The organism is Actinocorallia aurantiaca, from assembly GCF_039533685.1.
GTDB lineage: Bacteria > Actinomycetota > Actinomycetes > Streptosporangiales > Streptosporangiaceae > Actinocorallia > Actinocorallia aurantiaca.
The window spans coordinates 179,238-234,246 of sequence record NZ_BAAATZ010000037.1 but is presented as its reverse complement, the minus strand read 5'-3'; the positions used below and the strand labels follow the sequence as shown (position 1 = coordinate 234,246).

Here is a 55,009-nt window from a genome sequence, read left to right as displayed (position 1 = left end):
TTCTTCACGGGCCAGATAGTGGTCGAGAAAATGGGCGACAGGGATTTCAGCCAGCGAGGGGACTCCGGTTCGGTGATCTGGACCTGGGATTCCCATCTGAACCCCGTGGGGCTTCTGTTCGCAGGCGGAATCGGGGTCACTTTCGCCAACCCGATCTCCTGGGTGCTGCAAGCCCTCGACATTCGTCCGATCACCTGAGAGCGGCGTCCTGGCGGGGGAACCGAGCCTTCCCCCGCCAGGCTCGTGGCGTTCGCCTCCGGCACGAGGAGTCCCATGGAAAGAGATCCCCGCTTCTTCGAGCCCCCCCACGACACCGGGGAAGACGCGCAGGTCTCCTTCGAGCCGCCGTCCCGGCCCGGCGGTTCCCCGTTGGACGAGGTCATCGAGCGGCACCGAAGTGAGATCCTGGCCCTCGACGGCGTCGAGGGAATCGACCGGAGCCGAGAGCAGGACGGAACCGAGGTGATCCGCGTCCACCTCAGCGACGCGTCCCAGGAGTCGCGGATCCCCCGGGAACTGGACGGCCATCCGGTGATCACTTTGCTCACCGGCCCTTTCGAAGCACTCTGAAACACCGGAACGAGTCGGCACGCCTCGGCAGAGCACGCTCCAGGCCGACCCGCATCACCCGCATGCCCTCCGCAGCCGGCGCACCGGCTGCCCGGTGGTCTCTTCTCAACCGTTCTGGGACACCGCCACACGACGAACCACGACACGGTGATCCAGGCGCTGGCGTTCAGTTCCGACGGCACGCGGGTCCACAGCGTGGGCCAGGACGACGCGGCACTCGTCACCCGTATCGTCGACCCGGGTTTCCGGAGGTCTATCCGTCAGCGGATGATCGTCAGCTCTTGCTGACGCCGTGGAGTTTCGCAGATTCCCATCGAACTCACGATTTCGACGGGCCGGACACGGCCGACGCTCGTGGCCGACGACCCACTGGTCTCGGAACTTCCCTCGTAGCGATTCCTCCGGCGGGGTGACGGCCCTGAGAACCCCTGAATCGTGAGGCCGGCGCAGTGGTTGTGCCGCGGTGAGGAAGAGCAGGCCAGGCTGCGTGTTCTCCCCTCGGCCGCCTCGTTCCGCTGCCCGCCGCCAACGGTTCTCGCGGGACGGGTCTTGTGATGGGCGACACCTTGTGCTCTTATTGGACTCGCTATGCAAGATACGCAGATGCAGATCTTGTTTCAGTGCATCATCGGTCTCGGCTGAGGAGCAGGTATGAACAATCCCAGCAGGCGCAACGTGTTGCTGGCGGGTGGCGCGTTGGGCGCGTTGGGCGCATTGAGCGCGGCGACGCCGGCGTGGTCGTGGTCACCGAAGGGATCGGTCGTCGGCGAGGGCGACGGCCTGGACCCGAAGACCGTGTGGGACCCGGAGGCGGACCAGGTGGTCGCCGCCGTGATCGAGCGGGGCGAGACGTCCAAGGTCAACGCGCTTCTGGAGAAGTGGACCAAGAACGGCCAGGCGCTGCCGGCCGGGCTGCCCGCGGACCTGAAGGCCTTCATGGAGAAGGCCCGTCAGCTGCCGTCGTGGACGGACCAGGGCAAGCTGGCCGCGGCGGTGAACTTCAACGAGAAGCGCGGCCTGTACCTGGGCGTCACCTACGGCTTCGTCAGCGGGATGCTGAGCACCGTCATCCCCAGGGAGGCGCGGGCCGTCTACTACTCCAAGGGCGGCGCGGACATGCGCGACCGCATCACCAAGACCGCGAAGCTCGGCTACGACGTCGGCACGAAGAACGCCTTCGCCCCCGAAGGCGAGATGATCGTCACCTGCGTCAAGACGCGTCTGGCGCACGCGGGCGTGCGGTACCTGCTGCCCAAGTCCCCGCACTGGGACGCGGTCGCCGACGAGTCGATCCCGATCAGCCAGGCGGACATCATGGTCACCTGGCACAGCCTGCCCACGACGGTGATGCAGCAGCTGAAGCAGTGGAAGGTCCCCATCGCGGCGGCGGAGTCCGAGGGGTTCCTGCACTCCTGGCAGGTCACCGCGCACATGCTCGGCGTCAAGGACGAGTACATCCCCGCCACGTGGGACGAGGCGAACTCCCAGGCCGCGCAGGTCCTCACCCCGATCCTGGGCCCCACCCCCGAGGGCGTGAAGCTGGCCGACACCCTGCTGAACCTGGCCGACTTCATCGACGGCGGCATCGTGAGCGCGCCGGTGCTGGCGGCGCTGACGCGCTACACCCTGGGCGACGAGATCGCCGGCTGGCTGAAGATCCGCGAGACGCCGTTCTGGTCCGGCATCCTGGACACCGCGTGGGAGCCGTTCATCGCCGTGCGCGAAGGCCTCCTCTCCCTGGAGAAGGCGCCGGGCCCGGTGCAGAAGTTCTACTGGCTCTTCGACGAGATCCTCCGCCTGGGCGTCCTCCTCGTCCTGTCCGGAGCGAAGTTCCCGATCAGCATCGGGATCCCCGAGATGAACAACCCGAACTACCCGAGCTGAACGGTCGAGGCGCTCTCAGGCCCCTGTCGACACGGACCCGGAATCCCCTGGACTTCCGGGTCCGATCCGTTCGGCGGAGGCCGTGGCGGCGCACAGGGCCGTTCTTGAGCAGCTGCCCCTTCTTCTGGAGCTCGCTCGGACGTTTTCGTCCTGGACGACCCCTGGGCCCGGGGTGAACCGGAAGACGGGAGGGAGAAGGAGCGGAGGGACGAAGGGTGCGCGGTGGAGCCGCCTTTCTGAGGGTGCGGGGTCTCGGCGGGCGGTTCGGTTCCCGTGCGGTCGGATCTACGGCCGTCGGTATGCGCGGGGATGAGCCGGACGGCTTTTCGTGTGTTCACCGAGCTTGCGGCGATCTTCACGGGTCGATCACGCGCCGCGCCTAGCCGGTCGGCATCCGCGGACCGCTCGGCAGCAGAAGATCTGAATTCAGGGTAATGGCACCAGTTCGTGTGGCTTTTTCCAGCCGTTTTCGGTGTGTACTTGAGTGAGGCGTGTGGGCGCTGTTAGCTTCGCCCTGTGGACCCTATGCGTGCACGGGCGGAGTCGATCGAGGACTTCGCGGAGGCTCTTCGGGAATTGCGCGACTCGGTCGGCAATCCATCTTTCCGGGAAATGTCCGGCAGGTCGGGGGCGATCTCCCACACGACGCTGCACGAGGCCACGAAGGGCAACCGGCTTCCGAGCTGGGAGACCACCGTCGAGTTCGTCAAGGCGTGCGGCGCCGACCCGGCCGAGTACCGCGAACGCTGGGAGTGGGCGAACCTGCCGGTCAGAGCGCTGAGGGCCTGGAGTCCCGAGAACCGTGCGGGTGCCCCGGCGGACGGTCCTTCCGGTGGACTCGCCTTCTCCTCCGCAGGCGACGGGGAACGTCATATCGTGCACCTCGGCGGCGAGTCGCAAACGCCCCGGTCCGCCGGCGAGACCCTGGCACTCGTGCCTTCACCGCCCTCACCGCCCGGCGAGGTCGTGAGCGATGCCCGGCCCGTCCTTCCCGTGCCGGGGAGCCGAGGACGGCGCCGCCGGACCCTCCCGGCCGCGGCCGTGCTCGCGACGGCGGCCGTGGGCATCGGGGTGGTGGTCACCGTCGATCGCCGGCCCGACTCCCCGCCCCCGATTCCCGCCGCGCTCTCCCAGACGCCGACCGAGCCCAGAATTCCCGGTGACATAAGCCAGTTCCTCGCCGACGTCACCATTCCCGACGGCACTGTGGTGAGGCCGGGCGAACGGTTCGTGAAGACCTGGGAAATCCTTAACGCGGGCACCGCCGCATGGCGTGGCCGCTTTCTCGCCCGCGGCGCGTTCCCGGCGGACAATGGATCCTGTGAAACACCGGCGAAAGTGCCCGTTCCCGATACGAAACCGGGCGGGAAAGTACAGGTGAGCGTGCCGGTGACGGCGCCGAGCACGCCCGGCTCGTGCTGGGTCGGCTGGAAGATGGTCGATGGCGAGGGCAACTCGTTCCTTCCCGGAGCCCGGCCGATCTTCTTCGTGGTGAACGTCCGGGACTGAGTCCGTCAGCGCGCGGGGGCACCGTCGGTGAACGCGGGTTCCCCGCCGTACGCGACGGCGGGGAACCTGAGACGGACGGGTTCAGGAGAGAACGATCCGCGTGTAGTAGGCCTTGAGGATGGTGGTGTGGCTCTGACCTTGGTCGGCCTTGTCGCGAGAGCCGTACTGCGACATCCAGTCCCCGCTGACCCACGCGCCGCACGCCGTCGTCGTCGAGCAGTAGTGGGCTTCCAGGATCTTTCCGTCACGGGTCATGCGGGTGTTCCAGGTGGCGTCCACCGCGGCGCTCGTCGCGGTCGTCGCGGTACCGGGCTTGTACACCTGGCTGTCCGTGTTGTCCTTGACGTCGTAGCACGCGCCCCACGACGTCTTGCGCGTCGAGGTCAGCGCCCAGTACCAGCCGAAGTTCTTGACGGCCATCGCGCCGGCCTTGAGGGACTCCGCCGGCCAGCTCGGCACCCACTCGTTGGGGAGGACGTTCTTGACGTAGGTCTTGAAGTCGACCCGGTCCACGCGGCCCAGGGACACCCGGTACACGAGGATCGTCGTGGGCAGCTTGCTGTGCGTACCGTCGGTCGTGCACCCGGTCGGCCCGGAAGCCAGGAACTCGTGTGAGGCGTTCTGGTTCTTGAGGGTGGTGTTGAGGTTGGTCTTGGCGCCGGGGGCGAAGTCCTGGTAGCTGCCGGCGTAGCCGCTGTTGTAGTAGACGCGGACGGTCTTGGTGCTGCGGTTCCAGGCGGAGGCGGCTTCGTTCTTGATGCACAGGCCCTTGCCGGCTCCGGCACCTTTGAAGTCGTAGCACGAGGGTTGCGTCGTGCCGTAGTCATCGAGGGATCCGGTGAAGTCGGAGAGCGATCCGGCGTGGTCGCTGTTGTAGTAGTAGCAGAATTCGCCGCTGTCGCAGATGCCGTCGCGGGCCGCCGCCGAAGCGGGCGTCGCGGTGGCGAGGACCGCCCCGCCGAGGACGATCGAGATGGTCGCGGAGGCGAGCCGTGAGAGCAGCCGTGTGATTCGTCGAGACACGGGAGGACTTCCTCTTCTCGTGTGGCCGCGGCGTCAGCGGACGTTGTAGCCCTGGGAGACCCAGAACGAGTTCGGGTTCGGGTTGTCCAGGACCGAGTCGCCGACGCTCTTGGCCGCGCGCGTCTGCCGTCCGATGCGCATCTCGACGTGGGTGTGCGCGGCCGAACTGGACGACACCCCGCGCCACGCCTCGTCGGCGATGACCTGGCCGCGGCTGATCTGCTGGCCCACGGCCAGGGAGGACCGCGGAGCGGAGTGCAGGTAGATGATCGTCTTGTTCAGCGAGGAGTTGTAGACGGAGAGCGTGGAGAGCCCCCCGCCGCCGTTGTAGCCCGGCGCGATGTAGACGACCTCACCGCTCACCAGGGCACGGACGTCCGCGCCCACGCTCTTGGCGATGTCGATGCCCTCGTGCCGGCCGGGGGTGGTGGTGTAGGCGTCGAAGTGGCAGGTGACGGTGCCGCCGCCGCCCGAGTAGAGCGCGTCCGACAGGTCGCCTCCCGACGAGCGGAACTCGTGTGAGGCGTTCTGGTTCTTGAGGGTGGTGTTGAGGTTGGTCTTGGCGCCGGGGGCGAAGTCCTGGTAGCTGCCGGCGTAGCCGCTGTTGTAGTAGACGCGGACGGTCTTGGTGCTGCGGTTCCAGGCGGAGGCGGCTTCGTTCTTGATGCACAGGCCCTTGCCGGCTCCGGCGCCCTTGAAGTCGTAGCAGGAAGGCTGCTCCGTGCCGTAGTCGCCGAGGGATCCGGTGAAGTCGGAGAGCGATCCGGCGTGGTCGCTGTTGTAGTAGTAGCAGAATTCGCCGCTGTCGCAGATGCCGTCGCGGGCCGCCGCCGAAGCGGGCGTCGCGGTGGCGAGGACCGCCCCGCCGAGCGCCGTCACGGCGGTCGCGGCGGTGAGGATCGTGTTGAGCGTTCGCATGCTGTTCTCCTTGTGTCTGCAGAGCCTGGGGTTTCGGATGGTCGGCGTTGCCCGGGTCGCGGATGGGGGATCAGAGGCGCTGGTACTCCTCCCAGGTATGGATGGTCACCTGCGGTCCGTCGTCCGGGCCGCGGCCGGCGAGCCCGTTCAGGCCGAGGTAGTAGTCGCCGGCCTGGTGCTGGGCCTGGCTGGAGAGGTCGGTGTCGCTGAGGGCGACGGCGTGGATGTGCCAGGGCCAGTCGCCTTGCGAGGGGCTGCGCACCCATGCCGCGAAGCCGACACGGCGCAACGCCCGGGCGACGGTGGTGCGGGTGGCGGAGGTCATCCCCTGGACCGAGATGTCGACGACGCCGCCGCCGTCGTGGGTGCCCGCGGACGTGGGGTCGCCGCCGGGGTTGTACGAACCCTGTTCCAGCACGAGCTGACGGCCGAGAAGCCGCTCCGCCTCGGCCAGCATGCTCTGCGTGCGGGCGTTGACGACGAAGCCTTCATCGGTGGACACCCGGGCGCCTGGAGCGATGACCTGCGTGACCTTGAAGCGGTCCGTGCCGAGCTTGGTGAGCGACGTCTTACCGGGCAGGCCGTTGGCGTCGAGACCCGTGTAGCCGAGCGACTTCTGGTAATTCGCGTAGGCGGCGATCGTCGTGGTGCCGAAGTAGCCGTCCACCCACCGCGCATCGAGGAGGTTCCGGTCGCGCAGCGCCTGTTCGACGAGGAGCACGCCGGCCTTGGCACCAGGGGTCAGTGTGTCGTCGGCCCGCCTCGGGTCGATCTGGGCCGCCTTGACGGTGGCCTCCATGTTCACGCTCGGAAGGACCTCGACGGCCGCCCGGGCCGTCGATGCCGGGGACACTCCGATCACGGAACCGAGCAGGGCGGCCACCGCGAGGGCGGCGCATGAGGGCGGCTTCATCGTTTCTCCCGTCGCGAGCGCCGGGGCGTCGCCCACGGCAGCTTCACGGTCAGGGACCGCCCCGAGATCCACAAGAAGATCGGTGTTGTCAGCTCGCCTGACAGGCTTCGCTTACAGCCCGCGCCGGGGCGCCCGTCGTACTGAAGGCGGGGGCGAAAGTACCTAAGCGCGTCAGATTCCCCGTCGTTCTCCGCTCTCTAATTTGGTGGTCACAAGAGAGCACGACCGCTGAGGAGAGAGACATGAGCGACACGAACGAACTGGTCCAGCGCTACCTCGCCGCGTGGAACGAGACCGACGCCGGCGCGCGGCGGGCCGTCCTGGAGGAGGTCTTCGCCGAGGACGGGGTGTACACCGACCCGCTGGTCTCCGTGCGGGGCAGGGACGGGCTCGACGCGGCCATCGCGGCGGTCCAGGGGCAGTTCGGCGGACTGGTCTTCAGCTTCGGCGGCGCCGTGGACGCCCACCACGACATTGCGCGGTTCGTCTGGCACCTGGGGCCCGAGGGCGCCGAACCGGTCGTCGTCGGCTTCGATGCCGTCGTGATCGGTGAGGACGGACGGATCAGCCAGGTGCTGGGCTTCCTCGACAAGGTGCCGGCCGGAGCTTAGGAGGAGGGAACCATGACCGCTTATGCGATCGCGCATCTTCGCGACCCGGAGGAGTTCCACCCGGAGGTGCTGGAGTACATGGAGAGGATCCAGGCGACGATGGACCCGTTCTCCGGCCGTTTCCTCGTCCACGGGGGAGCGGTGGACGTCCGGGAGGGCCGGTGGCCCGGGAGCGTCGTCATGCTCGAGTTCCCGTCGGGGGAGAACGCGCGGGACTGGTACGAGTCGGCCGCCTACCAGGCGATCCTGCCGCTGCGCGCGGACCACCTGGAGGGCGATCTGATCATCGTCGAAGGGGTCGGGCCCGGCCATACCGCGGCCGCGAAGGCCGCCGCGATCAGGGCGGGGATCTGACGTCCGTCAGGCGGGGACGTCGTAGTTGAAGCCGAAGGCGCGCGCACCGGTCTCCGTACGGGGCCGGTGGCTCGTCCTCGGGCCGAAGGCGACGTAGGCGCCCGGGCCGTGGACGCGGTCGCCCTCGATGACCTCGCCGCTCACGACGTAGTACGCCTCGCCGTAGGCCTCGTGGACGTCGAGGTGCGGCCACACGGCTCCCGGGTCGAGGTCGATCACCCACGGCCGGATCCCCGGCATGCCGGGGAGCGTCCGCACGCGGACACCGGGGCCCAGTTCGACCGGCGGGACCTCGTCGACGGCCACGGGGAGCATCTGTCCGGGCAGCACCTGTTCCGGAGGGGTCATCGGAACAAGATCTCACAGCCCCAGCCGGTCGGCGAAATCCCTGAGCTCGCTCCGGGAGGCGACGCCGAGCTTGGGATAGGCCTTGTAGAGGTGGTAGCCGACGGTCCGGTGGCTGAGGAAGAGCTGCGCGGCGATGTCGCGGTTGGACAGGCCCTGCACGGCGAGCCGGGTGATCTGCAGTTCCTGCGGGGTGAGGTCGGCGGCCGCGCCTTCGGCGGGCCTGGGGCCCCGGTCCTGGGCGCCGGCCGCGGTGAGCTCGCCGCGGGCGCGTTCGGCCCACGGACGCATGCCGAGCCGGTCGAAGACCTCCAGGGCGTCGTTCAACGGCCCGCGCGCCTCGGCCTTCCGCCGGGCTCTGCGCAGCCACTCGCCGTAGAGCAGTGCGGTCCTGGCGTACTCCAGGGCGCGGCCGTCCCGGTCGTGCAGCTCGAGGGCCTGCGCGTAGAACGCCTCGGCCCGGTCGCCGACGGCGAGCAGCCCGCGGCAGCGCAGCACGAGCGCGTCGGCCCAGGGCCGCCGGACCGATCCGGCCCACTGCTCGAAGCGCGCCAGAGGCTCGGCGGCGCGTTCCGGCGCCCCCACCCGTACGGCCGACTCCACCAGGTCGGGCAGGGAACGGGTGGCGCAGATGTGATGGCGCATCGGCTCGCGGGTGAGGCGTTCGAAGCGGGCGAGCGCCGTCTCCGCGCGGCCGAGCCCGAGGTCCAGCAGGCCGAGCGACCAGTGCGCCCACGGCGCGCCCGGGGAGACGGCTCCGTCGGCGGCCGCGGCCAGCCCCTCTTCGGCGTTGCGCCGGCAGGCCGCCTCATCCCCTCTGGCCGCGTCGAGGTAGGCGAGCACGCTGCTGAACTGGCTGATCCACTGCCGCTGGCCGGTGTCACGGGCGAGCTGCAGGGCCTCGGTCGCTGTGGTGAGCGCGTCCCGGTGCCGCCCGGCGAACACCTCGCCTTCGGCCATGAAGAACAGTACGGTCGGCAACCGTCCGGCACCGCCGCGGGCGCGGTGTTCGGCGGCGAGCGCGGTCGCCAGCTCATAGGCGTCGGCATCCTGGCCCGACGCGAGCGCCGCTCCGCAGAGGATCATCAGCACCTGGTCGGGGACCCGGCCCCGCCGCCGCACCGCCGCGAGGACGTCGCCCAGCGGCGGCGGCCGCTCAGAACGGCCCCGGTCGAGCTGGACGAGGTAGGGCACCACCGGCGCGAGTGGATCCGCGTCCTCCAACGGCAGCGCGGCCAGCCGGTCCAGCGTCGCCGCGAGCTGCCGTTCCCCCAGATACCAGGAGGTGTGAACGGCTTGGACCAGCAGCATGGCGGCCCGACCCGGGTCGGTGTCGCGGACGAGTCCGGCGCCGTCGAGCAGCGACCGGTGGGCGGCGGCGTAGGAGCCCTGCCAGAAGTCCGCCAGCGCCCGCACTTGGGCGATCCGCACGTTCACCGTCGGGGCCTCGTCCAGCCGCCGGCCCGCGCGGTCTCCCAGGGCTCTGGCACGCTCCAGATCACCGGCCTCCAGCGCGGCCTCCGCCGCCAGGACCTCGCGATGAGCCCTGGTGGAGGGCTCGACGCTCAGGCGGGCGGCCCGTTCGTACGCCGCCGCGGCCGCCTCGTAGCCGCCGCGTTCGCAGGCGCGGTCGGCGGTGCGTTCCAGCGCGGCGGCGACCTCCTCGTCGACTTCGGTGGCGGCGGCCGCCAGGTGCCAGGCCCGGCGGTCGGCGTGCTCGGGCGAGCCCAGCGCGGCGGCGAGCGCACGGTGGACGGCGAGGCGCCGCCCGATCGGCGCCCGCTGGTAGACGGCGGCACGGATCAGCGGGTGACGGAAGCGGATCGCGGTGCCGTCGGCGTCGTGGAGCACCAGGCCGGCCCGCTCGGCGGGGGACAGGTCCTCGACGGCCGCGCCCAGGGCGGTTCCGGCACGCAGGATCACGGCGAGCTCGCCGGTCTCGTCGGCCGCCGCCACCAGGAGCAGGCTCTGGCAGGCCTCCGGCATCCGGCCGACCTGCCCGTGGAAGGCCAGCCGCAGACGGTCGGTGAGGGGGAGCGCCCCGGGTGAGAACGTGCTGCCGCCCTCCGCGGCCAAGGCGACCGGCAACTCCAGCAGGGCCAGCGGATTGCCGCCCGCCTCGGCGAGCAGGCGGTAGCGCACGGCGGGCGCGAGCGGATGCCGGTCGAGCAGGGCCGCGGCCGCCTCCGGCGCCAGCCCGGCGAGACGCAGCTCGGGAAGGCCGGGTGCGGGAAAAGCCCCTTCGCCGTCCCGGGCGGCGAAGACCATGACCACACCCTCTGCGTGCAGGCGCCGGGCGGCGAACAGGAGAGCGTCCCGTGACGCCCGGTCGAGCCACTGCGCGTCGTCGACGAGGCACAGCAGCCCCGTCCCGTCCGCGTGCTCCGCCAGCAGGGAGAGAACCGCCAGCCCCACCAGCATCGGCTCGGAGCCGCCCGCGGGCCCGAGCCCGAACGCCCCCTCCAGAGCCTCGCGCTGCGGCCCGGGCAGCGCGGCGAGGGATCCGAGCACCGGACGCAGCAACAACTGCAGCCCCGAGAACGGCAGCTCCGCCTCGAACTCGACCCCCGTACCGCGGATCACCCGCATGTCCCCGGCGACCGCGGCGGCATGGTCGAGCAACGCGGTCTTGCCGATGCCGGGCTCACCGCGCAACACCAGCGACGAGCTGGTGCCTTTTTGAGCCCCCGCCAACAGTGCGGCGATCGCCTCTTCTTCGGACCTTCTCCCGTGCAGTTCCCCCGAGCCCATGGGCCCATCCTGGCATTCGTCCGTGAACGTCCCGTACGAGTGGATCAAAAGCGATCGCGGGTGCCCCGGCGTGGAATCAGCAGGGACGGTCAGCCGAGGGACGACTGCGAGGTGACCATCCAGACGTGCCCGTCGGGATCGGCGAAGGTGCCGACGTAACCCCAAGGCCGGCGGCCGGACGGGGCGATGATCTCGGCTCCGGCCCGCAGCGCGCGCTCGACGAGTTCGTCGACGGCGGAGTCGGTTTCGGCGGGCAGGTTGAGCAGGCACTCGCTGCTCCCCTGCGGGACGGCGTCGCGGCCGCCGGTGACCCAGCCGAAGCCGCCCGTGGGGATGAGCATGAGGCGGACACCGTCGTTGAGCGCGAACTGCAGCGGCTCGGGCACGCCGTCGTCCGCGACCTCGCCGACGGGCTCGAAGCCCAGTCCGTCCCGGTAGAACGCGAACGACGTCCGGCGGTCGGCGATCGGCAGGCAGACGATGACGGGGGCTGCGGTCATGTGAGTCTCCTCAGACGGATCGGTGCCGGTCCTGCGGGAACAACTGAGCAGGAACTCACACTAGGCGGCAGCCCTGACAGAACAACGGTTCCGCCCGCTTTCGGGCAGGCAGCGGAGTGCCGCCTCACCGCCGTCAGTCACTCACGTGGCTCCGTGACTGGTAGGCCAGTTCGGCGTAACCGGGGTTGCGGCGCATCCAGGCGGCGATGAACGGGCAGGTCGCCAGCACCCGCAGACCCCGGTCCCGGGCGTCGTCCAACGCGGCGCGGGCCAGCGTCCCTCCGACGCCGCGCCCCTCATAGGCGCCGTCGACCTCGGTGTGGGGATAGACCACCAACTCCGGCCCGCGCATGTACTCGGCGAACCCCGCCAGAGCCCCATCGATGTGGGCCTCGAAACGATTCCGCTCAGGAGCGTCGGAAACGACGACGTCACTGGTGCTACCGGTCAACTGATCTCTCCCTCACAACGGCAACGACCATCCTGCCCCCTTCCGCAGGGAAAACGCACAGATCCCGGCCGCCGCATGGCGGAATGCGCTGTCCGGCCTGCGCAGGGCGGCCCCGGCCGAGATCTTCAGCGGTCTTTCAGGTGAGGTAGATGCCGAGGAGGGCCAGCCAGACGACGGCGAGCCATCCGTCTGTCGCGATCTGAAGCCCGCGGGGGGCGTGGCGGACTTCCATGAAGTAGCGGATGATCAGGCGGCATTTGATGAGACCGAGGGCGACGACGGCGACGACGAGTTCCTTGTCCAGGTTCGTCGCGGACGGGGATTCGCCGGGGGCGAGCAGCCAGGCGAGGACGGTCGCGGCCGACAGGGCGGCCCAGACGATCAGGACGGTCAGCTTGTCCCGCTGGAGGAGCGGCGCTGCGGGGAGCCGGGTCACGAGTCACCTCATCAGGTAGAGGAGGGCGAAGATGACGACCCACAGCAGGTCGATCATGTGCCAGAACAGGACGCTCTGCTCGACGATCGCGGGCCGCCGCCCGCGGGAGTCGTGCAGCTCGCGGACCGCGATGCCGAGGATGAGCAGACCGAGGGCCAGGTGGACGAGGTGGACGCCGGTGAAGACGTAGTAGAAGCCGAAGAACTCGTCGTGGATCGTGTGGCCCCGGCTGATCTCGGAGTGCCATTCGTAGACCTTGAGGAGGGTGAACAGCACGCCGCAAGCACCGGTGGCCAGGAGCAGCCGCCGGGCGTTCCGCAGCGCCCCCTCCCGGACGGCGATCACGGCGAGGGCCGCGAACAGGGAGCTGGTGAGCAGGACGACGGTGTTGGTGACGCCGATGCCGACGTTCAGATGCCGTTGGGAGGCGGAGAACTCCTCGACGGACAGGGCCCGGAAGACCATGTAGGTGACGAAGTAGCAGCCGAAGAAGAACAGGTCGCCGAGGACCATCACCCACATGTCGACGCCGCCGGGCAGGCTCCGTTCGCGGACGGGCGGGCTGCTCTGAGCGGTGGCGGGCAGGTCGCGGCCGGGGGCGGTCATCGGGTGCCCTCCAGCTCGTAGAGGGCGGGCGTCCGCGCGGTCTCGGCGGCGGCGGCCTTGCGGAAGAGGGCCAGGAAGCAGACGATCCACAGGCCGAAGACGACGAGGGCGATGTAGAGGGTGATCATGCCGTTCCAGGCGAAGGCTCCGGAGTGGTGGAGCCACATCTGGGAGGCCAGCACTTCGGTGACGACCTGCCAGATCGTGACGTAGGCGAACCATTTGGGGAAGATGCGGTTCTTGTCGTACAGGATCGCGATGGCCACGACGATGTAGGCGGCGGTGAAGCAGCCGAGGGAGCCGTTGTAGGACAGCATGCCGAGGTCGTAGAGCAGGTACATGACGTCGGGATCGCGGTCGGGGCGGAAGGTCGCGGTGAGCCAGCAGACCAGCAGCACCTGGAACCCGGGGATCGCGCCCACGCCCATGGCGGCGATGTAGGCGTAGGCCAGCATCTTGCCCGACGACATGCGCTTCATGAAGTAGCCGATGATGCCGTTGGAGATCGCCGCGCCTCCGGCGATCACCAGGAGGAACACGAAGCCGACCTGGATGCCCATCTGGTGCTTGTCGAACCAGGCCACGGCCTGGAGTTCGGTGACGTCCGGCCGGGGCGGGGGAGTGGCCCGTCCCAGCAGGCATACCCCGACCGACAGGGCGGTGTAGAAGACGCCGAACAGCCAGTAGAAGATCCAGATCTCCCGCTTGCCCTTGCGTTCCGGCTCCGCGGGCTCCTCGGAGCGGTCTTCGGCGAGAGCGGAGCCCGCGTCCGTCATGGCGTCACTCCCTCCTGCTCGGCCTGGCGGGCCAGGGCGGTGCGCAGGACGAAGAACATCACCACGACGAAGAGGGCGAAGGCGCCGTTGCGCAGCCAGAACGACACCAGCCCGTCCCACGCCAGAGGACCGTCGCGGAACACCGCCGCGCCCGCCGAGGGCGCCATGGCCAGCGCGGTCAGCACCGCGTAGTGCCCCACCCAGCGGGGGAAGACCGGCGCCCGATGGTCGTCGGCGTAGACGGCCATGGCCAGCAGTGCGAACTGGGCGACCAGCATGCCGATCGGCGCGATGAAGATGATCCAGGCCAGGTCGTTGAGCACCTGGATCAGCTCGTCGCCCCGGTCGGGCCGGAAGGCGGCCACGGCGAAGAAGATGTTCGACAGCGCGAACAGGGTCGCTCCGGCCACGACGGCGGTCAGGTAGGAGAAGGCGTAGATGTGGCTCTCGCTCCGCATCCGCTGCATCTGCGTCATGATCAGCACGAAGAACGGGACGATCAGGATGCCGAACAGGTTGAAGCCGACCATGCTGAACCGGATCAGCGGGGTGTTGTCCCGGTAGAACGCCCCGACCTCGGCCGCGCTCATGTCCGGCGACATGGGCGGGAAGAAGCCCGGGAAGGCGACGAACAGCACCAGCAGGACGAGCGCGAGCACGGGCGCGGACCACAGGACCGCCCGCTGGGCCCGCAGACCCGAGGCGGACGACTCCTCTTTCTCGGTGAGGACCTGCATGCCTTCCTCTTCTCTTCAGATGTAAAGCAAATTCTCCTCGTGCGTAATCGTGCTTACCGTGTCCGGAGCATGGCACGTTTTTCTGACGGTAGTCAATAATCTGGATGCACTAGGATCCATGGCCATGGCTTCGAGTTCCCCTGGATCGAAACCTGACCACGGTCAGGGAAGGGCTGTCCCGGTGCGTGCGCGTTCGCACGCCAGCCGGGACGCGATCGTCCAGGCGGCGCTGGCCCTGTGGCGCACCAAGGGCTTCGCCGGGACCACCGTCACCGACATCTGCAAGGCCGCCGGCGTCTCCAAAGCGCTGTTCTACGTGTACTTCGCCCGCAGGGAAGACGTGCTCATGGAGATCGAGGTGTTCACCATGCGCGACGCCCACCTCGCCGCCCGGGCCCTCGCGTCCCGCCCCTATGAACTCGTCGACCTGATCGAAGCCGTCATCGGGGTCCTCGAGCACGGCATGCGCCGCTACCCGCCCGAGTTGATCTTCGAAGCCGTCATCGAGACCTACCGCATCGAACGCCGCGCCCTGGCCGAAGGCGCCACCGAAGCCGACCTGGCCTTCCTCTTCCTCGAGCCCTTCGAACAGGCCCGACGCGACGGCAGGCTCCCGCCGGACATCGACATCGTGCGCGCCGCCCGCATCGCCCAGATCCTCGTGGCGGACGGCATCAGATCCTGGGCCGCCGCCGACCGCTGCGAGCGGCCCCTCGCCGAAACCCTCGCCAAGGAGATCAGCGCGCTGCTCGGTGCTTATCGGCATCCCTGACCAGGCCTGGCCGAGGCCATCGTCCCGGCCGGTGACGGCTCGGGAAAGCTGGAGGGCGGTTCGGGTGAGAAGAGGTGGAACCACCCCCCAGCGAAGGGATCCCGATGACGTTGGGCCTAGGGCCACCACGGCTCGCCACGCAGGTCGAGCCGTTCGAGGAGGTGTTCAGCGCCCACTTCGCGGAGATCCACGGCTATGTGGCCCGAAGGCTCGGCGCGGACGCCGCCGAGGACGTGGTGGCCGAGACCTTCCTGACCGCTTACCGCAAACGCGGCTCCTACGATCCCGTCAGGGGCAGCGTCCGCGCCTGGCTTTACGGGATCACGACGAACCTCGTCGGCCGGCACCGCAGAGCCGAGTTGCGGGCGCTGCGCGCGCTCGGACGCCGCGGTCTCGATCCCGACCAGGAGGGCCCTGAGGACCGGGTCGCCCGACGGGTCAGCGCAGAGGGGCTGCGTCCCGGCCTGGCCCGCGCGCTGGCCGCGCTCAACCGGGGTGAGCGCGACGTGCTCCTGCTGGTCGCGCTGGCCGGACTCACCCACGAGGAGATCGCCCAGGCGCTCGGCATCTCCTACGGCACCGTCGGCTCCCGCCTCAGCCGGGCCCGGGCCAAGGTCAAGGACTCACTGGGCGGCGCCAACCCGATGGAGGACCACCATGGATGACCTCGAGACCATCTCCGACTTCTACGGGCCGCCGCCCGCCGCGCCCCCCGCGCTCGAACGCAGGATCCGCACCGGATTCGCCGCCCGCCGCCGCCGTCCTCACCTCTGGCCGGGGCTGGGCGCCGGGCTGGTCGCGGCCTCCGCAGCCGCGGCCCTGCTGGTCTCCGCCGGGGACGACGGCTCGGAGCGGACCACTCCCCGGACCACCGCGACCAGCCGGCCGGTCGCGCTCGACGCCCAGGGGATCCTGCTGGCCGCGGCCTCGTCGAGCCGGAAGGAACCGCTCACGACCGGCACGTACTGGCGCACCCGGGTGATGCAGGGGGGGCATCGGGTCATCCCCGGCAAGGACTACCTGGTCGAGCACCGGCAGCAGACCGAGTTCTGGCGGAGCACGAAAGACGGGATGCGCGAGTACTTCGTGGCCACCGATCTCGGCTACCGGCCGCTCGACCAGGAGGCATGGCGCAGGGACGGGTCGCCGAAGGTCTGGAGGTTCAAGCTGCCGGACGAGGTCGGGGACGACTACGTGATCAAGCACTCGCCGCAGGTGCTCAGAATGGCCGGAGGCAAGGAAAGGGTGCAGTTCTATCCCGGACGTTCCGGGCTGGGCCAGATCGCCGGAGAGGAGATCACACCGAAGCTGCTGGCCGCCCTGCCGACCGACGGCGAACGGCTCTACAAGTGGATCACCAGCCGACTGAACAGGCTCAGCGCGGCGGCCGCACCGGAGAACCGGGCGCGCCCCGCAGAGAAGGCGCACCTGGAGACCAATGAGCTGTTCCAGCTCGGAGTCACCCTGATCTCGCAGGCGCCCAGTTCACCGGAGCTACGTGCGGCGGCCTACGAGATGCTGGCCTTGATCCCCACGGTGGAGGCCCGCGGAGAGGTCACCGATCCGCTGGGCCGCAAGGGCGTGGCGGTCGCCCTGCCCGGACAGGCCACCCAGTACAAGATCGAGAATGGCCGGATGGTGCCCGACGGCGACCGGTTCGACCGGTTGCTGATCGTCGATCCCGCGACCGGCAAGGTGCTGTCCACCACCTCGGTGATCACCGAATCCGAGCTGGGCCCCCCGGGCCGGCTCATGGACTACGACGCGTTCCAGGACTCCGGCTGGGAAGCCCGGGTCCCGGCGAAGTTCAAGCACGCCCGCCCGGTGGTCTGACGGCCGAGAACACCGCGGCCGCCTCCAAGGTCGTGCGACGCGTCACCGGAGCGGCTCGATGCCTTGCCCGTGCGGCCGGAAGGCGCGAGACGCTCACACCCATGGCGACGGCCGTATGGGACACGCTCTTACTGGGCTTTGACGGTTTTGGCCAGGCTGGAGAGCTTGCCGGCTCCCTGGACGTCGTGGGCCAGAGACGCCCGGCCGGGGGGAGGGGCGTGGTCGGTGTCGGCCAGGGGGGTGACGATGCCCGAGGGGCCCTGGATCGCGAGGCCGCCGAAGGGGTGGATCAGCCGGTAGTAGGCCTTCTCGTCGGGGTTGACGCGGACGTCCTTCTTCGCCGTGGGGGGAAGCGTGCCCTTCCAGAGCAGGAACCACAGGGCCTGGCCCTCGGGGAGGGAGGGGCGGAGGTCGGCCAGGAGGGCGGGAGTACCGGAGGGATCGGGGTTGTCGAATTCGACGGTGATCTCGTCGAGCCCCTGGGCCTTCGAGCCGTGGAGTATCTCGACGGGTTCGAGGGTGACGCCGACGAACCCGTGGGTGTCGTCGCCGGTTCCCAGGACGCGGGTCTCCCGGACGCCGGTGACGCGGGCGGTGAGGACGAGCGTCGACTCCCGGACGCCCTCGGCCAGGCCCTCCGGCTCGGGGAGCCAGCTGGCCATGAGGTGGAACCGCCGGAAGAAGGCCGCGTCGGAAGGGCGCGGAGCATCCAGGTCCCCGCCGGCTGAAGGGCCCGCCGCCGGCGCGACGGGAGGCGGCGCGCCCCTCTCGTCCCCGCAGGCCGCGACACCGCAGAGGAGGAGGGACGCCGTCGCCGCGGCGGCGATGACCCTGTTCGTGCTCGTGGGATTCACGTGTCGCCTCGTCATGGGTAGTGGGCGTTCAGTTCGCCGATCTCACCGGAGCGCAGGAGCCGGGCGTCGAGAGAGGTGTGCATGCACGAGACGGTCCCGTCCGCGCCGACGTAGTAGTTGTGCCGCAGGCCGAGCGTGTGCCCGAGTTCGTGCCAGGCGACATGGTGCCGCACCGTCCAGTCCTGCATCACGGTGTTGACCCAGTAGTAGGTCGCGCCCAGCCAGTTGGTGTTGCCCCAGTCGTAGTCCGCCACCCGGACGTCGGGGTAGGGGTCCGACTGGTCGAAGTACGCCTGGACATTGGTCTGGTCGGTGAAGCTGTACGCCGAACGGGAGGCCCAAGGTCGTGTCTACCGGTGCGCCTGAACGTCGGCGGGAACCAAACTTGCCAAGACGGGTAGGACGTCGCGCAGGTCGTCGCCATCCACGGCGATGGTTGCAGCCTTCCGGGCCTCCGCGGAGGCGTTGAACGCCACGCTCAGCCCGACGGACGCGAACAGGGGCAGGTCGGATCGGCTGTCGCCGATCGCTCCGCATGCGAGGGGTTCCACCCCGAGGGCGGCCGCCTGCATGAGCGCGAAGTCCCGTTTGTCGTACTCGTCGAAGTGGCGGGCGACTCGCCCGGTGAACTGGCCGTTCATCGTCTCCAACTGCGGCCCGCAGAAGGCATGGAAGCCGAAACGGCCGGCCAGATGGCTGCCGACTGGGGACCATGCCAGGGTCGTCAGCACGGGCGCCAACGCATGTCGGCGGCACCAGGCCACAGTCTCCGCGATGCCCATGACCAGAGGAAGCCCGTCAAGCCGGCTACGGATCTGTTCCTCAGAGGCCCCGGCCCATCCTGCGGCGTCCAGCTCCGAGACCTGACGGTTGTCCACGGCACCGGCGGCATATGCATCCTCGGCTTCGGCCAACTCCTCGTGATGTCCGAGGAAACTTGCCAGAAAGAGGGATGAACTGGTCTTGGGCACGAGGGTGCCATCGACATCGAAGAACACAACGCCTGCATGGCCGGATGGGAGCATCGGCCAAGGGCGTGTCACTTCCGTCATTTATGAAACAGTTCCTGGTGGGTTCCTGTCTTCACATGCTGGAGAAAGGCCTGCCACTCGGGGCGGGTGAAGGTGAGGACCGACCCGTCTGGGTGCTTTGAGTCGCGTGCGAGGTGGGTGTGGCCTTGGACAGCGGTTTCGACGCACTCACCCCCGTTGTTGCTGTGGCTGCTCTTGCGCCACTGCAGGTCGGAGGAGTCGAGGGTCCGGCTCATGTGATTTCCTGAATTCTCCGTTGGATCAGGGCGCGTGAGTTGTCGGGGTTGAGGGATTTGGCTCGCAAGTGGTCGAAGACCTGATTGTATCGAGCGACTTGCGGCTTTTTCTCTAGGTAGAGGGCACCGTTCTGGGACTCCAGATAGGCCACGTCCAGGTCGAGTGATCCGGGAAATCCGAGGACCATGAAGGTTCCGTCCACGGCGGGATGCATTCCGGCCGAGAAGGGCAGGACCTGGACGGTCAGGCGGGCAGTGCCATGCGGGGGCATCGGGATCATCCAGGCGGGGACCGCGTCGCCGTAGGTGTGCCACCAGCCTTTCCGGCGGGCGTCGCGGGCGAGCCGGAAGGCTGGTTCGGTGTCGAGGCTCCGTCGGGCAGGTGCGCTGCATCGGCGTCACCGACCTGGGCGGCGGCGAACGCCCCAAGCTCGGGAACGGGGAGCTCGACTTACCGAGCGAGGAGGTCGGAGACCGTGGATCGTCGAAGAGCCGGCCTTGGCCGTCGGGTCTACGGCAGTCCGGAGCTCAGCTTCCCGCCTGCTGTTCGATGCGCAGAAACCACTCGACGTCGCCTTGGACGGAGACCTGCGGGGTGTAAGCGGCATCGGCGTGGACGGGACCCTCGTAGCCGTTGGGAGCAGCCCTGTCGCGGTCACAGTCGAAATCGAGGCCCAAGTGGCCGTGGCTCAGATAGTTGGGGTCGTCTGCGTGGGCTACCAGGCTGAACGTGAACGTCCCTTCGCCCAGGCAGGTGGCTGTCAGGCCGAGTTTCCTTCTTGCCTTCACCTGGATCGGAGAAAGGGTCTTGCTTCCGCGTTGTACCGATTCCAGCAGCAGGGTCCGCATGCCCTCGTTCATGCCAGGCGTGCTGATCGGTGGATCCGGGTAGATCTCGAAAGCATCCGCTGCGACCTCGTTGTTGGCGGGGCCTTCGGCAGCGCACGCGGCGAGGCACAGTGTCAGTGCGGCCGTACTGAGAACCGCTCCCGCCAGATGCCGGCGCGCCGGTCCGCGCATGCCGACAGGGTTTTCACATCTTCCTGGCGGGCGCATTGACCGTGACGGTGTTCCCAGAGTTGCCGAGTTCTCTTCCACGCCGGTCAACATAGACCTCCGCCTCTTACGCCAGGTAAGGAAGGGCTTCGTATTTCCCGGTGAGGGCGCTGGGGCGGAGCTCTTTACCGGGGTTGGGGGCGCGGCCCCCGATGAGCACAGTCCCGAGCGGAGCGAGGGGCCTCTGTGCCGGACGGGCGACGGGCTGACAACGAGCCGACACGGGAGACGGCCCCACCCATGAACGACACCAGCGCGTCCATGATCGGAATCATGAACGCGCTGGCCTTACTACTGTGCGCCGCCAGGGACTCGAACCCCGGACCCGCTGATTAAGAGCCCGCTCGACGCGTGATCCATGGATGCTGGACGGTGACCGGCTGTGCTGTTCTGTCCCGTCCTGGCCGCTGTTCGCTGGGGCCGGGTGGCCGGGCGGTGCCGGGTTCTGACGGTTGCTGATCAGCCGTTGGAGCTGACGTGGAGCGAACGGGCGTCGGTGATGTGCACCGGATGGGGCATGCGTTCGCTCGTACGGCGACGCTCACGCCCATGGCGGCGGCGAGATCCTTCTGGGTGGGTCCGGCATGCTTGCGTGCCTCGGAGAGTCGATGTCCGCCGCCTCGGCGAGTAGCTGACGTGCTCCGGCTTCGACCTCGGTAGGGGAGACTCCAGTGTCGTGCAGCTCTCGCTCCAGGATTTCCCAATCCTGCGGACTGTGCTTGGGCATGGTCACTCCTTCCTTTCTGGGCGTGGCCGATGCAGAGCTGTTCGGCTTGCGGGGTGCTGCCGCTGGGGACGAGCTTTCCTCGGACCACCGGCGGGGAGTGCTCCCCGCTGTATCGGGTTGTGCTCAGGCGATTGCGGTGATGTCTCCGTTGTCGAAGTAGATGGCCTGGTGAAGGCGTCCGCCGAGGGCGGTGGCGTAGCGTGCGAGTACTTCCTGCCCGGAGATCTTGCCTTGTTCGATCTGGGAGACCCGTCCCTTGGTCACGCCCATCCGTTCGGCGACCTGCTCCTGGGTGAGGCCACGGGTCCGCCGGATCTCCGCGAGCCGATGCCCGAGGACCTCGGCGAGGAGCTCCTTTTTGCCCTCGGCCACAGCGGATTCACCGCCCGCCCGCTCGACGTGCTCGGCCCGGATGTCACTCCACCGCGAATAACCGCTCATCGCCCGTCTCCCTCCTCTTCCGCCCGGGACTGCAGATGGATCCCGTACCGCTTTTCGGCCGGCGGAATCGCCTCGTCGTACCATTCGTTCCACCGACCGGCCTTGTCGCCGGCCACCAGCAGAATGCTGGACCTCCCTGGATCGAACGCGAACAGGATCCGTACGGTGCCCGGCCGCAACTCCTTGAGATTCCTGATCGTCGAGTTGGTGATGGTGTCCACCAGAGACCGTCCCAGACCGGGGCCGCCCTCGGCCAGAGCATCGATCGCCTGGACCACTCGAGCGTGTGCGGCATCGTCCAGGCCCTCGATCCACTCGCGCACCTCATCGACGACGTAGATCTCCCGCTCGCTCTCCACCATGTACGAAGTTTAGTAATAGGTATACCTCAGTCGCTGGCGGTTCCGTCGACCAGGCCCAGGCGAGGTGGCTGCCAAGCGCGTGATGTTCCCTGCTTGTTCGTACCATGTGCGATCGTGTGGGAAAAAGGAGGTCGGAGGTCGGGTGCTCGCGACGCAGCGGCAGCAGGAGATCGTGGATCTGGTGCGGGGGCGGGGCTCTGTGCGGGTCGCGGATCTCGTTGAGCGGTTCGGGGTCTCGGACATGACGATCCGGCGTGATCTGGAGGTGCTCGCCGAGCAGGGCGTGCTGGTCAAGGTGCACGGCGGGGCGACGGCTGTGGGGCCGCGAGCCGCTGAGGAGCCTGGGTTCGCCGCCAAGTCGGTCGTGCAGCGCGTGGAGAAGGAGGCGATCGCGGCGCGTGCCGTCGAACTGGTGCCGCCAGGTGCCACGGTCGCGATCTCAGCGGGGACGAGCACCTGGACGCTCGCTCTGCGGCTGGTCGGCGTGCCCCGCTTGACCGTCGTCACCAACTCGCTGCCGGTCGCCGAGGTCTTCCATCGCGAAGGGCGCGACGATCAGACCGTGGTGTTGACCGGGGGCGTTCGCACGCCCTCGGACGCGCTCGTCGGGCCGGTCGCGGTGGCGGCCCTGCGCACCCTCAACGTCGACCTGCTGCTGCTCGGCGTGCACGGGATGAGCACTCACGCCGGTTTCACCACCCCCAACCTGCTGGAGGCCGAGACGGACAGGGCGCTGGTCGCGGCCGCCCGACGCCGGATCGTGCTGGCCGACCACACCAAGTGGGGTGTCGTCGGAATCAGCACCATCGCCGAGCTCGGTGACGCCGACGTTCTGGTCACCGACCGGGGTCTGGGCGCGACCGCCCGCGATCAGCTCGCCGAGCGCGTCGGCGAGCTGATCGTCGTCTGAGCTACAGCGCGCGGGCGCCCGGCCCGGCCGTCGCCTCCAGGAACGAGGGCGCGGTCCAGGAGCGGACGGCGAACGCCGTCTCGACGGCCGCGACGACGGCCTCCGCCGCTTCCTCGGGCACCAGCGCGAGAATCGAGCCGCCGAATCCGCCGCCGACCATCCGGGCGCCGAGGGCTCCTGCGGACAGAGCGGCGGCCACCGCGACGTCGGCCTCTGGCCAGGAGACCTCGAAGTCCTCGCGCAGTGAGGTGTGCGAGGCGGTGAGGAGCATGCCGACCTGACGGAGGTCGCCGTCTTCCAGCAGGCGGACGGTCCGTGCCACGCGGGCGTTCTCGGTGACGACGTGTCGTGTCCTGCGGCGCAACGTCGGGTCGTCGAGCCGGGCCGGCGCCGCGTCGAGGTCGGCGACGGCGAGGTCCCGGAGCGCGGATACGCCCAGGAGTTCGGCCGCCTTGTGGCAGGCGGTGCGCCGTTCGGCGTAGGCGGCGTCGGCCAGGGAGTGCTCGGCGCGGGTGTCGACGACGAGTACGAGATGGCCGTCGAGGTCCAGCGGCAGGGCCGAGGACTCACCGGTGCGGCAGTCCAGCAGCAGGGCGTGCCCGGTCCTGCACAGGAGCGACGCCGACTGGTCCATGATTCCGCATGGGACACCCGCGTACTCGTGCTCGGCACGCTGGGCGATCACCGCGAGTTCCGGCCGGGCGACGTCGATCCCGTACAGGCCGGTCAGCGCCACGGCCGTCGCGCACTCCAGCGCCGCGCTGGAGGACAGGCCCGCCCCGCGCGGCAGATCCGAGGAGAAGCGCAGGGTCGCGCCGCCGACCGGGTACCCGGCCTCGCGCAGGCAGGCCGCGACGCCCGCCGGGTAGGCCGCCCATCCGGTGACGTGTCCGGGCCGCAGCCCGGTCAGCACGACCGAGGCCGACTCCCCCTCCGAACGCAGCTCCAGGACGTCGTCGTCGCGCCGGTCCGCCTCGACTGTGACGCCTTGGGACAGCGCGAAGGGCAGCACGAACCCGTCGTTGTAGTCGGTGTGCTCGCCGATGAGGTTGACGCGCCCGGGCGCGTGCCAGCGGCCGCTCACCGCGGAAACTCCCGCCAGGCGTCCTCGACCATGGTGGTGAGGCCGAGCACGGGCTCCCAGCCGAGGTCCGCGCGAATCGCCTCGGACGAGGCGATGAGCACGTCGGGGTCGCCCGGCCGGCGCGGCGCGTCCATCGCTGCGATCGGGCGGCCGGTCACCTGCCGGCAGACCTCGATGACCTCCTGCACCGAGTAGCCCGCACCGTTGCCGAGGTTGTAGATCATGTGGGCGCCGGGCTCGCACACCGCCAAGGCCAGAAGATGGGCCCGTCCCAGATCTGTGACGTGGATGTAGTCGCGCACGCACGTGCCGTCGGCCGTCGAATAGTCGGAACCGAAGACGGACACCGGCTCGTCGGTGACGGCCGCGCGCAGCACGTTGGGGATCAGATGGGTCTCCACGGCGTGCCGTTCGGCGAGCGCGCCGTGTGCTCCGGCGACGTTGAAGTACCGCAGCGAAACCGCTCCGAACCCGTTCAGCCGGGCGAACTCCGTCAGCGCCACGTCGATCGCCAGCTTGGTGGCGCCGTAGGGGTTGCCGGGCCGTGCGGGGGCGTCCTCGGTGATCGGGACGGTCTCGGGCTCGCCGTAGACCGCTGCCGTCGAGGAGAAGACGATCTTCTTGACGCCGGTGGCGCGCATGGCGTCCAGCAGCGCGAGGGTCTCTCCGAGGTTGCCGTCCCAGTAGACGTCGGGCCGCTCGACCGACTCTCCCACCAGCGACTTGGCGGCGAAGTGCAGCACGGCGTCGAACCCGCCCGAGGCCAGGACCGGGCGGGCCTGCTCGCGTAGCGTCCCCTTGACGAACGCGGCACGCCCGTCGACGGCGTCGGCGTGACCCGTTGACAGGTCGTCCAGGACGACGACGTCGTGGTCCGCGTCGAGCAGTTGGGAGGCGACCACGCTGCCGATATATCCGGCGCCACCGGTGACCAGGACCTTCATCGCTCTCTCTTTCCGTAGGCCTCGCGCAGCCTGGCGGCGGCGTGCTCGGGCAGGACGTCGTTGAGGAACGCGCCCGCGCCCGACTCGCTGGAGGCCGGGTACTTCCACTTGTCGGCGGCCCGGCGGGTGGTGAAGACCTGCACGTACAGGTGGTTCAGGACGTCGCGGTGCCGGACCGGCGCCTGGTGCCAGCAGGCCATGTACGGAGTCGGGCCGCCGGGGAACAGCGCCTCGAAGCGGGCGAGGACGTCGCGGTACAGCAGCATCAGCTCGCGCCGCTCCTCGTCCGGCAGCGACGGCAGGTCGGGAACGCACGACAGCGGGGCGATATGGACTTCGAACGGCCAGCGTGCGGCCTCCGGCACGTAGGCGACGAAGTTCCCCGATGAGGCCACGACACGTGGTCCGGCCGCCTCGACCGCGGTTACCGAGCACAGCAGGCATTCGCCGTGCCGCTCCAAGTGCGCACGAGCCGAGGCGAGCACCGCCGTCTGGACGGGCGGCAGGTAGGGGTAGGCGTAGATCTGCCCGTGCGGATGGACGAGCGTCGCCCCCACCCGCTCCCCTCGGTTCTCGAACACGAAGACCTGCTCGACCCCCGGCAGCCCGGACAACGCCGCCGTCCTATCGGCCCAGGCCCGTCCGATCGTCTCCATCCGCACGTCGGGCAGCTCTGGTACCGACCGGTCGTGCTCGCTGGAGAACACCACCATCTCGCACCGCCCGCCGACCGGCCCGCCGAGCGCCGGGAATCGATTCTCGAACACCGCCACGTCGTACTCCGCGGCCGGTACCTCGCTCGGTGCCCCGGGCCGGCTCGGGCACAGCGGGCAGTCACCGCCCGCCGAGCTCAACGTCCGCCTCTGCCGACCGGCCGCGATCACCACGACCTGCCCCGTCAACGGGTCCCGCCGCGTCTCCCCTCCCGGCGCGAACTTCGGCAGCTTCCGGACGTCACGGCCGCCTCTCGTACGGCCGGGCACGTCGTCCCAGTAGGCGATCTCTCGTTCGTCCGCCAGCAACCCCGCGCTGTCGTGTCCCAAACCAACTCACTCCAACATCATCGAACATGGCCTTCTCAGGCTTCGACGTGCATAGAACCAGGATGTTAAGCAGAACAATCGGAGCTTACTCCGCCCTGCCATGTTTTAAAATGTTGATTAATGATGGATTTTCCAGTGTGAATGATCCAGGCGAGGGTCGGCGGTCCGGGCCGATGCCTCGCCCGGACCGCGTCGTGCCGGGGCCGGTCAGCCGACCGGTTCGAGGGTCCACTGGCTGGTCCACCAGCCGGGAGGGGCGTTGCCGTACTGGACTGAGCCGGTCCGGCTCTCGGTGTGGGCGTAGGTGCCCTTCCACCGGTTCTTCAGGCGGATGCGGTCGTCGACGGTTTCTCGGGTCCATTGGGCAGACCAGTAGGTGCCCGGGACCGTGCCGGTCTGGACGTTGCCGGTCTGGTTCTCCATGTGCAGGTAAGCGCCGGTCTCGCGGTTCTTGAAGCGGACGTGGCCGCCCTCGGCGTTCTCGACGGCCCACTGGGTCGACAGGTCGGTGGCGGGCAGGGCGCCGTACTTGGCGGTGCCGCTGCCGTCGTCGTCGACGTACTGGCCGGTCTCGCGGTTCTTGAGCCGGTAGTAGGACTCGGGGTAGCCGCCGTTCTTCTTCCAGACGCGGACGTAGTCGACGCTCCAGGTCTTGGGCCAGACGTCGTTGTGCTGGCCGGAGCCGGCGTCGGTGTAGATGCCCATGATCATTCCCATGGGCATGTTGGGCGCGTCGGGGATGGTCCGGTACAGCTGCCCGTCGTAGTAGAACTTCAGCTCGGTCGGCGTCCACTCCATGCCGTAGGTGTGGTACTCGGTGGTCGGGGAGCCGCTCGGGACAGCCGCGTCGGACAGGTACCAATTGGACAGGAAGTCGGGGTTGCCCCAGCCGTATGCGGCGATGCGCCAGTTGTTCGGCTTGTTGAAGAAGGTCTCCACCATGTCGATCTCGGGGTTGGCCGAGGCGCTGGTGGTGTCATCGGTGCCGACCAGCCACAGGGCCTGGTGGCCGCCGCCGCCGACGTTGGAGTTCTTGGCCCGGATCTCGAAGTAGCCGTACTTGGTGGTGTAGCCGTTGAAGTCCGGCTCGTGGTGGTCGTTGGGCATCGAGCCGTTGAACCGGTGCCACCAGTCCTTGTTGTAGGTCTGAATGGAGGAGATCTTGACCGTGGTGTCGTACCGAGAGTTCCACGCCGGGGTGTCGGCGTCGATGCGTTCGGTGAGGACGCCGTCGGCGATGGTGTAGCGGGCCTTGGCCTTCTCCCGCTCGGAGGTCCAGTGCGGCAGGTAGTACGGCAGCCACCGGTCGGTGTCCAGGGTGGTGCCGTCGAACTCCTCGCTGAAGTCGAGGGTGTAGCCGGGCTTGTCGAGGGGGCTGGGAGGAGTGTCGTCGGCGTGGGCGGGGGCGGCGGGGATCGTTGCGAGCGTGACGGCAAGGAGCGGTGCGGCGAGGGCTGAGAGGGCCCTTCGCAGGCTGTGCGCCATGGCATTCCTCGTGGGGATCGAGCGAAAGAAAATTTCGTTCGAAATATCCGTGATGCCCGACCTCGTGTCAAGAGGGTGATTCGTCCGAGGTGAACAGTTCGGCGCGGACGCGGTCACGTGCGGCCTCGATCGCCCCGATGGCCACGGCTTCGTCGCCGAGCGCGGAGATCGCCAGTTCGGGCACCTCGTAGAGGACGTCCGCGAGGTGGGAGCGCATCGGTTCGAGGACGGCGGCGCCCGCCCGGGCGATGCCGCCGCCGACCACGATGAGCTGCGGATCGACGGCCAGCGCCATCGCGCCGACGCCTTGGGCCAGCGCGCGGGCATAGGCTCCGACGGCCGTGATCGCGTCCCGGTCGCCTTTGCGGGCCTGGGAGAAGACCCATTCGATGGAGTTCGCGCCCGGCCCGACCCCGGCGTCGGACAGTAGCTTGTCCGGCGCGGTCGACCAGCCCAGGCCGGGGTGGCGCCCTATCTCGCCGGCCGCTCCGCTGCCGCCGGTGAAGGGCCTGCCGTCCACCAGGACGCCCACCCCCAGGCGGTGCCCGGCGTGGACGTAGAGCACATGGGCGACTCCCTGGGCGGAGCCGACCCGGTGCTCGGCCAGGACCGCCAGGTTGGCGTCCTTCATGGCCGTGACCGGGCAGCCGAGCCGTTCGCCCAGCTCCTCGGCCAGGCGGATGCCGGTCCAGCCGGGGATCGCGACGCTGAGCCGGACCACGCCGTCATCGATGATGCCGGGGCTGCCGGCGCCGGCAGCCCACAGCGCGGGCGAGCCCTGCGGCCGGATCCGGGCCAGCAGCTCCACGACGGCGTCGATGCGCTGGCGGGCGGTCAGGCCGGGGTCGATGGCCGTCCGGGCCGCCGCCATCTGCCGTCCGGCCAGATCGGTGACCCGCGCCGAGATCGCGTGCGCCCCGATGTCCAGGCCCGCCAGCTGGCCGGCCTCCCCGGCGAACCGGTACCGCTGGGCGGGCCTGCCGCCGGTCGGGACGGTGTCGTGTCCGTCCAGGGCGAGTAGCCGCGCATCGACCAGGGAAGTGAGGATTCCCTGCACGGTGGGGCGTGACAGGCCCGTCACGCGGGCCACGCCGCTGATGGTCAGGGACGGGCCCTCATACAGAAGCCGCAGCACGCGGCGGGTGTTCAGGTGCCGCAGAGAACTCTGGTCTCCGCCCGGCAGGGCGTCGCCTATCGTCATGCGTCACCTCTTGACGAACCGCTGATGTTGCGCTCACCATACCGAAAGCAAGTTTCTTTCGAAACCTGAGAACGGGAGCCCCCCATATGAAGATCGCGAAGCTGACGGCCGGGGCGGCTGTCGCGGCGCTGGCCCTGAGCGCCTGCGCGCCCGGCTCGTCGCAGGACAAGCCCGCGACCAAGCCCGGCGGCACTGTGCAGACCGGGGTCCCGGAGGGGAACGTCGAGCTCGACCTGATCGCCACCCCTGAGTCAGGTGCGGCGATGAAGGAGATCATCCCGGCGTTCGAGGCCAAGTACCCCAATGTCAAGGTCAAGTACGTCGACACCTCCTACGAGGACTACAACAAGTCGCTCAACCTGGCGCTGGCCTCCGACACCTCGCCGGACATCGCCCTGCTCAACGTCGTGGGCACCTCGGTCAAGGACGGCCTGGTCCTGAACCTCCAGCCCTACGCCGAGGCCTACGGCTGGGAATCGGCCTACCCGACGGGGCAGCTCAACCAGTGGCGGGTGGCCGCCGACGGCACCACGCTGGGCAGCGGCGACCTGTACGCCGCGCCGGCGTCGTTCTCCCAGGTCGGCCTCTACTACAACAAGGCCAAGCTGGCGAAGCTGGGAGTGGAGGCTCCCACCACGTTCGAGGAGCTGGAGGCGAGCCTCGCCAAGGCCAAGGAGGCCGGCGAGACCCCGCTGCAGCTGGGCAACAAGGAAGGGCATGCCGCCTTCCCCATCCAGTTGATCGGCCAGTCCACCGACGGCCCGGCCTCCTACGCCAAGTGGGCGTTCGGGGAGAAGGGATCCTCCTTCGACACCGCGGGCAACCAGAAGGGAGCCCAGGCCCTCCTGGACTGGGGCACGAAGGGCTACTACTCCAAGGACGCCAACGGCATCGACCTGCAGGGCGCGGTCGACAAGTTCGTCAACGGCGACGGCGTGTTCTTCGTCGACGGCTCCTGGGATTCCAAGAAAATCGGCGACGGGCTGAAGGCCGACGCCGGCTTCATGCCCTTCCCCGGCGCGAAGGCCACCGCGATCGGCACCTCCGTCGCCTACGCGATCTCCGCGCGCTCCGAGAACCAGCAGGCCGCCGCCGCGTTCCTGGACTTCCTGCGCACCCCGGAGGCGGCCAAGGCATCCTTCGCCCAGGGCTTCATGCCCTCCGACGCCTCCACCGTGACCGCCGAGCCCGGCACGCTGTCGGCCGACCTCGTCGCGGCCTGGAACAAGGTCAACGCAGACGACGGTCTCATCGGCTTCAACAACAACGCCACCGCGACCATGAACGACACCCTGGTCGCCGAGACGCAGAAGCTGATCGGCGGCAAGCAGGACCCGGCCGGCTTCATCAAGGCCGTCCAGGACGACTGGACCAAGACGCATGGCTGATACGGCCATCCGCCCCGCCCGCCCCGTCGCTCAGCCGACGGGGCGGGCCCGCAAGCCCCGGCGCCGGACCGCCCGCCTGGTGCCGCTGTTCTACACGCTGCCCGCCCTGCTGTTCTACGTCGCGTTCGTGATCGCTCCCTGGCTGCACAGCCTCTGGATCTCGTTCTGGAACTGGAACGGCATCGGCACGGCCACCTGGGCGGGCCTGGACAACTACCGGACGGTGTTCACCGACCCGGCGCTGCGCTCCTCGATCGGGCACGCCTTCGGGTTCATCGTCTTCTATTCCGTCATCCCGATCTGCTTCGGGCTGGTCCTGGCGGCGCTCGTCGCGGCGATCCCGTGGAAGGCGATGCCGTTCATCCGCACCGTGCTGTTCCTGCCGCAGATCCTGCCGCTGGTCGCGGTCGGCGGCGTGTGGAAGCTGTTCTTCAGCGACGACGGCCCCTTCAACGACATCCTGACGGCGGTCGGGCTCGGCGACTGGAGCCGGGCCTGGCTGGGCGACTTCACCTGGGCTTATCCGGCCGTCGGGATCGTCGGCACCTGGGTCAGCACCGGGCTCTGCTTCCTGCTGTTGCTGTCGGGCATCGGCAAGATCGACCCGGCGCTGTACGAGGCGGCCCGGGTGGAGGGCTGCGGACGGGTCCGCGAGTTCTGGTACGTCACCGTGCCCGGACTGCGACGGGAGATCGCCGTGGCCGCGACGGTGACCGTCATCGCGGCGCTGGCGAGCTTCGACGTCGTCTACGTGATGACCGCCGGCGGCCCCGGCGAATCGACCATGGTCCCCGGCGTCGCGATCTACCGGCTGACCTTCACCGCCGGCCAGGTGGGAACCGCGTGCGCGCTGGCGACCGTCCTGTCCGTGCTGACCTGCGCCGTCATGTACGGCCTCAACCGGCTCACCCGGGAGAAGCCATGACCCGCCACCTGACGCGCCTGTCGCTGCTCGTCGCGGCGGCCTCGGTCCTCGTCCCCTTCTACGCGATCGTGGCGGCCTCACTCCGGCCGCAGGACGAACTGTCACCCGGACTCGGCTGGCCGTCGGACCCCCAGTGGCACAACTACGCCGACGCCTGGACCACCGGCGGCTTCGCCGAGCTGATGCGCTCCAGCCTGATCATCGCCTGCGGGGTCGTGCCCATCGCCCTCATCCTGGCCACTCTGGCCGGATACGGGCTGTCGACCATGCGGCTGGCCGCCAAAGGCCCGATCTTCGCGCTGCTCATGCTCGGGCTCGCACTGCCGTACGAGGCCATCGTCATCCCGCTGTACTACGACCTGAAGACGGTCGGCCTGCTCAACACCTACTGGGCGGTGATCCTCCCGCTCATCGGAGCGTTCATGCCCTTCGGGGTGTTCTGGATGCGCAACCACTTCGAGTCGCTGCCCCCGGAGCTCACCGAAGCCGCCGCGATGGACGGAGCCTCCAGCGGCCAGATCCTCCGCAAAATCCTCCTGCCGACCGCGCGGCCCGCGCTGACCACCCTCGGGCTGCTCTACTTCATGTGGGCATGGAACCAGTTCCTGCTCGCGCTGATCCTCATCCAGGACCCCTCTATGCGCACCGCGCCGTCGGGCCTCGGCAAGTTCATCCAGGCCTACGGCCGCAACATTCCACTGCTCAGCGCCGGGACGGTCATCGTCATCGTCCCCGTGGTCATTCTTTATCTGTTCTTCCAGCGCCACTTCGTGAAGGGCATCCTTCAAGGTGCCGTCAAGTAGGAGACACCAACACATGTCCGTCACTCTGGCGATCGTGGGCACCGGAGCGCGAGGCGCCGCCTACGCGCGACTCGCGGCCGCCCACGGCCAGGCGACGATCGTCGCCGTGGCCGAACCCGACCCGGCCCGCCGCGCCGCCGTGGCCGCCGAATTCTCCCTCCCCGCCGACCAGTGCTTCACCGGATGGCACGAGCTCGCGGCCCGGCCGAAACTTGCCGACGCCGTCATCATCGCCACCCCCGACCAGATGCACGCCGACCCCGCCGTCGCCCTCGCCGCCCGCGGCTACGCCATCCTGCTGGAGAAGCCGATGGCCCCCACACCCGAGGAGGCCGACCGCATCGTCGCCGCCGCCGTCGCCAACGACGTCCTGCTGGCCGTCTGCCACGTGCTGCGCTACACCCCCTACTCTCGCGCCCTGAAGGCACTGCTGGACGAGGGCCGCATCGGCGACATCGTCAGCATCGAGCACTTGGAGCCCGTCGGCTGGTGGCACCACGCCCACAGCTACGTCCGCGGCAAATGGGCCGTGGAAGCCGAATCCTCCTCCATGCTCCTGGCCAAGTCGTGCCACGACATCGACTGGCTCGGCCACCTCATCGGCCGACCCGTCACCCGCGTGTCCTCCTTCGGCGGACTCCGGCACTTCCGGCCCGACAACCGGCCCGACGGCGCCGGAATACGCTGCGTGACCTGCCCGGTCGAACGGTCCTGCGTCTACTCGGCGGTCCGCATCTACGAGCGGTTCCTCGGCGACCCCGTCTACGAGGCCTGGCCGCTGAGCGTCCTCACCGAGGACATCACCGCCACCGGCCTGCGCAAAGCACTCGAAGACGGCCCCTACGGCGAATGCGTCTACTCCGGCCGCAACGACGTCGTCGACCACCAGGTCGTCAACCTCGAATACCAAGGCGGTGTCACCGTCTCGTTCACCATGACCGCCTTCACCGCCCTCGACTTCCGCAAAACCCGCATCTTCGGCACCCGCGGCAGCGTCGAAGGCGACGGCCGCACCCTGCGCATCCACGACTTCCTCACCGACACCACCCACACCCTCGACTTCGACCGCGGCGGCGACGCCTCGGCCGCCGACGGCCACGGCGGCGCCGACGCCGCAATGATCAGCGCCTTCCTCGACGCCGTCCGCACCGGGGACCACGCCCACGTCACCTCAGGCCCCGAAGAATCCATCTCCTCCCACCGCGTCGTCTGGGCAGCCGAACACGCCCGCCACACCAATACAGTCGTCACCCTCCCCACCGGTGGCACCTCCTGACCTCGGGTTTTCAAGGGGCACTTTCATCTGAAGAACACAGGCCGGAACGCCAAGAGCGTGGCGTCTGGGGACGGTTCGGAGATCGGGAGTCGTGGGAGGGGCGACCCGACAACCGGCAGAGCGGTGTAGCCGGTGGAGCACCAGGACGGAGCCCTCGCGCTCGCCAGGATCAAGAGCCGACCCGGGGGTCGGCGTTGGGCGTCTTGATCACCGGAGTACCCGGTTCGGGCCCGTCGCTCCAGGGCGTGTGTGATGCTGTGATCAATCTCCGGGTTCCGCCCGTGCCAGGGGTGGGGCCCGGTAGGAAGCCGGACATGACGCGCAGGAGAGCGCAGAGGGCCCCGACCTGAACCAGCGGCGGCGGGTGCGGCGACGGCGCAAGCTCCGCCTGAAACAGGCTCTGCTGGGACGCTCGCAAGGCGGGCTGACCAGCAAGGTTCATCTGGCCGCCGACCGCAGGTGCCGCCCGTTGGCGTTCATCCTGGCCGCCGGGCAGGCCGCCGACAGCCCGCAGTTCATCTCTGTGCCGGCCAAGGTGCGCACCCGCCTGCCCGTCGGCCGTCCCCGCACCCGGCGGCCCGAAGCGGTCGCCGGCCCGTCGGCCATGACCCCGGCCTCTACCGGGAGCGCAACACCATCGAGCGCCTGATCAACAAGCTGAAGGCCTGGCGGGGCATCTCCACCCGCTGGGGGTGATTCGGGGCTGGTCTCCCACCGGTCCCACCACGGCCCCACCAACAGAACCGGGCGCTCTCCTTTGAGGGAGAACGCCCGGTTCAGTGTGGGTGCGCCGCCAGGGACTCGAACCCCGGACCCGCTGATTAAGAGTCAGCTGCTCTAACCAACTGAGCTAGCGGCGCCGGTGTCTTTCGACGAGGAGAACATTACCGGGGCCCGGGGATTTGCGCGAATCGGAGGGTGGCGCGGCGGGTGCGGTGGATCTGCCAGAGGCCCAGGAGCCACAGGGGGTACTGGGCGAGCCAGGCGAGGCGGAAGGCGTCGAAGGTGAAGGCGGAGGTGGGGCTGGCGAGGTCGAGGATGACGCCCATGGCCAGGATGGCGATGAGGGCGGCGGTGAAGCCGCCGGCGTTGACGATGCCGGTGGCGGTGCCGAGGCGGTGGGCGGGGTTGTGCTCGCGGGCGTGGTCGAAGCCGATCATGGCGGCGGGGCCGCCGAAGGCGGTGGCGACGACCAGGGCGGTGAGCAGCCACAGGGGGGAGCGGACGGGCATGGCGAGGACGACGGTCCAGGTCAGGATGATCAGGACGGCGATTCCCACGGCCACGCGGACGTGGTGGGTGGGGTGGGTGCCGAGCCAGCGGCCGATGAGGGGGCCCGCGGCCATGGTGGCCACGACGAAGACCAGCAGCAGGGTGCCTGCGGTGGTGGGGGACAGGCCCTGCGCGGAGACGAGGTAGGGGTAGCCCCACATGAGGGAGAAGGTGTTGGCGCTGAACTGGGTGACGAAGTGCGTCCACAGGCCGAGCCGGGTGCCGGGGTGCCGCCAGGCGTCGACGAGGTTCGCCCGGATCTGGGGGAGGGTGGGAATGGCGGCGTCGCGCGGGGGGTCGCGCAGGACGGCGAAGGCCAGGACGGCGATGAGGAGGCCCAGCGAGGCGGCCGAGCCGTAGGCGGTGCTCCAGCCGGGGCCGTGCAGGAGCGCGACGAGAGGGATGGCGCTGAGGATCTGCCCGGCCTGGCCGAGGAGGCCGGTGAGCTGGGTGAGGAGCGACGCGTACCGGGGCGGGAACCAGCCGGTGGCGAGGCTGAGGACGCTGACGAACGTGGTGGCGTCGCCGGCGCCGACGAGCACGCGGGCGGCGATGGCCGTGCCGACGTCGGGGGCGAAGGCGAGCATGAGCTGGCCCGCTGACATCAGCAGGGCCCCGGTCGCGATCATCGTCCGGGGGCCGAACCGGTCGAGCAGCAGGCCCGCGGGGATCTGGCAGACGGTGTAGACGAGCACCTGCAGGACCGCGAAGGTCGACAGGACGCTCGCGGTGACCTGGAACCGTTCGGTGGCCTCGATGCCGGCGACGCCGAAGGACGTCCGGTGCAGCACCGCCGTGATGTAGGCGAGAATGCCCACCGCCCAGATGGTCCAGGCGAGCCGTGTGGCACGGGTGGCCGGAGACGGAAGGGCGGTGGGCGATTCTGGGGCGTTTGGCACGGTCCAACACTTTAATTGGAGTGTGCGGCACACCTTGACGTCGGGGCACGTGGCCCAAAACACATGAAACCGCGAATCACGTCCAATACATGGACGACTGCCTCCTTCAGCTAAAAGAGCATTCGATCCACGGGAGTCATTCCCCGCGCGGGGGTGGCACAACCGGCGACGAATCACTTACTCACAGTCGGCGTGAACTCGCCGTGAGGACGCCGAAAGGGGATCAACTGATGAGTCTTTCGCTCAGAACGCCCCGCCACAGGGAGATCGCCGTGGCGCGGTTGGGCACGCCCAGCTTGGAGTAGATCCGGTTCACGTGGTTCTTCACGGTCTTCTCGCTGAGGTACAGCTCGCGGGCGATCTCCCCGTTGGAGCGCCCGGCGGCGATGAGGTCCATCACCTCGGCCTCGCGGGCGGACAGCCCGAGCCCGGCCCGGGCCGCCGCCCGCACCGCCCGCACGAAGTCCAGGTGGTCGAAGTCCTCGGCGAGGTCCGTCCCCAGCACCAGGACCCGGCAGCGCTGGTTCAGGGCCGGCGCGAAGGCCGGGTCGTCCAGGACGACGACGTCGGGCCGCAACTGCAGGACGAGCGGCAGCGGATCTCCGGGAGTGTCGCCGATGACGAGGGTGTCCCCGCAGGTGCCGATCCGCGCGGCCATGGACGCGCGCACCACCGGATCCGCGTGCGTCACCAGGACTCTGAGCGGTTCACGTCCGTTCGAGGTCGTGCCCGTGGTCATGGCGGTTTCTCCCGATGTCTAAGGCTTTGCCCGTTCGGATAAGCCGGGATCCTAACCGTCGGTATAGCCCGCTGTCACTGGCGTGTGGCGCAATTCCTCACAACTGGGAAAGAACTTCCGAGGCCACCAGATCGAGATGGTCCAGATCTGAAGGATCGAGGACCTGCAAATACAGCCTTCCGGCGCCCGCCTCGGCGAACTGCCCGATTTTGTCTACCAATTCGGAAGGCGTCCCCGCCAGTCCGTCGGTCCTCAGCTGCTCGGGCGAGCGGCCGATCGCCTCGGCCCGCCGCGCGAGTTCGGCCTCGTCCCGCCCGCAGCACAGCACCTGGGCCGCGGAGTAGACGAGGTCTCGCGACGCCGCCGCGCGCACCCGCTCGAACGCCTCGCGGGTCTCGTCCACGGAGTGGAACGGCACGTTGTACTCGGCGGCGAAGCGGGCCGCGAGCGCGGGCGTCTTCTTGCGGCCGACCCCGCCGATGATGATCGGCGGACCCCCGTCCTGGACGGGCTTGGGCAGCGCGGGCGAGTCCGTCAGCTCGTAGTGCTCGCCGGAGAAGGAGTAGGGCCCCGGCGCCCGCCACAGCCCCGTGATGATCTCGAGCTGCTCCTCGAGCCTGGCGAAGCGCTCCGCGGTCGGCGGGAAGGGGATGCCGTAGGAGGCGTGCTCCCGCTCGTACCATCCGGCGCCCAGGCCCAGCTCGACCCGTCCGCCGCTCATCTGGTCCACCTGGGCGACGCTGATGGCCAGCGGGCCGGGCAGCCGGAAGGTGGCGCTCGTGACCATGGTGCCCAGGCGGATCGTGGAGGTCTCGCGGGCCAGCGCCGCGAGCGTCAGCCAGGCGTCGGTGGGGCCCGGCATGCCGTCGCCCCGGGCGATGACCTGGTAGTGGTCGGACCGGAAGAACGCGTCGAATCCGCACTCTTCCGTCCGGCGCGCCACCTGGAGCAGCCGGTCGTAGGTCGCGCCTTCCTGAGGCTCGGTGAAGATACGCAAAAGCATGATTCATCTCCTTAGGAGATTTGTAGCTGTATTGTCACTGAACGTTACATGTCGTGATGGTTGCCAATCTGTTTCCGAAGCCTCCTTATGTTCGGTGAAGTCGCACGCTATGATCACTATCTTTGTGAAATGAGTCACATTGGGGGATTAGTGCGATGGGTGGTGAGAAGCGGCGTCCGACCAGGTCCATCAGGCGATTGATCATCTCGCTGTTGACGGTACCCCTGGTCACGCTCGTCGCACTCTGGGGCTTCGCCGTCTCGGTGACGCTGAAGGACAGCTTCCGGCTGATCCGGGCGAGCTCGTTCCTGACCCTCGTCGTGGAGCCGGTCGAGCGGCTCACCGCCTCCCTGCAGCACGAACGCCGGATGTCCCTGGCGCTGCTCGCGGACAGCCCGACCATCGGACGGGTCGGCCTCCAGGCCCAGCGCGCCCGCACCGACGAGGCCCGCGACCTGTTCGTCGACGCCTACCGCGACCCCGGGTTCGACGAGATCTCCACCGACCTGATCGAACTCAGGACCAGCGGTCTCGTCCAGGACCTCGAACGGCTCGACACCTTCCGCACCGAGATCGACAAGGCGGGGACCGATCGGGCGACCGTCCTCGAGCGCTACACCGAACTGATCGTCGCCGGGAACATGATCTTCGACGCGGCCGACGTCGGCGACTCCACCATCAACCGCGACACCCGCGTCCAGGTCGCCCTCGCCCACGCCCACGAGCTCATCGCCTACGAGGACTCCCTGCTGACCGGCGCGCTCACCGCCGGAGCGCCCACCCGGGAGGAGCACGCGGAGTTCATCAAGACGGTGGGCGCCCAGCGGTCCCGGTACGCCGAGATCGTCAAGATGATGAACCCCGAGGACCGCGCCTACTTCGAGCGGCTCCAGAGCTCCGACCACTACCTGAGGTTCCAGGAGCTGGAGGACCGGCTGGTGGCCGACCGCGGCACCAGGGCGGCGCCCGCGGTCGACGCGGGGAAGTGGCACACCGCCGGCGAGCGCTGGCTGAACGACCTGGTGCGCTTCCACTCCGACACCCGCGAGGCGCTGTCCGTGCGGGCCACCGAGTACGCCGAGGGCATCCTGCTGAGGCTGGCGCTCGCCGGAGGGCTCGGCCTGATCGCGGTGATCTTCTCGGTCACGTTCGGCGTCCGGACGGGCCGCCGGATGGTCCGCGAGAACCGCCGGATGGTCCGGGCCCTGAACGGGTTCACCGACGACCGGCTGCCGAACATCTCCGAACGGGTGCACGCGGGCGAGGAGATCGACCCGGACGAGGGCATGCCTCCCGACGACTTCACCATCACCGAGGTCGCCCGGGTGCACGAGGCCTTCGCCAAGTCCCGGCGCGCCGTGGTCGCCGCGACCGTCAGCGAGGTCGCCGCGCGGCGCGGGCTCGGCGAGGTGTTCGTCAACCTGGCCCGGCGCAACCAGGTGCTGCTGCAGCGGCTGCTGCGCCTGCTGGACGCCATGGAGCGCAAGGCCGCGAGCCCCGAGGAGCTCAACGACCTGTTCGAGATCGACCACCTGGTCACCCGGATGCGCCGCCACGCCGAGGGCCTGGTCATCCTCGCCGGACGGCCCGCCGGACGCACCTGGCGGCACGCCGTCCCGCTCGTGGACGTGGTCCGCGCCGCGGTCGCGGAGGTCGAGGAGTACCAGCGGGTCAGGATCCCGCCGATGCCGGAGGACCTCGCGGTGTCCGGCACCGCCACCGCCGACGTCGTGCACCTGCTGGCCGAGCTGATCGAGAACGCCACCATGTTCTCCCCGCCGGAGATGCAGGTGCAGATCACCGCGCAGGCCGTCGCGCACGGCCTGGCGCTGGAGGTGGAGGACCGCGGTCTGGGCCTGGACGACGACACGCGGGAGGCGCTCAACCGGACCCTCGCCCAGGCGCCGGACTTCGACCTGTTCGACAGCGCCCGGCTGGGGTTGTTCGTGGTGGCGCGGCTGGCCAAGCGGCACGACGTCCAGGTGCGGCTCCGCTCGTCCCCGTACGGCGGGACCACGGCGATCGTGGTGCTGCCGTCGAGCGTGCTCGCCGACGCGGAGAAGGAGCCCGAGACCCCCCGGACGCCGTCCGGCGCGGCGCCCAGGCCTTCGCCGAAGAGGGAGCAGCCGGTCGCCGTGCCGCCCGTCCAGGAGGGCGAGCTGCCCAGGCGGGTCCGCCAGCGGAACCTGGCGCCCCAGCTACGTGACCAGGGAGGGGCGGGCGCGCCGGCGGAGGCCGGCGGATCCGTCCGCCCACCGGAACAGGCGCGCAGCCTCATGTCCGCGATGCAGCAGGGTTGGCAGCGCGGACGGGACGAGGTCGCGTCACAGGCGCGAGAAGAAGGACGGGATGACCATGACCAGTGACCTCTCCACCAAGGCCAAGGGGGAACTCAGCTGGCTGCTCGACGGGATGCTCGAGCGGGTGGTGGAGGCCCGGCACATCGTGGTGCTCTCCGGTGACGGGCTGCGGATCGCCTCCTCCAAGGGCCTGGAGCGGGAGGAGGCCGAGCACCTGTCGGCCGTCGCCTCCGGGTTCCAGAGCCTGGCGCGGGGCACCGCCGAGCACTTCCAGGCCGGGGCGGTTCGGCAGACCATCGTGGAGATGGAACGGGGCTTCCTCTTCGTCACGGCGGCCGGCCACGGCGCCTGCCTGGCGCTGCTGGCCGAGGAGGGAGCGGACGTGGGCGTGATCGCCTACGAGATGGCGCTGCTGGTCAGCCGGGTCGGGCAGCACCTGTCCGCCGAGGCCAGGGTGCCGGGCCAGGGCTGATGGACGAGCCCGCGTGGGCCGATGAGGACGCCGGCCCTATAGTGCGACCGTACGCCTTGACCGGCGGCCGCACCCGCGACGAACTCGGCGGGCGACTCGACCTGGTCGATCTCATCGAGACGACGGACGAGGAGCCGACCCGCAAGATGGACCTCGGTCCGGAACACCTGCGGATCCGGCGGATCACCGCCGAGCCGCTCTCGGTGGCCGAAGTGGCCGCAGACCTGGACCTTCCGCTGGACGTGGTCCGCGTCCTGCTCGGCGATCTGCTCAGGCACGGGCTGGTCCGCCGGCGGAAGCCCGCCTCTGTGTCGCGCCTCATGGACGCGCGACTGCTCAAGGAAGTGATCGATGGACTTTCAGCCCTCTAGCCTCGACCCCGTCGCGATCAAGATCATGATCGCGGGCGGATTCGGTGTGGGCAAGACGACCATGGTCGGCTCGGTCAGCGAGATCCGGCCGCTGCGCACCGAGGCGACGCTGACCGAGAAGAGCGAGGGGGTGGACGACACCGCCCAGGTGGGCGACAAGACCACCACCACCGTGGCGATGGACTTCGGCCGCATCACCATGCGGGACGGCCTGAGCATCTACCTGTTCGGCACGCCGGGCCAGGACAGGTTCTGGTTCATGTGGGACGAGCTGGCGTACGGCGCGCTGGGCGCGGTGGTGCTCGCCGACACCCGCAGGCTGGCCGAGTCGTTCGCCTCGATCGACTACTTCGAGGGCAGGGGGCTGCCGTTCATCATCGCGGTGAACTGCTTCGACGGCGCCCGCAGGCACAACCCCCAGGACATCAGGACCGCGCTGGACCTCGACGAGAGGGTCCCGGTCGTGCTCTGCGACGCCCGTTCCAGGGAGTCCGCGAAGGAGGCGCTCATCACGCTGGTCACCCATGTCCTCAACGGTGCGGGGACCGGGGCGTGAGAGCGCGTCTGGCGGCCGTGGCGACGCTGCTGCTGGCCCTCTCGGGATGCTCGGGAGACGACGGCCGCGTGAACGCGCAGGGGACCCCGGGCATCACCGCGGCCCCCTGCCCGAACGCCGTCAACCAGGAGAACGGCTGCGTCTACCTCGGCACGCTCACCGACCTGTCGGGCCCGTTCAGCACGATCTCGTCCGCGGCGACCCGGGCGCAGGAGGCCTTCTGGAAGCGGGTCAACCAGCAGGGCGGGATCGGCGGCTACGACATCGACGTCTCCGAGTACGTGCGGGACACCGAGTACGACGAGGCGACGCACGAACGGTTGTACAAGGAGACCAAGGACAAGGTCTTCGCCTACGCCCAGATGATCGGATCCCCGCACACCAACCGGGTCCTGCCCTCGATGCTGGAGGAGCAGATCATCACCACCCCGCTGAGCTGGACGTCTCAGTGGAACTTCGTCCCGAACGTGCTGGAGGCCGGGGGCAGCTACTGCGTGGAGGCCATGAACGCCGTCGACTACGCCGTGGACGTCTTCGCCAGGGAGAAGAAGCCCTACAAGGTCAAGAGCGTCATGTCGATCGGCTATCCGGGCGAGTACGGCGCGGACTCGGCGGGCGGGACGAAGATCGCGGCCCGCCGGCACGGCCTGGACCACCACCCCGTCATCATGAGCCAGGGATCGGGTGCGAAGTCCGTCTCGCAGATCCTGAAGCACAAGCCCGGCCTGGTCGTCATCGCCGCCACGCCCGGCGACACGACCGCGATCGTGAAGGCGGCGGTCGAGCAGGGGTACAAGGGCAGGTTCATCGGCAACAACCCGACCTGGATCCACACGATGATCGACGTCCCGGGGTTCCGGGGGCAGTTCTGGCAGGCCGGGCCCTGGCGGCCCTACGCCACCGACTCTCCCGGCCACGCGGCCATGCGCGCCGCGCTCGGCGACGTCCTCCCGTCCGACGCCTACGTCAGCGGCTGGACGTACTCCTACGGGATCAAGGCCGCCCTGGAGGGGGCGGCGGAGACCGGGCGCCTGACCCGGGCCTCCCTGCTGGCGGCCGCGGGAAATCTCACGAAGATCGACTACGAGGGCATCCTTCCGGCGGAGGCGGGGAACATGAGCCAGCCCTTCCGGAAGACGGTCTTCAGCGTGCCCGACAGGCGGCAGTACACCGGGATCAGGGTCGTGGCCGACTTCTACGAGGGGCCGACCGCCCACGCGTACGAACTCACCGGTCCCTGCTCGGAGAAATGAAACGCGCGTTTCTGTATATACGTTCCACGCCGGAACTTTTACCGGGGTGTACTTTCCGCATCCATCCCTCGGGTAAGGACATCACAGACAGTCACCTTCCGGGGGAGTAGGCCATGAACTTCGGCGATACGTTGCGGGACGTGTTCGATACCGTCATCCGGACGGTGCCACAGATCGTGGTGTTCATCCTGGTGCTGGTCATCGGATGGATCATCGCGAAGGTGCTCAGGAACGTGGTCGGCAGACTGCTGGAGAAGGCGCGCTTCAACCGGCTCACCGAGCGCGGCTGGCTGAGCCGGGCGATGGACCGCAGCGAGTACACCGCCAGCGGCCTGGTCGCGGCCCTGGTCTACTACGCGGTCCTGCTGATCACGCTGCAACTGGCGTTCGGGGTGTTCGGCCCCAACCCGATCAGCTCGCTGCTGAGCGCCGTCGTGGCCTGGATCCCGAGGGCGATCGTCGCGATCGTGCTGATCGTGGTGGCCGCCGCCATCGGGCACGCGCTCAAGAACCTGGTGGACGGGGCGATCGGCGAACTGTCCTACGGCCGCCTGCTGGCCAACCTGGTGGAGATCTTCGTGATCGTCCTCGGTGTCATCGCGGCACTGAACCAGGTGGGCATCGCCACCACGGTCACCACGCCGGTGCTGATCGCGGTCCTGGCGACGGTCGGCGCGGTGATCGCCATCGGCGTCGGCGGCGGGATGGTCCGCCCGATGCAGCAGCGCTGGGAGCGCTGGCTGACCGACCTGGAGACCGAGACGAGCCGGAAGGGCGTCGGCGGTGCCCGGGCGCGGGGCCGGGAGGACGCGCTCCGGGGCGAGGGCGCGACGTCCGAGACCGCCTGGGAGGCCCAGCAGCGGACCCAGAACAGGTGACGTCGCAGGACTCCGTACCGCCCGCCTGGATCAGGCGGGCGGTACGTCCTGTCAGCAGCCGTTCATCAGCCGCTGGACGGCGAGCATGCGCTGGGCGTGCCAGTCCAGGCGGGAGCCCAGGTGCCAGCCGGTCTCCTCCAGCGCCTCCAGGAAGCCGTCGAGGTAGCCCTGGAGGGTGTCCCTGGTGACGGGGAGGCCACTGGCCTCGATGATGTCCCGCACCGCGGCGGCGTGCTGGTCGGTGGCGGCGGCCAGGCCAGGGGCCCAGGGGGCGCGGCCCAGGACGGCGAGGAACGAAGAGTCCGGCATAAACCCCAAAGATAGTCAAAGCTCCTTGATGCTCGCACTCCGCCTCCTCTCGGGGGGCTTCCGGGGGGAAGGGGTCCCGGCGCGGCATGGGCCTTCTGGCTCGGGTAAAGAATCCGGTAAGGCGAAGAATGTCCTGATTCGTGCGAGGGAGTGGCCGGGTACGTCCCGGGCCATGGACTACGACGTGCTGGTGATCGGCTCGGGCTTCGGCGGGGCCGTCACCGCCCTGAGGCTGAGCGAGAAGGGCTACCGGGTCGGAGTCGTGGAGGCCGGGCCCCGGCGCAAGGACCACGAACTGCCCCGGACCACCTGGCGGGTGCGCGACTACCTGTGGCTGCCCGTCCTCGGACTGCGCGGAATCCAGCGCTTCCACCTGCTGCGCGGACGGGGAGGGCGCGCCCTCGTCCTGGGCGGAGCGGGAGTCGGCGGAGGCTCCCTCATCTGCTCCAACCTCCTCCGTCCGCCGCCCGAGGACTTCTACACCGACCCGCACTGGGCCCACATCACCGACTGGAAGAGCGAACTGGCCCCCCACTACGACCAGGCGGCCCGGATGCTCGGCCTCACCGAGAACCCCTCGACGACCGACGCCGACATCCTGCTCCACGAAGTGGCCGAGGACCTCGGCGCCGCGTCCACCTACCGGCGCGCGCCCGTCGCCGTCTTCTTCAACGAGCCCGCGGGAGCCGAGGTGGACGACCCGTACTTCGGCGGAGCCGGGCCCAAACGGCGCGGCTGCATCGAATGCGGCGAATGCATGATCGGCTGCCGGCACGGGGCGAAGAACAAGCTCACCACGAACTACCTCCACCTGGCCGAACACGCGGGCGCCGTCATCCACTCCGACAGTGAGGCGATCAGGGTGAAGCCCCTCTACGGCGGGGGTTACGCGGTCCACACCGCCCGGCCGGGACGGAGGCTGCCCGGGACCACGCGGAAGTTCACCGCCGAGCAGGTCGTGCTCGCCGCCGGCACGCTCGGCACCCAGCGGCTGCTGCACGGGATGAAGGCGGCGCGCGTCCTGCCCGAGCTCTCCGACCGGCTCGGCTCGCTCACCCGCTCCTACGTCGAGGTCTACGCCGGGGCGGCCCGGCCGCGGGCGACCGGACGGCCCCTGTACGAGGGCGTGGCGATCACCTCGTCGCTGCGGCCCGACCCCCGCACCACCGTCGAGGTGCTCCGGTTCGGCAAGGGCTCCGACCTCACCGGGCTGCTGCGCGTCCCGCTCCTGGACGGGGAGGGACTGCCGCGCCCGCTCAAACTCCTCGCCCACACCCTCCGGCACCCGCTCAGGACGCTGGAGCTGCGGGACGTGCGGCGCTGGTCGGAGCGGGGCCTGATCACCCTGGTCCGGCGGCCCAAGGACGTCCCGTTCACCGTCGGCCTCCGGCGCGGACTCTTCGGGCGTTTCCTGCAGGCCAAGCCCGGGACGCAGAGCCAGGGGCCGAAATGGATCCCCATGGCGCACCGGGTGGCCCGCCTGCTGTCCCGCCGCCTGGGCGGCTCCCCGTCCGGCTCCCTGCTGGACCTGCTGGGCCTCCCGCCCACCGGCTGCCTCCTGGGCGGCTGCACCGTCGGCTCCTCCCGCCGGACCGGTGTCGTCGACCCCTACCAGCGGATCTTCGGCTACCCGGACCTGCACGTCGTGGACGGCTCGGCGGTCACCGCCGACCCCGGCCCCAGCCCCACCCTCACCATCCTCGCCCTGGCCGAACGCGCCATGTCCCTGTGGCCCAACAAGGGCGACACCGACACCCGCCCCTCCCAGGCCGCGCCCTACGCCCGCCTGGCCCCCGTCCCGCCCCGCCACCCGTCCGTCCCCGACACCGCCCCCGGCGCCCTCCGCGTCCGCCTCCCCGCCCTCGGCCTCGGCGACTCCGAGAACCTCTCCGGCTGGTCCCTCTGACCCTCGATCAAGGTTTTGTCTGGTTTGAAGTGCTACGGGGATTTATGTCAGAGAGTTGCGGTTAGCCATAAGAAAGGGCCTATTGAGGGAAATGGGTCCTGCCGTCCGACTGCCAGAGGAAGCACGCTCCGAGGAGGAACCGCCGTGTCCAGCACACCGTTCGGCTCCATGTTCGGCGACGACCCGTTCAAGGGATTCGAGTACCTGACGGGACGGATATTCGGGGCGCCCGAGAGTTGGCCGCCGCGCAGCGGGGGCGTCCAGCGGGTCGACGTCGGCCGCCTGCTGAGCGAGGACGGGCGGGAGACGGTCGGGCGGGCACTGGAACGCGCGGGCGAGCGGGGCGCCGCGGACCTCGACGTCATCGACCTGCTCGGGGCCGCCGCCGAGACCGAGCCCGCGCGCGGCCTGCTGCGCTCCGCGGGCGCCGACCCGGACGCGCTGCTGGCCCGTGTCGCGGACCTGAGCAGGGAGGGCACGCCCGGCGAGCCGCCCACCACGCTCACCCCGGCCGCGAAGCGGGCGCTGCTGGACTCCCAGCGCGTCTCGCGGGCGACGGAGGCCGGCTACATCGGCCCCGAGCACCTGCTGATGGCGATCGCCGCCAACCCCGGCTCGGTGGCCTCGCGGCTGCTGGCCGCCCAGGGCGTGACCGCCAACGAGATCCAGGACGCCGTGCTGAACCGCCCGAGCCGGGCGGCCGGCGCAGCGCGGCCCGGGCCCAGCGAGACCCCCACCCTCGACGAGTACGGCCGCGACCTGACGTCGGAGGCCGAGGAGGGCCGCCTGGACCCGGTCGTGGGGCGCGAGGACGTGATCGAGCAGTGCATCGAGGTCCTGTCGCGCCGGACCAAGAACAACCCGTGCCTGATCGGCGAACCCGGCGTCGGCAAGACCGCCGTCGTCGAGGGCATCGCCCAGCGCATCGTCAACGGAGCCGTCCCCGAGACCCTCAAGGAGAAGCGGGTGGTCGCGCTGGACCTCACCGGGATGGTGGCCGGGTCCAAGTACCGCGGCGAGTTCGAGGAGCGGATCAAGAAGGTCCTGGACGAGATCCGGGCGCACTCCGACGAGCTGGTCATCTTCATCGACGAGGTGCACACCCTGGTCGGGGCGGGGTCCGCCGAGGGCGGCATGGACGCCGCCAACGTGCTCAAGCCCGCCCTGGCGCGCGGCGAGCTGCACGTCGTCGCGGCCACGACGATCGACGAGTACCGCAAGCACATCGAGAAGGACGGCGCGCTGGAGCGCCGTTTCCAGCCTGTGATGGTGCCCGAGCCCACCGTCGAGGAGACGGTGCAGATCCTGGCGGGGCTGCGCGACAAGTACGAGGCCCACCACGAGGTCCGCATCACCGACGAGGCGCTCGACGCGGCCGCGCGGCTGTCGGACCGCTACGTGTCCGACAGGTTCCTGCCCGACAAGGCGATCGACCTGATGGACCAGTCCGCCGCCCGGGTGCGGCTGCGGTCGATGTCGCCCGACGAGAACGTGCGGGAGCTGGAGCAGCGCCTCGAGGCCCTGCGCCGGGACAAGGACCAGGCGGTGGCCAACGAGGACTTCGAGCGTGCCGGGCAGCTGCGCGAGGAGATCGAGCGGCTGCGGCCCGAACTGGAGAACGCCCGGCGTGGCCGTGACGACGTGCCCGAGGTGACGGTGAACGACATCGCCGAGGTCCTCTCCCGGCGCACCGGCATCCCGGTCTCCCAGCTCACCGAGGAGGAGCGCGAGCAGCTGCTGCGGCTGGAGGAGCGGCTCCACGAGCGGGTGGTCGGCCAGAACGAGGCCGTCGAGGCGGTCGCGGAGGCCGTCCGGCGCGGCCGCGCGGGCCTGTCCGACCCCGACCGGCCGCAGGGCAGCTTCTTGTTCCTCGGCCCGACCGGCGTCGGCAAGACCGAGCTGGCCCGCGCCCTGTCCGACGTGCTGTTCGCCGGGCACATGATCCGCATCGACATGAGCGAGTTCCAGGAGAAGCACACCGTCAGCCGCCTCATCGGCGCGCCTCCCGGATACATCGGCTACGAGGAGGCCGGCCAGCTCACCGAGGCCGTCCGGCGCAGCCCGCACTCCGTCGTCCTGCTCGACGAGATCGAGAAGGCCCATCCCGACGTCATGAACATCCTGCTGCAGATGCTCGACGACGGCCGCCTGACCGACGGCCAGGGCCGGACCGTCGACTTCGGCAACACCATCGTCATCATGACGAGCAACATCGGCTCCCAGCAGATCCTGGAGTCCGAAGGCGACACCGAGACGCTGCGCGAGGGCCTCATGGACCTGCTCCAGCGCACCCTGCGTCCCGAGCTGCTCAACCGCATCGACGAGACGATCATCTTCACCAGTCTGGACCGGCGGCAGCTCCGCCAGATCGTGGACCTCCTCCTGGAGCGCACCCGCCGCCGCCTGCACGGCCAGGGCGTCACCCTGGAGATCGACGACGAGGCCAAGGACTGGCTCGCCGAACGGGGCTACAAGCCCGAGTTCGGCGCCCGCCCCCTCCGCCGCACCGTCCAGCGCGAACTGGACAACCGCCTCTCCCGCCTCCTCCTGAGCGGAGAGCTCGACGAGGGCGACACGGTCAGGGTCTACCACCCCGAGGGCGGCGACCTCAGCTTCGAGGTCCGCTCCACCGCCGCCGAGGGCGCCGGCGGGTAGCGGCCGACGGGAGGGGAAAGGGTTTTGTGTAGATCATTCACGATGAAATCTCGATTGTTACCTGTTTCGTAAATAGTTCGGCCTCGGCGGGCTTGAATCTCTTCATGAGAGTTGCGCCGCCATTCGGGTGGTGGCTCGTCACCGGGAGGTCGTCTTGCTGCAGATGTCCAAGGGCGGGAACGTCGGGATCTCCGGTCTGTCGGAAGCGGCGGGGCCGGTCAGCCTGACCTTGGGCTGGACCGATCCGACTGGGGAGGGCGAGGCGGACGTCTCGGTCCTCCTCGTCGCCGCGGACGGGAAGGTCCGGGGGGACGACGACTTCTTCTTCTACAACCATCCGTCCAGTGAGGACGGCTCGGTGCAGCTGCTCGGCAAGACGCCGACCGGCAGCGGCAACGAGGACCGGATCCAGGTGGATCTCGCCGCGCTACCGGCCGAGATCCACAATGTGACGATCGCCGCCAGCCGGTACGAGGGGGCGACCTTCGGCGAGCTGGACGACCTGCGCCTGACCTTGTCCGACAGCGCGGGGGAGTCCTTGCTGGCCTTCGACATCACCGGCGCCACGGTGGAGACGGCCTTCGTGTTCGGCGAGCTCTACCGGCGCGGAGAGGAATGGAAGTTCCGAGCCGTCGGCCAGGGCTACGAGTCGGGGCTCGCCGGCCTGGCCGCGGAGTTCGGCATCGCGGTCCAGGACGACGAGGGCGAACAGCCCGTCGAAGCCGAAGAGCGGCCGCCGGCGGAACCCGACGGCGGGAGCGCTTCCGGGACGGAGAAGGCCGCGAAGGTGCGCACCGGCCGACGGGCGGTGAAGAAGAGCACCCTGGCGCCGCCGAAGACCAGCCTCGCGGACCACGTGAACTGGCAGAACGCCCGGCTGTTCTCCGTGAACGGGTTCCGCAACGACCAGGAGCGGGAGAGCCGGGCGACCTCGACGCTGCTGGCGGTGATGACCCAGGTTCCCGAGTTCGGCCGCCGGGTCACCGCGCGTTTCGGTGCGCCGGCCGGCGCCATGCAGACTTTCGCCGAGGCGACGTTCAAGCACGGCGAGAGCACGGTCCGGCCGGACGGGGTGGTGAGGGTGTCCCGGGCGGGCCGGATATGGACCGCGCTGATCGAGACGAAGACGGGTGGGAACCCGCTCAGGCGGGAGCAGGTGGAGTCTTACCTCGAAGTGGCCTCCCGCAACGGCTACGAGACCGTCATCACCCTGTCCAACGACCTCGCCCTGGACGGCGGGCATCCGGTGGCCGTGGACGGGCGCAAGACGAGGAAGGTCGCGCTGCAGCACCTCTCCTGGGCCGAGGTCGCCCACGAGGCCAGGCTCCTGTGCCGTCACGAGGGAGTTTCCAGCCCGGTCCACGCCTGGCTGCTCGGAGAGCTGCTCCACTACCTGGAGCAGGACAACGCGGGGTGCCAGGGGTTCCAGAACATGGGCGCGTCCTGGGTGCCCGTCCGCGACGCCATCGCCGAGGGGACCCTGCGGGCCGGTGACAAGCGGGCGGTCCAGGTGGCCGAGAACTGGGAGAAGCTGACCCGCCAACTGTGCCTGAGGCTGGGCGGCGAGACGGGGCTGGCCGTCGCTCCCGTCGTCCGCAAGAAGCGCGGTGAGGACCCGAAGGCGCAACGCGCCCGCACGGTGGACGCACTCGTCGGGTCGGGCCGGATGTCCGCCGAGATCCGGATTCCCGGGACGGCCGGGCCGCTCCTGGTCGAAGCCGATCTGCGGACCGGCCACATCGAGACCACGGCGATCGTCCCCTCCGCGGACCGGGCCCGCGCCCTCACCCGGATCAACTGGCTGCTCCGCCAGCTCTCCGAGGCACCGAACGAGCTGAGGATCGAAGCCCTTCCGGCCGGAAGGGACAGCGGCCCTTGCGAGCTCCTGAAGAACCTCCGGGCCGAGCCCGGCCTCCTCGTCGGCGACGGGGAGATCGCCTCGTTCAAGCTGAGCCTGCGCGCCGGCATGGGGACCAAGCGGGGTACCGAGGAGAGCGGGTTCATCCGCAGCGTCGACGCCGCCGTCGACCGCTTCCACGAGGAGGTGCTCAAGGTGATCAAGGTCGGCTCCGGGGCCGACGAGCAGCCGGGGTGATGGCAGGAATCGTCAGATTCGTGTCATTGCGGCCGTGCGGGGGGCTGGGAAGACTGAAGGCGTGAGAGTGGTGTTCCTGGTCTTTCCCGGGTTCCAGAGCCTCGACCTGACGGGGCCGCTGGAGGTGTTCAGCCTGGCGGGGGGCTATGAGGTCGAGACCGTCGGGATGGGCGGGGGCGTGGTGCGGGCCCACAGCGGGATCGCCGTCGTGCCGGACCGGGCGGCGGAGGAGTGCGCGGGGCCGATCGACACGCTGGTCGTGGTTGGCGGCGAGGGCGTCGTCGGGGCGGTGGAGGACGCGGCGCTGCTGGACTGGGTGCGGGAGGCCGCGGGACGGTCCAGGAGGGTCGCGTCGGTGTGCAGCGGGGCGTTCGTCCTGGCCGTCGCGGGACTGCTGGAAGGGCGCGACGCCACGACGCACTGGAGGGTCTGCGGGATGCTCGGGGACCTCTTCCCCGAAGTGGACGTCCAGGAGGACCGGATCTTCGTCGTGGACGGCGAGGTCTGGACCAGCGCGGGAGTGACGTCGGGGATCGACATGGCCCTGGCCATGGTGGAACGCGACCTCGGGCCGGACACCGCGCTGCGGGTCGCCCGCGAACTGGTGGTGTTCGTGCAGCGGCCGGGCGGGCAGGCGCAGTTCAGCACGCAGCTCAGCGCGTCCAGGCCGGAGCACCCCGCGCTGGCCGAGCTCCAGAGCTGGATCCCCGAGCACCTGGACACGGACCTGAGCGTCCCCGCCCTCGCCGAACGGGCCGCGATGAGCCCGCGGCACTTCGCCCGGCTGTTCGCCCGCGAGACCGGACTGACACCCGGCGCCTACGTCGAGTCGGTCCGGGTCGAGACGGCCCGCCGGCTGCTGGAGTCCACCGCCCTGCCGGTGGACGTGATCGCCCGGACCTGCGGGTTCGGCACCCCCGAGACCATGCACCGAAGCTTCCGGCGACGGATCTCGGTCACCCCCGGCGCTTACAGGCGCCGGTTCAGCGCACGTTGAAGGAGTCGCTCATGCGTATCGTCTTCCCGCTCTACCCGCGTTTCACGGCGCTCGACGCGATCGGCCCGTACGAGGTCCTGTCGCGGCTGCCCGGCGCCGAAGTGGTGTTCGCCGCAGTCGCACCTGGCCCGGTCACCACGGACACGGGCACCCTCACGGTGCTCGCCGAGACGGCCCTCGCAGACATCGCCGACTGCGACGTGGTCGTCGTCCCCGGCGGCCCCGGATGCCTGGAGGCGGGCCAGGACGCCGCCTACACCGGCTGGCTGGCCGCCGTCCACCCGAAGACCCGCTGGACGGCGTCGGTCTGCTCGGGTTCGCTGCTGCTCGGCGCGGCCGGGATCCTCGACGGCCTGCCCGCCACCTCGCACTGGGCGGTCGCCGAGACCCTGCCGATGTTCGGCGCGATCCCCACCCCCCGCCGCACGGTCTTCACCGGCAAGATCGTCACCGCGGCGGGCGTCGCCTCCGGCATCGACATGGCCCTGGCCCTCGCCGCCGAGCTCACCGACCGGGAGACCGCCGAGTCCATCCAGCTCTTCATCGAGTACGACCCCCAGCCCCCCTTCGACACGGGCTCCCCGGACAAGGCCCCGGCCCCCATGGTCGAACGCGTCCGAGCCCAGGTGATGGCGGACGTCTGACCCGTACGGCCCCGGAAGCCGGGCGTCGGCACGGTCCCGGAGGGCAGGGTCTTCGCCATGGACAGATGCGGGATTCTGCCCAAAGGCGGGTGAAGGAAGCCGGAGAGGTTCATACAAGGAGGAGAAGAAAACCGCGTGGGACGAGGCGACGATGCCCGGTATGAAGAGAACCGGTATTGCGGCGGCGACCGTCCTCGTGTGCACGATGGCGATCGCCTCTCCCGCCCGCGCCGACCTCCCGGCCGCCGACACCGAGTGGACCGAGCAGAGTCCGACCTCCGCCTGGTTCCAGAGTTCCCTGTTCACCGCCGCCGAGGCGGACGATGAGCTGTGGGTCGGCGGCTACCAGGGGCAGGTGGAGATCTTCTGGCCTCCCGCCACCTGGAGCACGGTCCTGCTGCGGCCGCCCAAACCCCTGCTGCGGCGCCGCTCCGGAGGCTCCTGGCAGGAAGTCGACCTGCCCTGGATGAACTACGGGCTGATCTCGGACATGGAGGCCGCCGGAACCCGGGACCTGTGGGTGCTCGGCGCCCGCTTCATCTGGGGCCAGGGGAACTCCTACCTGGCCCGCTGGGACGGCTCGGCCTGGACCACCGTCTCCGCTCCCTTCCCGGCCTACGTGTCCATGGACCTGGCCGCGGCGTCCGACGCGGTGTTCGTCGCCAACGTCGACCGCGCCTGGGAGAGGAGGGTGCACACCTACACCGGCGGCCAGTGGACGACCGGTCCGGAATCCCTCGCGGTCTCGCAGCTCGCCTCCCACCCCGAGGGCGGGGCCTGGCTGCTGGGCGACGACGGCGGCGCCCGCGTGGTGGCCCGCTGGGACTCCGACTCGTGGCAGAACATCCCCCTCCCGGAGGGCTCCACCGTCAACCGCATCTACCCTCTGGGCCAGGACCACCTCCTCGCCCGTGTCGACGGCAGCCACTACCAGCGCTGGGACGGCTCCGCCTGGACTCCTGCGGGCCCTCCCACGACGTTCGCCGCCTCCGACGCGACTCTGTCGCCCTCCGGCGCCCTCTGGCTGTCGGGAGGCAGCCGGGTGGCCAACCTCGTCGGCTCGACCTGGTCCATCCGGTCGGCACCTCTCCCGGACTACGGTTCCGGCTTCTCCATCCGCTCCATCACCACGGCTGCGGACCGCCTCTGGATCACCGGCGGCCGCTCGGACCGGCCGGTGGCGGCCTTCACCACCCCCTGAACCGCGCCGCGCTCCGCCCGTCACCGGTGCGGAGAAACGCCAGAGGCCCTTTCACCGAAGTGAAAGGGCCTCTGGGTTTGGGGTGAGTGACCGGGCTTGAACCGGCGACACCCAGGATCACAACCTGGTGCTCTGCCAACTGAGCTACACCCACCATGTCGCCACGTCGTGTTGCGCTGTGGCGGCGAGAACAAGTGTAGCGTGTTCGGGAGGGTGCTCGTCACCCGTTATCGGCGGAGGCGGCGACGATCTCGGCGGAGAGCGCGCGGGCGGTCTCCGAGTCGGGGCCGGGCTGGGGGACGAAGACGGCGGCGCGGTAGTAGCGCAGCTCGCGGATGGACTCGGTGATGTCGGCGAGGGCGCGGTGGCCGCCGGTCTTGGCGGGGCTGGCGAAGTAGACGCGCGGGTACCAGCGGCGGGACAGCTCCTTGATCGAGCTGACGTCGACCATGCGGTAGTGCAGGTGGGCGTCCAGGGCCTGCATGTCGCGGGCGAGGAAGGAGCGGTCCGTGGCGATGGAGTTGCCGCACAGCGGGGCCTTCTTGGGGTCCGGGACGTGCCTCTTGACGTAGTCCAGGACCAGGGCCTCGGCCTCGGCCAGGGTCACTCCGCCGGGGAGCTCCTCGAGCAGGCCTGAGGTGGTGTGCATGTCGCGCACCACCTTGTTCATCTGGGCGAGCGACTCCTCGGGCGGCCTGATCACCACGTCCACACCCTCGTCGAGGATGTTGAGCTCCGGATCGGTCACCAGGACCGCGATCTCGATCAGTGCGTCGCGCGCGATGTCGAGGCCGGTCATCTCGCAGTCGATCCAGACGAGTCTGTCGTTCATGCCTCAACCTTAAAGGGCACTGGAGGACGACCCGCCTTACGAGGCCTTCAGGGAGCCGATGACCAGGTCGATGTCGCCCTGGTTGCGGTGGCTGTCGGGGAAGGAGAGGAAGAGCCCGGCGGGCTGGTCCCCGGGGCGGTCGACGAGGATGATGGCGGCCCGTTCGGAGCGGAAGTTCCAGCCCTTGGACTCGGCCTGCGGGAAGGTCACGCGGACCTCGTAGTACCAGGCCTTCTTGCCGCTGACGCTGTAGGCGCGGGAGGAGACGTCCTCGACGCCGTTCTCGGGGTAGAAGGCGGGGCGGACGAGGCCGAACCAGCTCTTGGCCGCGGCCTCCAGGTCGCCGTTGGAGTAGAAGACGCTGGTCGGCAGTTCCGCGGAGTAGATGGAGGCCACGTAGTCGCTGCCGGGCCCGTTGTACTCCTTCTGCACCGAGGCGATCTGGCCCTTGGCGAGGCCGAGCTTGGCGTAGGCGCTGCCGGACGGGATGGTGGAGGACGTCCAGTCGCCTCCGAGCTGGGACCACGACAATCCGGAGGCCGTGTCGGTGACCGTCCCGACGACGGGGGAGCGGCTGGTGTTGGCCGGCGGCTGCGGGGCGCCGGTGCTCTGGAGCGTGCGGGGGGTGGGGTCGTCGGAGTCGAACGCCCCGACGGCCAGCAGGACCGCCACGATGACGAGGACGACGACGACGGCGCTGCCGCCGATCAGCCCCAGGATCATGGCCTGGTTGTTCTTGCGCGGCGGGGGCACGGCGCCGGGGGACGAGCCGGGCGGCGTCCACGGCTGCGGCGTCCCCTGCGCGGGGGGCTGCCACGGCTGGGGCGTGCCGGAGCCCTGCTCGGAGGGCGACCAGGGAGCGGGCGTCGGCTGCCCGGCGGGCTGGGTCGACTGGGTCCACTGGGTTCCGTCGAACCAGCGCTGGAGACCGGGGGTTCCGTAAGGGTCCGGATACCAGCCGGGAGGAGTCTGGCCGCTCATGGCGCAGACCTTACGGTAAAAGAATAACAAAGCAGTCAAATTCCTCCGGCGGCCTCGAGCGGGCGCCCCAGCGGCCGCGAGTTCACCAGCCCCACCTGTTCACTGCTGAGCCGGGGCCGCGGCAGTCCGGGAGGCCCCGGTTCGGGGCCGGTGAGCCTGCCGACGTCGATGCCGCCGGGCCCTGGCGCGTGGCATCCGGGTACCTGGGAATGCCCGAAGTGCCCGCCGCGTGACCAGAACCGGCGCTCTCCGGACGCCTGGTACGACGCCGGGACCGCCGTCGGGGGCCCGGCCGGCCAGCGGCGCGGCACCCCCCAGGAGTCCAGCCAGTCCAGCACCAGGTCGAGGTCGCGCAGCGGTCCCAGGGTGAACGGCAGGTGTGCGAGGCCCACCACCATGATCTGCAGGCAGACCCGCCCCTCGGTGCCCGCCTCCACTCCGATCAGCCGGGCCGCCCGGGTGGCGGGCACCTGCTGCACCAGTTCGCCGCGCAGGGGATTCCAGACCAGGTGGACGGGCGTGCCGTCGTGCTCCAGCGTCTGGGCCACCGACCGGGCGGAGACCGCCTGCGGGTCGTTCTCGCTGGTGCTCCAGACGGCGCGTGGTGCGCCCCCTTTGAGCCTCCCTCCGTCGTCGCTGGTCGGCAGGCGTCCTGCCCTGGGAAGCCAGGCTTCGGCCACGTTCGCGAACCCCCAATCGGGCGGGGGTTTTCCGCCCTGGATTGGCCAAGTCCTACCGTCCTAACCCACTGAATGGGGGTTAGTCCAGTCAGGCACTACCCGAGTTGAAAGTTCCTTACACGGCAAGAAAAGGCCGCTTCTGGAGGGGGCGGGTGGCGTCAGGGAACCGAGTCGCGTTCTAATTGTCTGCCATGAGCCTCGAACCCGTACC

58 protein-coding genes, 2 tRNA genes and 1 pseudogene (2 of these 61 only partly in view) are annotated in these 55,009 nt (G+C 69.7%); 28 read left to right on the top strand and 33 right to left on the bottom strand.

Annotated features, from left to right (window positions below; translation table 11 throughout):
• The 4 genes from ABD327_RS35985 to ABD327_RS35970 all read left to right on the top strand — a co-directional run.
• Positions 1-198: the 3' end of a chymotrypsin family serine protease gene (locus tag ABD327_RS35985; protein WP_344457887.1), read on the top strand. Its footprint begins 930 nt before the window's first position; the window shows 198 of its 1,128 coding nt (coding positions 931-1,128); its start codon lies off the left edge, out of view; it ends in the stop codon at positions 196-198.
• A gap of 75 nt (positions 199-273) precedes the next feature.
• Positions 274-570 carry a hypothetical protein gene (locus ABD327_RS35980; protein WP_344457884.1) on the top strand — a complete coding sequence of 99 codons (297 nt, stop codon included), beginning with the start codon at positions 274-276 and terminating at the stop codon, positions 568-570.
• 651 nt (positions 571-1,221) lie between these two features.
• Entirely contained in the window at positions 1,222-2,454 is a 1,233-nt protein-coding gene (locus ABD327_RS35975) for an oxygenase MpaB family protein (RefSeq protein WP_344457882.1), read from the top strand.
• A 576-nt stretch (positions 2,455-3,030) separates the two neighbouring features.
• Positions 3,031-3,963: an NBR1-Ig-like domain-containing protein gene (locus ABD327_RS35970; protein ID WP_344457880.1), complete on the top strand. Its 933-nt coding sequence runs from the start codon at positions 3,031-3,033 to the stop codon at positions 3,961-3,963.
• Positions 3,964-4,044: 81 nt separating this feature from the next.
• Here ABD327_RS35970 and ABD327_RS35965 read toward each other — a convergent pair whose 3' ends face one another.
• The 3 genes from ABD327_RS35965 to ABD327_RS35955 form a co-directional block, all read right to left on the bottom strand.
• Complete coding sequence (locus ABD327_RS35965) at positions 4,045-4,986, bottom strand: SpoIID/LytB domain-containing protein (protein ID WP_344457877.1); 942 nt, start codon at positions 4,984-4,986, stop codon at positions 4,045-4,047.
• 33 nt (positions 4,987-5,019) lie between these two features.
• Positions 5,020-5,904, bottom strand: a complete 885-nt coding sequence (locus ABD327_RS35960) for a peptidase inhibitor family I36 protein (RefSeq protein ID WP_344457875.1) — start codon at positions 5,902-5,904, stop codon at positions 5,020-5,022.
• A gap of 70 nt (positions 5,905-5,974) precedes the next feature.
• Positions 5,975-6,817: a peptidoglycan-binding domain-containing protein gene (locus tag ABD327_RS35955; RefSeq protein WP_344457872.1), complete on the bottom strand. Its 843-nt coding sequence runs from the start codon at positions 6,815-6,817 to the stop codon at positions 5,975-5,977.
• Between the two features lie 242 nt (positions 6,818-7,059).
• Here ABD327_RS35955 and ABD327_RS35950 point away from each other — a divergent pair, with 242 nt between their 5' ends.
• Together ABD327_RS35950 and ABD327_RS35945 are read left to right on the top strand one after the other, a co-directional pair.
• Positions 7,060-7,428, top strand: coding sequence for a nuclear transport factor 2 family protein (locus ABD327_RS35950; RefSeq protein ID WP_344457870.1), 369 nt, complete (start codon positions 7,060-7,062; stop codon positions 7,426-7,428).
• 12 nt (positions 7,429-7,440) lie between these two features.
• Positions 7,441-7,782: a DUF1330 domain-containing protein gene (locus ABD327_RS35945; protein WP_344457868.1), complete on the top strand. Its 342-nt coding sequence runs from the start codon at positions 7,441-7,443 to the stop codon at positions 7,780-7,782.
• 6 nt (positions 7,783-7,788) lie between these two features.
• On the opposite strand, the gene ABD327_RS35940 is transcribed toward ABD327_RS35945, so the two are convergent.
• The 8 genes from ABD327_RS35940 to ABD327_RS35905 form a co-directional block, all read right to left on the bottom strand.
• Positions 7,789-8,130, bottom strand: a complete 342-nt coding sequence (locus ABD327_RS35940; RefSeq protein WP_344457866.1) for an anti-sigma factor — start codon at positions 8,128-8,130, stop codon at positions 7,789-7,791.
• A 12-nt stretch (positions 8,131-8,142) separates the two neighbouring features.
• Positions 8,143-10,878 (bottom strand): AAA family ATPase, encoded by a 2,736-nt coding sequence (locus ABD327_RS35935; protein ID WP_344457864.1) that lies wholly within the window; start codon positions 10,876-10,878, stop codon positions 8,143-8,145.
• An 89-nt stretch (positions 10,879-10,967) separates the two neighbouring features.
• Positions 10,968-11,378, bottom strand: a complete 411-nt coding sequence (locus tag ABD327_RS35930; protein WP_344457861.1) for a VOC family protein — start codon at positions 11,376-11,378, stop codon at positions 10,968-10,970.
• Between the two features lie 133 nt (positions 11,379-11,511).
• On the bottom strand, positions 11,512-11,829 hold the full coding sequence (locus ABD327_RS35925) for a GNAT family N-acetyltransferase (protein ID WP_344457858.1): 318 nt from the start codon (positions 11,827-11,829) through the stop codon (positions 11,512-11,514).
• A 136-nt stretch (positions 11,830-11,965) separates the two neighbouring features.
• Positions 11,966-12,265, bottom strand: coding sequence for a cytochrome C oxidase subunit IV family protein (locus ABD327_RS35920; RefSeq protein WP_344457856.1), 300 nt, complete (start codon positions 12,263-12,265; stop codon positions 11,966-11,968).
• Positions 12,266-12,268: 3 nt separating this feature from the next.
• On the bottom strand, positions 12,269-12,871 hold the full coding sequence (locus tag ABD327_RS35915; protein WP_344457853.1) for a cytochrome c oxidase subunit 3: 603 nt from the start codon (positions 12,869-12,871) through the stop codon (positions 12,269-12,271).
• Entirely contained in the window at positions 12,868-13,647 is a 780-nt protein-coding gene (locus ABD327_RS35910; RefSeq protein WP_344457851.1) for a hypothetical protein, read from the bottom strand. Before ABD327_RS35910 ends, ABD327_RS35915 begins: the two co-directional genes overlap by 4 nt.
• A complete protein-coding gene (locus ABD327_RS35905; RefSeq protein ID WP_344457849.1) occupies positions 13,644-14,384 on the bottom strand; it encodes a hypothetical protein in 741 nt (246 codons plus the stop codon). Before ABD327_RS35905 ends, ABD327_RS35910 begins: the two co-directional genes overlap by 4 nt.
• Positions 14,385-14,565: 181 nt before the next feature.
• On the opposite strand from ABD327_RS35905, the gene ABD327_RS35900 reads away from it, so the two are divergent.
• From ABD327_RS35900 to ABD327_RS35890, 3 genes are all read left to right on the top strand, one after another.
• Positions 14,566-15,156 (top strand): TetR/AcrR family transcriptional regulator, encoded by a 591-nt coding sequence (locus ABD327_RS35900; RefSeq protein WP_344457847.1) that lies wholly within the window; start codon positions 14,566-14,568, stop codon positions 15,154-15,156.
• A gap of 104 nt (positions 15,157-15,260) precedes the next feature.
• The gene (locus tag ABD327_RS35895; protein ID WP_344457845.1) at positions 15,261-15,821 is read left to right on the top strand and encodes an RNA polymerase sigma factor; all 561 of its coding nucleotides are present in this window, start codon (positions 15,261-15,263) and stop codon (positions 15,819-15,821) included.
• Positions 15,814-16,989, top strand: a complete 1,176-nt coding sequence (locus ABD327_RS35890; protein WP_344457843.1) for a CU044_5270 family protein — start codon at positions 15,814-15,816, stop codon at positions 16,987-16,989. Before ABD327_RS35895 ends, ABD327_RS35890 begins: the two co-directional genes overlap by 8 nt.
• A 128-nt stretch (positions 16,990-17,117) precedes the next feature.
• Here ABD327_RS35890 and ABD327_RS35885 read toward each other — a convergent pair whose 3' ends face one another.
• From ABD327_RS35885 to ABD327_RS35850, 8 genes are all read right to left on the bottom strand, one after another.
• The gene (locus tag ABD327_RS35885) at positions 17,118-17,843 is read right to left on the bottom strand and encodes a hypothetical protein (protein WP_344457841.1); all 726 of its coding nucleotides are present in this window, start codon (positions 17,841-17,843) and stop codon (positions 17,118-17,120) included.
• Between the two features lie 11 nt (positions 17,844-17,854).
• Positions 17,855-18,097, bottom strand: coding sequence for a M57 family metalloprotease (locus tag ABD327_RS35880; RefSeq protein WP_344457839.1), 243 nt, complete (start codon positions 18,095-18,097; stop codon positions 17,855-17,857).
• Positions 18,098-18,193: 96 nt separating this feature from the next.
• Positions 18,194-18,895, bottom strand: coding sequence for an HAD family hydrolase (locus tag ABD327_RS35875; protein WP_344457837.1), 702 nt, complete (start codon positions 18,893-18,895; stop codon positions 18,194-18,196).
• The gene (locus tag ABD327_RS35870) at positions 18,892-19,110 is read right to left on the bottom strand and encodes a DUF397 domain-containing protein (protein ID WP_344457835.1); all 219 of its coding nucleotides are present in this window, start codon (positions 19,108-19,110) and stop codon (positions 18,892-18,894) included. Before ABD327_RS35870 ends, ABD327_RS35875 begins: the two co-directional genes overlap by 4 nt.
• Complete coding sequence (locus ABD327_RS35865) at positions 19,107-19,391, bottom strand: Scr1 family TA system antitoxin-like transcriptional regulator (RefSeq protein WP_344457832.1); 285 nt, start codon at positions 19,389-19,391, stop codon at positions 19,107-19,109. Before ABD327_RS35865 ends, ABD327_RS35870 begins: the two co-directional genes overlap by 4 nt.
• 247 nt (positions 19,392-19,638) lie before the next feature.
• Positions 19,639-20,130, bottom strand: a complete 492-nt coding sequence (locus ABD327_RS35860; protein WP_344457830.1) for a hypothetical protein — start codon at positions 20,128-20,130, stop codon at positions 19,639-19,641.
• A gap of 886 nt (positions 20,131-21,016) precedes the next feature.
• Positions 21,017-21,334 carry a helix-turn-helix domain-containing protein gene (locus tag ABD327_RS35855; RefSeq protein ID WP_344457827.1) on the bottom strand — a complete coding sequence of 106 codons (318 nt, stop codon included), beginning with the start codon at positions 21,332-21,334 and terminating at the stop codon, positions 21,017-21,019.
• Positions 21,331-21,696: a type II toxin-antitoxin system RelE/ParE family toxin gene (locus tag ABD327_RS35850; RefSeq protein WP_344457825.1), complete on the bottom strand. Its 366-nt coding sequence runs from the start codon at positions 21,694-21,696 to the stop codon at positions 21,331-21,333. The genes ABD327_RS35855 and ABD327_RS35850 overlap by 4 nt, the downstream gene beginning before the upstream one ends.
• Before the next feature lie 142 nt (positions 21,697-21,838).
• Here ABD327_RS35850 and ABD327_RS35845 point away from each other — a divergent pair, with 142 nt between their 5' ends.
• Complete coding sequence (locus ABD327_RS35845; RefSeq protein WP_344457822.1) at positions 21,839-22,606, top strand: DeoR/GlpR family DNA-binding transcription regulator; 768 nt, start codon at positions 21,839-21,841, stop codon at positions 22,604-22,606.
• A 1-nt stretch (position 22,607) separates the two neighbouring features.
• On the opposite strand, the gene galK is transcribed toward ABD327_RS35845, so the two are convergent.
• From galK to ABD327_RS35820, 5 genes are all read right to left on the bottom strand, one after another.
• Complete coding sequence (galK, locus tag ABD327_RS35840) at positions 22,608-23,690, bottom strand: galactokinase (RefSeq protein WP_344457820.1); 1,083 nt, start codon at positions 23,688-23,690, stop codon at positions 22,608-22,610.
• Positions 23,687-24,634 (bottom strand): UDP-glucose 4-epimerase GalE, encoded by a 948-nt coding sequence (gene galE / locus ABD327_RS35835; protein ID WP_344457817.1) that lies wholly within the window; start codon positions 24,632-24,634, stop codon positions 23,687-23,689. Before galE ends, galK begins: the two co-directional genes overlap by 4 nt.
• A complete protein-coding gene (locus ABD327_RS35830) occupies positions 24,631-25,677 on the bottom strand; it encodes a galactose-1-phosphate uridylyltransferase (RefSeq protein WP_344457815.1) in 1,047 nt (348 codons plus the stop codon). The genes galE and ABD327_RS35830 overlap by 4 nt, the downstream gene beginning before the upstream one ends.
• Positions 25,678-25,884: 207 nt before the next feature.
• The gene (locus ABD327_RS35825; protein ID WP_344457814.1) at positions 25,885-27,162 is read right to left on the bottom strand and encodes a family 16 glycosylhydrolase; all 1,278 of its coding nucleotides are present in this window, start codon (positions 27,160-27,162) and stop codon (positions 25,885-25,887) included.
• Between the two features lie 67 nt (positions 27,163-27,229).
• Positions 27,230-28,363 carry an ROK family transcriptional regulator gene (locus ABD327_RS35820; protein ID WP_344457813.1) on the bottom strand — a complete coding sequence of 378 codons (1,134 nt, stop codon included), beginning with the start codon at positions 28,361-28,363 and terminating at the stop codon, positions 27,230-27,232.
• Positions 28,364-28,449: 86 nt separating this feature from the next.
• Here ABD327_RS35820 and ABD327_RS35815 point away from each other — a divergent pair, with 86 nt between their 5' ends.
• From ABD327_RS35815 to ABD327_RS37565, 5 genes and pseudogenes are all read left to right on the top strand, one after another.
• Positions 28,450-29,751 carry an ABC transporter substrate-binding protein gene (locus tag ABD327_RS35815; RefSeq protein ID WP_344457812.1) on the top strand — a complete coding sequence of 434 codons (1,302 nt, stop codon included), beginning with the start codon at positions 28,450-28,452 and terminating at the stop codon, positions 29,749-29,751.
• The gene (locus ABD327_RS35810; RefSeq protein ID WP_344457811.1) at positions 29,744-30,676 is read left to right on the top strand and encodes a carbohydrate ABC transporter permease; all 933 of its coding nucleotides are present in this window, start codon (positions 29,744-29,746) and stop codon (positions 30,674-30,676) included. Before ABD327_RS35815 ends, ABD327_RS35810 begins: the two co-directional genes overlap by 8 nt.
• The gene (locus ABD327_RS35805; protein WP_344457810.1) at positions 30,673-31,479 is read left to right on the top strand and encodes a carbohydrate ABC transporter permease; all 807 of its coding nucleotides are present in this window, start codon (positions 30,673-30,675) and stop codon (positions 31,477-31,479) included. Before ABD327_RS35810 ends, ABD327_RS35805 begins: the two co-directional genes overlap by 4 nt.
• A 13-nt stretch (positions 31,480-31,492) precedes the next feature.
• Positions 31,493-32,755 (top strand): Gfo/Idh/MocA family protein, encoded by a 1,263-nt coding sequence (locus ABD327_RS35800; protein ID WP_344457809.1) that lies wholly within the window; start codon positions 31,493-31,495, stop codon positions 32,753-32,755.
• A 352-nt stretch (positions 32,756-33,107) separates the two neighbouring features.
• A pseudogene (locus ABD327_RS37565) lies at positions 33,108-33,326 on the top strand (IS5-like element ISAs34 family transposase); the annotation flags it as partial.
• A 215-nt stretch (positions 33,327-33,541) separates the two neighbouring features.
• Here the strand turns inward: ABD327_RS37565 and ABD327_RS35790 are convergent.
• The 4 genes from ABD327_RS35790 to ABD327_RS35775 form a co-directional block, all read right to left on the bottom strand.
• Positions 33,542-33,615 (bottom strand) — tRNA-Lys (locus ABD327_RS35790).
• Positions 33,616-33,639: 24 nt separating this feature from the next.
• The gene (locus ABD327_RS35785; protein WP_344457808.1) at positions 33,640-34,845 is read right to left on the bottom strand and encodes an MFS transporter; all 1,206 of its coding nucleotides are present in this window, start codon (positions 34,843-34,845) and stop codon (positions 33,640-33,642) included.
• 304 nt (positions 34,846-35,149) lie between these two features.
• Positions 35,150-35,665 (bottom strand): response regulator transcription factor, encoded by a 516-nt coding sequence (locus tag ABD327_RS35780; protein WP_344457806.1) that lies wholly within the window; start codon positions 35,663-35,665, stop codon positions 35,150-35,152.
• Positions 35,666-35,762: 97 nt separating this feature from the next.
• Complete coding sequence (locus ABD327_RS35775) at positions 35,763-36,668, bottom strand: LLM class F420-dependent oxidoreductase (RefSeq protein WP_344457804.1); 906 nt, start codon at positions 36,666-36,668, stop codon at positions 35,763-35,765.
• A 212-nt stretch (positions 36,669-36,880) separates the two neighbouring features.
• On the opposite strand from ABD327_RS35775, the gene ABD327_RS35770 reads away from it, so the two are divergent.
• The 6 genes from ABD327_RS35770 to ABD327_RS35745 all read left to right on the top strand — a co-directional run bounded on the left by ABD327_RS35770 (position 36,881) and on the right by ABD327_RS35745 (position 42,498).
• On the top strand, positions 36,881-39,034 hold the full coding sequence (locus ABD327_RS35770; RefSeq protein ID WP_344457802.1) for a sensor histidine kinase: 2,154 nt from the start codon (positions 36,881-36,883) through the stop codon (positions 39,032-39,034).
• Positions 39,018-39,440, top strand: coding sequence for a roadblock/LC7 domain-containing protein (locus ABD327_RS35765; protein WP_425547287.1), 423 nt, complete (start codon positions 39,018-39,020; stop codon positions 39,438-39,440). The genes ABD327_RS35770 and ABD327_RS35765 overlap by 17 nt, the downstream gene beginning before the upstream one ends.
• Positions 39,440-39,811 carry a DUF742 domain-containing protein gene (locus ABD327_RS35760; protein WP_344457800.1) on the top strand — a complete coding sequence of 124 codons (372 nt, stop codon included), beginning with the start codon at positions 39,440-39,442 and terminating at the stop codon, positions 39,809-39,811. The genes ABD327_RS35765 and ABD327_RS35760 overlap by 1 nt, the downstream gene beginning before the upstream one ends.
• Entirely contained in the window at positions 39,792-40,367 is a 576-nt protein-coding gene (locus tag ABD327_RS35755; protein WP_344457798.1) for a GTP-binding protein, read from the top strand. Before ABD327_RS35760 ends, ABD327_RS35755 begins: the two co-directional genes overlap by 20 nt.
• A complete protein-coding gene (locus ABD327_RS35750; protein WP_344457796.1) occupies positions 40,364-41,620 on the top strand; it encodes an ABC transporter substrate-binding protein in 1,257 nt (418 codons plus the stop codon). The genes ABD327_RS35755 and ABD327_RS35750 overlap by 4 nt, the downstream gene beginning before the upstream one ends.
• Before the next feature lie 113 nt (positions 41,621-41,733).
• Positions 41,734-42,498 (top strand): mechanosensitive ion channel family protein, encoded by a 765-nt coding sequence (locus ABD327_RS35745; RefSeq protein WP_344457793.1) that lies wholly within the window; start codon positions 41,734-41,736, stop codon positions 42,496-42,498.
• A 51-nt stretch (positions 42,499-42,549) separates the two neighbouring features.
• Here ABD327_RS35745 and ABD327_RS35740 read toward each other — a convergent pair whose 3' ends face one another.
• Positions 42,550-42,807, bottom strand: a complete 258-nt coding sequence (locus ABD327_RS35740; protein WP_344457791.1) for a DUF6401 family natural product biosynthesis protein — start codon at positions 42,805-42,807, stop codon at positions 42,550-42,552.
• Between the two features lie 172 nt (positions 42,808-42,979).
• Here ABD327_RS35740 and ABD327_RS35735 point away from each other — a divergent pair, with 172 nt between their 5' ends.
• The 6 genes from ABD327_RS35735 (at position 42,980) to ABD327_RS35710 (ending at position 52,305) form a co-directional block, all read left to right on the top strand.
• Positions 42,980-44,713: a GMC family oxidoreductase N-terminal domain-containing protein gene (locus ABD327_RS35735; protein ID WP_344457788.1), complete on the top strand. Its 1,734-nt coding sequence runs from the start codon at positions 42,980-42,982 to the stop codon at positions 44,711-44,713.
• A gap of 168 nt (positions 44,714-44,881) precedes the next feature.
• Complete coding sequence (locus ABD327_RS35730; RefSeq protein ID WP_425547289.1) at positions 44,882-47,368, top strand: ATP-dependent Clp protease ATP-binding subunit; 2,487 nt, start codon at positions 44,882-44,884, stop codon at positions 47,366-47,368.
• A 163-nt stretch (positions 47,369-47,531) separates the two neighbouring features.
• A complete protein-coding gene (locus ABD327_RS35725; protein ID WP_344458115.1) occupies positions 47,532-49,463 on the top strand; it encodes a TerD family protein in 1,932 nt (643 codons plus the stop codon).
• 61 nt (positions 49,464-49,524) lie between these two features.
• The gene (locus ABD327_RS35720; protein ID WP_344457784.1) at positions 49,525-50,460 is read left to right on the top strand and encodes a GlxA family transcriptional regulator; all 936 of its coding nucleotides are present in this window, start codon (positions 49,525-49,527) and stop codon (positions 50,458-50,460) included.
• Positions 50,461-50,471: 11 nt separating this feature from the next.
• On the top strand, positions 50,472-51,104 hold the full coding sequence (locus ABD327_RS35715) for a DJ-1/PfpI family protein (protein ID WP_344457781.1): 633 nt from the start codon (positions 50,472-50,474) through the stop codon (positions 51,102-51,104).
• 160 nt (positions 51,105-51,264) lie between these two features.
• The gene (locus ABD327_RS35710; RefSeq protein ID WP_344457779.1) at positions 51,265-52,305 is read left to right on the top strand and encodes a hypothetical protein; all 1,041 of its coding nucleotides are present in this window, start codon (positions 51,265-51,267) and stop codon (positions 52,303-52,305) included.
• A gap of 78 nt (positions 52,306-52,383) precedes the next feature.
• Here ABD327_RS35710 and ABD327_RS35705 read toward each other — a convergent pair.
• From ABD327_RS35705 to ABD327_RS35690, 4 genes are all read right to left on the bottom strand, one after another.
• Positions 52,384-52,459 (bottom strand) — tRNA-His (locus ABD327_RS35705).
• A gap of 66 nt (positions 52,460-52,525) precedes the next feature.
• Entirely contained in the window at positions 52,526-53,137 is a 612-nt protein-coding gene (gene orn / locus ABD327_RS35700) for an oligoribonuclease (RefSeq protein ID WP_344457777.1), read from the bottom strand.
• A gap of 36 nt (positions 53,138-53,173) precedes the next feature.
• On the bottom strand, positions 53,174-54,118 hold the full coding sequence (locus tag ABD327_RS35695; protein WP_344457774.1) for a DUF2510 domain-containing protein: 945 nt from the start codon (positions 54,116-54,118) through the stop codon (positions 53,174-53,176).
• A 35-nt stretch (positions 54,119-54,153) separates the two neighbouring features.
• Entirely contained in the window at positions 54,154-54,798 is a 645-nt protein-coding gene (locus ABD327_RS35690) for a hypothetical protein (RefSeq protein ID WP_344457772.1), read from the bottom strand.
• 191 nt (positions 54,799-54,989) lie between these two features.
• On the opposite strand from ABD327_RS35690, the gene ABD327_RS35685 reads away from it, so the two are divergent.
• Positions 54,990-55,009, top strand: partial view of a phosphotransferase family protein gene (locus tag ABD327_RS35685; protein WP_344457770.1) — the start only. The gene runs 1,006 nt beyond the window's last position; only the first 20 of its 1,026 coding nucleotides appear in the window; the start codon lies at positions 54,990-54,992; the stop codon falls past the right edge of the window.

Excerpts from the sequence above, each read along its gene's own strand:
- ABD327_RS35980 (WP_344457884.1), top strand. The coding sequence starts at position 274 with ATGGAAAGAGATCCCCGCTTCTTCGAGCCCCCCCACGACACCGGGGAA.
- ABD327_RS35975 (WP_344457882.1), top strand. The coding sequence starts at position 1,222 with ATGAACAATCCCAGCAGGCGCAACGTGTTGCTGGCGGGTGGCGCGTTG.
- ABD327_RS35960 (WP_344457875.1), bottom strand. The coding sequence starts at position 5,904 with ATGCGAACGCTCAACACGATCCTCACCGCCGCGACCGCCGTGACGGCG.
- ABD327_RS35955 (WP_344457872.1), bottom strand. The coding sequence starts at position 6,817 with ATGAAGCCGCCCTCATGCGCCGCCCTCGCGGTGGCCGCCCTGCTCGGT.
- ABD327_RS35950 (WP_344457870.1), top strand. The coding sequence starts at position 7,060 with ATGAGCGACACGAACGAACTGGTCCAGCGCTACCTCGCCGCGTGGAAC.
- ABD327_RS35945 (WP_344457868.1), top strand. The coding sequence starts at position 7,441 with ATGACCGCTTATGCGATCGCGCATCTTCGCGACCCGGAGGAGTTCCAC.
- ABD327_RS35940 (WP_344457866.1), bottom strand. The coding sequence starts at position 8,130 with ATGACCCCTCCGGAACAGGTGCTGCCCGGACAGATGCTCCCCGTGGCC.
- ABD327_RS35935 (WP_344457864.1), bottom strand. The coding sequence starts at position 10,878 with ATGGGCTCGGGGGAACTGCACGGGAGAAGGTCCGAAGAAGAGGCGATC.
- ABD327_RS35930 (WP_344457861.1), bottom strand. The coding sequence starts at position 11,378 with ATGACCGCAGCCCCCGTCATCGTCTGCCTGCCGATCGCCGACCGCCGG.
- ABD327_RS35915 (WP_344457853.1), bottom strand. The coding sequence starts at position 12,871 with ATGACCGCCCCCGGCCGCGACCTGCCCGCCACCGCTCAGAGCAGCCCG.
- ABD327_RS35910 (WP_344457851.1), bottom strand. The coding sequence starts at position 13,647 with ATGACGGACGCGGGCTCCGCTCTCGCCGAAGACCGCTCCGAGGAGCCC.
- ABD327_RS35905 (WP_344457849.1), bottom strand. The coding sequence starts at position 14,384 with ATGCAGGTCCTCACCGAGAAAGAGGAGTCGTCCGCCTCGGGTCTGCGG.
- ABD327_RS35895 (WP_344457845.1), top strand. The coding sequence starts at position 15,261 with ATGACGTTGGGCCTAGGGCCACCACGGCTCGCCACGCAGGTCGAGCCG.
- ABD327_RS35890 (WP_344457843.1), top strand. The coding sequence starts at position 15,814 with ATGGATGACCTCGAGACCATCTCCGACTTCTACGGGCCGCCGCCCGCC.
- ABD327_RS35875 (WP_344457837.1), bottom strand. The coding sequence starts at position 18,895 with ATGACGGAAGTGACACGCCCTTGGCCGATGCTCCCATCCGGCCATGCA.
- ABD327_RS35870 (WP_344457835.1), bottom strand. The coding sequence starts at position 19,110 with ATGAGCCGGACCCTCGACTCCTCCGACCTGCAGTGGCGCAAGAGCAGC.
- ABD327_RS35865 (WP_344457832.1), bottom strand. The coding sequence starts at position 19,391 with ATGATCCCGATGCCCCCGCATGGCACTGCCCGCCTGACCGTCCAGGTC.
- ABD327_RS35860 (WP_344457830.1), bottom strand. The coding sequence starts at position 20,130 with ATGCGCGGACCGGCGCGCCGGCATCTGGCGGGAGCGGTTCTCAGTACG.
- ABD327_RS35855 (WP_344457827.1), bottom strand. The coding sequence starts at position 21,334 with ATGAGCGGTTATTCGCGGTGGAGTGACATCCGGGCCGAGCACGTCGAG.
- ABD327_RS35850 (WP_344457825.1), bottom strand. The coding sequence starts at position 21,696 with ATGGTGGAGAGCGAGCGGGAGATCTACGTCGTCGATGAGGTGCGCGAG.
- galE (WP_344457817.1), bottom strand. The coding sequence starts at position 24,634 with ATGAAGGTCCTGGTCACCGGTGGCGCCGGATATATCGGCAGCGTGGTC.
- ABD327_RS35825 (WP_344457814.1), bottom strand. The coding sequence starts at position 27,162 with ATGGCGCACAGCCTGCGAAGGGCCCTCTCAGCCCTCGCCGCACCGCTC.
- ABD327_RS35820 (WP_344457813.1), bottom strand. The coding sequence starts at position 28,363 with ATGACGATAGGCGACGCCCTGCCGGGCGGAGACCAGAGTTCTCTGCGG.
- ABD327_RS35815 (WP_344457812.1), top strand. The coding sequence starts at position 28,450 with ATGAAGATCGCGAAGCTGACGGCCGGGGCGGCTGTCGCGGCGCTGGCC.
- ABD327_RS35810 (WP_344457811.1), top strand. The coding sequence starts at position 29,744 with ATGGCTGATACGGCCATCCGCCCCGCCCGCCCCGTCGCTCAGCCGACG.
- ABD327_RS35805 (WP_344457810.1), top strand. The coding sequence starts at position 30,673 with ATGACCCGCCACCTGACGCGCCTGTCGCTGCTCGTCGCGGCGGCCTCG.
- ABD327_RS35800 (WP_344457809.1), top strand. The coding sequence starts at position 31,493 with ATGTCCGTCACTCTGGCGATCGTGGGCACCGGAGCGCGAGGCGCCGCC.
- ABD327_RS35780 (WP_344457806.1), bottom strand. The coding sequence starts at position 35,665 with ATGACCACGGGCACGACCTCGAACGGACGTGAACCGCTCAGAGTCCTG.
- ABD327_RS35775 (WP_344457804.1), bottom strand. The coding sequence starts at position 36,668 with ATGCTTTTGCGTATCTTCACCGAGCCTCAGGAAGGCGCGACCTACGAC.
- ABD327_RS35765 (WP_425547287.1), top strand. The coding sequence starts at position 39,018 with ATGACCATGACCAGTGACCTCTCCACCAAGGCCAAGGGGGAACTCAGC.
- ABD327_RS35760 (WP_344457800.1), top strand. The coding sequence starts at position 39,440 with ATGGACGAGCCCGCGTGGGCCGATGAGGACGCCGGCCCTATAGTGCGA.
- ABD327_RS35755 (WP_344457798.1), top strand. The coding sequence starts at position 39,792 with ATGGACTTTCAGCCCTCTAGCCTCGACCCCGTCGCGATCAAGATCATG.
- ABD327_RS35745 (WP_344457793.1), top strand. The coding sequence starts at position 41,734 with ATGAACTTCGGCGATACGTTGCGGGACGTGTTCGATACCGTCATCCGG.
- ABD327_RS35740 (WP_344457791.1), bottom strand. The coding sequence starts at position 42,807 with ATGCCGGACTCTTCGTTCCTCGCCGTCCTGGGCCGCGCCCCCTGGGCC.
- ABD327_RS35735 (WP_344457788.1), top strand. The coding sequence starts at position 42,980 with ATGGACTACGACGTGCTGGTGATCGGCTCGGGCTTCGGCGGGGCCGTC.
- ABD327_RS35730 (WP_425547289.1), top strand. The coding sequence starts at position 44,882 with ATGTTCGGCGACGACCCGTTCAAGGGATTCGAGTACCTGACGGGACGG.
- ABD327_RS35725 (WP_344458115.1), top strand. The coding sequence starts at position 47,532 with ATGTCCAAGGGCGGGAACGTCGGGATCTCCGGTCTGTCGGAAGCGGCG.
- ABD327_RS35715 (WP_344457781.1), top strand. The coding sequence starts at position 50,472 with ATGCGTATCGTCTTCCCGCTCTACCCGCGTTTCACGGCGCTCGACGCG.
- ABD327_RS35710 (WP_344457779.1), top strand. The coding sequence starts at position 51,265 with ATGAAGAGAACCGGTATTGCGGCGGCGACCGTCCTCGTGTGCACGATG.
- orn (WP_344457777.1), bottom strand. The coding sequence starts at position 53,137 with ATGAACGACAGACTCGTCTGGATCGACTGCGAGATGACCGGCCTCGAC.
- ABD327_RS35695 (WP_344457774.1), bottom strand. The coding sequence starts at position 54,118 with ATGAGCGGCCAGACTCCTCCCGGCTGGTATCCGGACCCTTACGGAACC.